Origin of the sequence: Streptococcus gallolyticus subsp. gallolyticus DSM 16831, from assembly GCF_002000985.1 — a bacterium.
GTDB lineage: Bacteria > Bacillota > Bacilli > Lactobacillales > Streptococcaceae > Streptococcus > Streptococcus gallolyticus.
In genome coordinates, this window is record NZ_CP018822.1 from 1923621 (window position 1) to 1980152 (window position 56532).

The 56532-nt window shown below is 38.0% G+C and carries 65 protein-coding genes (2 of these 65 running past the window's edge); 13 read left to right on the forward strand and 52 right to left on the reverse strand.

The window, feature by feature from the left end:
- The 6 genes from msrA to rplK all read right to left on the reverse strand — a co-directional run.
- Window positions 1-421, reverse strand: the 5' portion of a protein-coding gene (gene msrA, locus BTR42_RS09490; RefSeq protein ID WP_077497473.1) for a peptide-methionine (S)-S-oxide reductase MsrA. 89 nt of this gene lie to the left of the window's left edge; the window shows 421 of its 510 coding nt (coding positions 1-421); its start codon is at window positions 419-421; its stop codon lies beyond the left edge, outside the window.
- 237 nt (window positions 422-658) lie between these two features.
- On the reverse strand, window positions 659-1525 hold the full coding sequence (locus BTR42_RS09495) for a CvfB family protein (protein WP_003065900.1): 867 nt from the start codon (window positions 1523-1525) through the stop codon (window positions 659-661).
- A 56-nt stretch (window positions 1526-1581) separates the two neighbouring features.
- On the reverse strand, window positions 1582-2139 hold the full coding sequence (gene frr / locus BTR42_RS09500; protein WP_003065902.1) for a ribosome recycling factor: 558 nt from the start codon (window positions 2137-2139) through the stop codon (window positions 1582-1584).
- A 53-nt stretch (window positions 2140-2192) separates the two neighbouring features.
- On the reverse strand, window positions 2193-2930 hold the full coding sequence (gene pyrH / locus BTR42_RS09505) for a UMP kinase (RefSeq protein ID WP_009854717.1): 738 nt from the start codon (window positions 2928-2930) through the stop codon (window positions 2193-2195).
- A 206-nt stretch (window positions 2931-3136) separates the two neighbouring features.
- Window positions 3137-3826, reverse strand: a complete 690-nt coding sequence (gene rplA, locus BTR42_RS09510) for a 50S ribosomal protein L1 (protein WP_009854718.1) — start codon at window positions 3824-3826, stop codon at window positions 3137-3139.
- Window positions 3827-3980: 154 nt separating this feature from the next.
- Window positions 3981-4406, reverse strand: a complete 426-nt coding sequence (gene rplK / locus BTR42_RS09515) for a 50S ribosomal protein L11 (RefSeq protein ID WP_003065913.1) — start codon at window positions 4404-4406, stop codon at window positions 3981-3983.
- A gap of 353 nt (window positions 4407-4759) precedes the next feature.
- Here rplK and BTR42_RS09520 point away from each other — a divergent pair, with 353 nt between their 5' ends.
- Window positions 4760-5110 (forward strand): DUF3397 domain-containing protein, encoded by a 351-nt coding sequence (locus tag BTR42_RS09520; RefSeq protein WP_172456433.1) that lies wholly within the window; start codon window positions 4760-4762, stop codon window positions 5108-5110.
- A gap of 32 nt (window positions 5111-5142) precedes the next feature.
- Here the strand turns inward: BTR42_RS09520 and BTR42_RS09525 are convergent, their stop codons facing one another.
- Entirely contained in the window at window positions 5143-7554 is a 2412-nt protein-coding gene (locus tag BTR42_RS09525) for a DNA translocase FtsK (RefSeq protein ID WP_077497475.1), read from the reverse strand.
- A gap of 93 nt (window positions 7555-7647) precedes the next feature.
- Here BTR42_RS09525 and BTR42_RS12695 point away from each other — a divergent pair, with 93 nt between their 5' ends.
- The 3 genes from BTR42_RS12695 (at window position 7648) to BTR42_RS09535 (ending at window position 9381) form a co-directional block, all read left to right on the forward strand.
- Window positions 7648-7788, forward strand: coding sequence for a hypothetical protein (locus BTR42_RS12695; protein ID WP_013643322.1), 141 nt, complete (start codon window positions 7648-7650; stop codon window positions 7786-7788).
- On the forward strand, window positions 7742-8578 hold the full coding sequence (locus BTR42_RS09530) for a peptidylprolyl isomerase (RefSeq protein WP_077497477.1): 837 nt from the start codon (window positions 7742-7744) through the stop codon (window positions 8576-8578). The genes BTR42_RS12695 and BTR42_RS09530 overlap by 47 nt, the downstream gene beginning before the upstream one ends.
- Before the next feature lie 152 nt (window positions 8579-8730).
- Entirely contained in the window at window positions 8731-9381 is a 651-nt protein-coding gene (locus tag BTR42_RS09535) for a metal-dependent transcriptional regulator (protein WP_077497479.1), read from the forward strand.
- Window positions 9382-9425: 44 nt separating this feature from the next.
- Here BTR42_RS09535 and BTR42_RS09540 read toward each other — a convergent pair whose 3' ends face one another.
- The 13 genes from BTR42_RS09540 to BTR42_RS09605 all read right to left on the reverse strand — a co-directional run bounded on the left by BTR42_RS09540 (window position 9426) and on the right by BTR42_RS09605 (window position 22047).
- Window positions 9426-10118, reverse strand: coding sequence for a 5'-methylthioadenosine/adenosylhomocysteine nucleosidase (locus BTR42_RS09540; protein ID WP_077497481.1), 693 nt, complete (start codon window positions 10116-10118; stop codon window positions 9426-9428).
- Window positions 10119-10201: 83 nt separating this feature from the next.
- The gene (macP, locus tag BTR42_RS09545; RefSeq protein ID WP_009854725.1) at window positions 10202-10531 is read right to left on the reverse strand and encodes a cell wall synthase accessory phosphoprotein MacP; all 330 of its coding nucleotides are present in this window, start codon (window positions 10529-10531) and stop codon (window positions 10202-10204) included.
- A gap of 5 nt (window positions 10532-10536) precedes the next feature.
- Window positions 10537-11085, reverse strand: a complete 549-nt coding sequence (locus tag BTR42_RS09550) for an NUDIX hydrolase (RefSeq protein WP_012962355.1) — start codon at window positions 11083-11085, stop codon at window positions 10537-10539.
- Window positions 11086-11290: 205 nt separating this feature from the next.
- On the reverse strand, window positions 11291-12673 hold the full coding sequence (glmU, locus tag BTR42_RS09555; protein ID WP_009854727.1) for a bifunctional UDP-N-acetylglucosamine diphosphorylase/glucosamine-1-phosphate N-acetyltransferase GlmU: 1383 nt from the start codon (window positions 12671-12673) through the stop codon (window positions 11291-11293).
- Window positions 12674-12816: 143 nt separating this feature from the next.
- On the reverse strand, window positions 12817-13779 hold the full coding sequence (locus BTR42_RS09560; RefSeq protein ID WP_013643323.1) for a Gfo/Idh/MocA family protein: 963 nt from the start codon (window positions 13777-13779) through the stop codon (window positions 12817-12819).
- Between the two features lie 23 nt (window positions 13780-13802).
- Window positions 13803-14246 carry an ASCH domain-containing protein gene (locus BTR42_RS09565; protein ID WP_077497483.1) on the reverse strand — a complete coding sequence of 148 codons (444 nt, stop codon included), beginning with the start codon at window positions 14244-14246 and terminating at the stop codon, window positions 13803-13805.
- A 198-nt stretch (window positions 14247-14444) separates the two neighbouring features.
- Entirely contained in the window at window positions 14445-15143 is a 699-nt protein-coding gene (locus tag BTR42_RS09570) for a 3-oxoacyl-ACP reductase (RefSeq protein WP_013852161.1), read from the reverse strand.
- Window positions 15136-15372, reverse strand: a complete 237-nt coding sequence (locus BTR42_RS09575; protein WP_077497485.1) for a DUF2829 domain-containing protein — start codon at window positions 15370-15372, stop codon at window positions 15136-15138. Before BTR42_RS09575 ends, BTR42_RS09570 begins: the two co-directional genes overlap by 8 nt.
- Before the next feature lie 72 nt (window positions 15373-15444).
- Complete coding sequence (locus tag BTR42_RS09580; RefSeq protein WP_077497487.1) at window positions 15445-16269, reverse strand: ABC transporter permease; 825 nt, start codon at window positions 16267-16269, stop codon at window positions 15445-15447.
- Window positions 16253-16591, reverse strand: a complete 339-nt coding sequence (locus BTR42_RS09585) for a PadR family transcriptional regulator (RefSeq protein WP_009854732.1) — start codon at window positions 16589-16591, stop codon at window positions 16253-16255. The genes BTR42_RS09580 and BTR42_RS09585 overlap by 17 nt, the downstream gene beginning before the upstream one ends.
- Before the next feature lie 591 nt (window positions 16592-17182).
- Complete coding sequence (locus tag BTR42_RS09595) at window positions 17183-18415, reverse strand: aminoacyltransferase (RefSeq protein WP_077497489.1); 1233 nt, start codon at window positions 18413-18415, stop codon at window positions 17183-17185.
- 196 nt (window positions 18416-18611) lie between these two features.
- Complete coding sequence (gene metG / locus BTR42_RS09600; RefSeq protein ID WP_077497491.1) at window positions 18612-20615, reverse strand: methionine--tRNA ligase; 2004 nt, start codon at window positions 20613-20615, stop codon at window positions 18612-18614.
- Between the two features lie 118 nt (window positions 20616-20733).
- Window positions 20734-22047: an MATE family efflux transporter gene (locus tag BTR42_RS09605; RefSeq protein WP_077497493.1), complete on the reverse strand. Its 1314-nt coding sequence runs from the start codon at window positions 22045-22047 to the stop codon at window positions 20734-20736.
- A gap of 126 nt (window positions 22048-22173) precedes the next feature.
- Between BTR42_RS09605 and BTR42_RS09610 the strand changes: the two genes are divergently transcribed.
- Window positions 22174-22722, forward strand: a complete 549-nt coding sequence (locus BTR42_RS09610) for a TetR/AcrR family transcriptional regulator (protein ID WP_013852164.1) — start codon at window positions 22174-22176, stop codon at window positions 22720-22722.
- On the opposite strand, the gene BTR42_RS09615 is transcribed toward BTR42_RS09610, so the two are convergent.
- Both BTR42_RS09615 and BTR42_RS09620 read right to left on the reverse strand, forming a co-directional pair.
- Window positions 22711-23349, reverse strand: a complete 639-nt coding sequence (locus BTR42_RS09615; RefSeq protein WP_077497495.1) for an SdpI family protein — start codon at window positions 23347-23349, stop codon at window positions 22711-22713. The two genes, BTR42_RS09610 and BTR42_RS09615, sit on opposite strands and share 12 nt — an antisense overlap.
- Window positions 23339-23617: an autorepressor SdpR family transcription factor gene (locus BTR42_RS09620; protein WP_077497497.1), complete on the reverse strand. Its 279-nt coding sequence runs from the start codon at window positions 23615-23617 to the stop codon at window positions 23339-23341. The genes BTR42_RS09615 and BTR42_RS09620 overlap by 11 nt, the downstream gene beginning before the upstream one ends.
- Window positions 23618-23828: 211 nt before the next feature.
- On the opposite strand from BTR42_RS09620, the gene BTR42_RS09625 reads away from it, so the two are divergent.
- The 3 genes from BTR42_RS09625 to BTR42_RS09635 all read left to right on the forward strand — a co-directional run bounded on the left by BTR42_RS09625 (window position 23829) and on the right by BTR42_RS09635 (window position 26244).
- Complete coding sequence (locus BTR42_RS09625) at window positions 23829-24656, forward strand: exodeoxyribonuclease III (RefSeq protein WP_077497499.1); 828 nt, start codon at window positions 23829-23831, stop codon at window positions 24654-24656.
- A gap of 205 nt (window positions 24657-24861) precedes the next feature.
- Entirely contained in the window at window positions 24862-25407 is a 546-nt protein-coding gene (locus BTR42_RS09630) for a TetR/AcrR family transcriptional regulator (RefSeq protein ID WP_012962364.1), read from the forward strand.
- A 9-nt stretch (window positions 25408-25416) separates the two neighbouring features.
- Window positions 25417-26244, forward strand: coding sequence for a beta-carotene 15,15'-monooxygenase (locus BTR42_RS09635; protein WP_077497501.1), 828 nt, complete (start codon window positions 25417-25419; stop codon window positions 26242-26244).
- A 37-nt stretch (window positions 26245-26281) separates the two neighbouring features.
- Here the strand turns inward: BTR42_RS09635 and BTR42_RS09640 are convergent, their stop codons facing one another.
- From BTR42_RS09640 to BTR42_RS09650, 3 genes are read right to left on the reverse strand one after another with little or no spacing between them, the layout of a single operon-like run.
- Complete coding sequence (locus BTR42_RS09640) at window positions 26282-26629, reverse strand: nuclear transport factor 2 family protein (protein ID WP_077497503.1); 348 nt, start codon at window positions 26627-26629, stop codon at window positions 26282-26284.
- A gap of 8 nt (window positions 26630-26637) precedes the next feature.
- Window positions 26638-27474, reverse strand: coding sequence for an aldo/keto reductase (locus tag BTR42_RS09645; protein ID WP_074658017.1), 837 nt, complete (start codon window positions 27472-27474; stop codon window positions 26638-26640).
- A 12-nt stretch (window positions 27475-27486) separates the two neighbouring features.
- Window positions 27487-28308 (reverse strand): SDR family oxidoreductase, encoded by an 822-nt coding sequence (locus BTR42_RS09650; RefSeq protein ID WP_077497505.1) that lies wholly within the window; start codon window positions 28306-28308, stop codon window positions 27487-27489.
- Between the two features lie 104 nt (window positions 28309-28412).
- Between BTR42_RS09650 and BTR42_RS09655 the strand changes: the two genes are divergently transcribed.
- Window positions 28413-29285: a LysR family transcriptional regulator gene (locus BTR42_RS09655; protein WP_077497507.1), complete on the forward strand. Its 873-nt coding sequence runs from the start codon at window positions 28413-28415 to the stop codon at window positions 29283-29285.
- A 136-nt stretch (window positions 29286-29421) separates the two neighbouring features.
- Here the strand turns inward: BTR42_RS09655 and BTR42_RS09660 are convergent, their stop codons facing one another.
- From BTR42_RS09660 to serC, 6 genes are all read right to left on the reverse strand, one after another.
- Window positions 29422-29778 carry an arsenate reductase family protein gene (locus BTR42_RS09660; RefSeq protein ID WP_009854745.1) on the reverse strand — a complete coding sequence of 119 codons (357 nt, stop codon included), beginning with the start codon at window positions 29776-29778 and terminating at the stop codon, window positions 29422-29424.
- A gap of 12 nt (window positions 29779-29790) precedes the next feature.
- A complete protein-coding gene (locus tag BTR42_RS09665; RefSeq protein ID WP_061458335.1) occupies window positions 29791-30276 on the reverse strand; it encodes a methylated-DNA--[protein]-cysteine S-methyltransferase in 486 nt (161 codons plus the stop codon).
- A 58-nt stretch (window positions 30277-30334) separates the two neighbouring features.
- Window positions 30335-30562, reverse strand: a complete 228-nt coding sequence (locus BTR42_RS09670; protein ID WP_077497509.1) for a DUF6440 family protein — start codon at window positions 30560-30562, stop codon at window positions 30335-30337.
- Window positions 30563-30662: 100 nt separating this feature from the next.
- Window positions 30663-31841 (reverse strand): 3-phosphoglycerate dehydrogenase family protein, encoded by a 1179-nt coding sequence (locus BTR42_RS09675; RefSeq protein WP_074581466.1) that lies wholly within the window; start codon window positions 31839-31841, stop codon window positions 30663-30665.
- 45 nt (window positions 31842-31886) lie between these two features.
- Complete coding sequence (locus BTR42_RS09680) at window positions 31887-32435, reverse strand: GNAT family N-acetyltransferase (protein ID WP_003065991.1); 549 nt, start codon at window positions 32433-32435, stop codon at window positions 31887-31889.
- Window positions 32436-32505: 70 nt separating this feature from the next.
- A complete protein-coding gene (gene serC / locus BTR42_RS09685) occupies window positions 32506-33597 on the reverse strand; it encodes a 3-phosphoserine/phosphohydroxythreonine transaminase (RefSeq protein ID WP_003065993.1) in 1092 nt (363 codons plus the stop codon).
- A 135-nt stretch (window positions 33598-33732) separates the two neighbouring features.
- On the opposite strand from serC, the gene BTR42_RS09690 reads away from it, so the two are divergent.
- On the forward strand, window positions 33733-34371 hold the full coding sequence (locus BTR42_RS09690; protein WP_013643328.1) for a copper homeostasis protein CutC: 639 nt from the start codon (window positions 33733-33735) through the stop codon (window positions 34369-34371).
- 131 nt (window positions 34372-34502) lie between these two features.
- On the opposite strand, the gene BTR42_RS09695 is transcribed toward BTR42_RS09690, so the two are convergent.
- The 17 genes from BTR42_RS09695 to BTR42_RS09775 form a co-directional block, all read right to left on the reverse strand.
- Window positions 34503-34844: a P-II family nitrogen regulator gene (locus BTR42_RS09695; protein ID WP_003066000.1), complete on the reverse strand. Its 342-nt coding sequence runs from the start codon at window positions 34842-34844 to the stop codon at window positions 34503-34505.
- 56 nt (window positions 34845-34900) lie between these two features.
- Window positions 34901-36136, reverse strand: coding sequence for an ammonium transporter (locus BTR42_RS09700; protein ID WP_013643329.1), 1236 nt, complete (start codon window positions 36134-36136; stop codon window positions 34901-34903).
- A gap of 399 nt (window positions 36137-36535) precedes the next feature.
- The gene (rsmI, locus tag BTR42_RS09705; protein WP_013643330.1) at window positions 36536-37402 is read right to left on the reverse strand and encodes a 16S rRNA (cytidine(1402)-2'-O)-methyltransferase; all 867 of its coding nucleotides are present in this window, start codon (window positions 37400-37402) and stop codon (window positions 36536-36538) included.
- Between the two features lie 6 nt (window positions 37403-37408).
- Window positions 37409-37729: a DNA replication initiation control protein YabA gene (gene yabA / locus BTR42_RS09710; RefSeq protein WP_003066006.1), complete on the reverse strand. Its 321-nt coding sequence runs from the start codon at window positions 37727-37729 to the stop codon at window positions 37409-37411.
- Entirely contained in the window at window positions 37722-38522 is an 801-nt protein-coding gene (locus tag BTR42_RS09715; protein WP_009854753.1) for a PSP1 domain-containing protein, read from the reverse strand. The genes yabA and BTR42_RS09715 overlap by 8 nt, the downstream gene beginning before the upstream one ends.
- Entirely contained in the window at window positions 38519-39394 is an 876-nt protein-coding gene (locus BTR42_RS09720) for a DNA polymerase III subunit delta' (RefSeq protein WP_077497511.1), read from the reverse strand. The genes BTR42_RS09715 and BTR42_RS09720 overlap by 4 nt, the downstream gene beginning before the upstream one ends.
- 10 nt (window positions 39395-39404) lie before the next feature.
- Window positions 39405-40040, reverse strand: a complete 636-nt coding sequence (tmk, locus tag BTR42_RS09725) for a dTMP kinase (protein ID WP_061458340.1) — start codon at window positions 40038-40040, stop codon at window positions 39405-39407.
- Window positions 40041-40226: 186 nt separating this feature from the next.
- On the reverse strand, window positions 40227-40886 hold the full coding sequence (locus BTR42_RS09730; protein ID WP_012962376.1) for a CBS domain-containing protein: 660 nt from the start codon (window positions 40884-40886) through the stop codon (window positions 40227-40229).
- A 173-nt stretch (window positions 40887-41059) separates the two neighbouring features.
- Entirely contained in the window at window positions 41060-41770 is a 711-nt protein-coding gene (locus tag BTR42_RS09735; RefSeq protein ID WP_009854757.1) for an ABC transporter ATP-binding protein, read from the reverse strand.
- The gene (locus BTR42_RS09740) at window positions 41770-42534 is read right to left on the reverse strand and encodes an ABC transporter ATP-binding protein (RefSeq protein ID WP_003066020.1); all 765 of its coding nucleotides are present in this window, start codon (window positions 42532-42534) and stop codon (window positions 41770-41772) included. The genes BTR42_RS09735 and BTR42_RS09740 overlap by 1 nt, the downstream gene beginning before the upstream one ends.
- Entirely contained in the window at window positions 42534-43487 is a 954-nt protein-coding gene (locus BTR42_RS09745; protein WP_009854758.1) for a branched-chain amino acid ABC transporter permease, read from the reverse strand. Before BTR42_RS09745 ends, BTR42_RS09740 begins: the two co-directional genes overlap by 1 nt.
- A gap of 3 nt (window positions 43488-43490) precedes the next feature.
- Window positions 43491-44375, reverse strand: coding sequence for a branched-chain amino acid ABC transporter permease (locus BTR42_RS09750; protein ID WP_009854759.1), 885 nt, complete (start codon window positions 44373-44375; stop codon window positions 43491-43493).
- A 51-nt stretch (window positions 44376-44426) separates the two neighbouring features.
- A complete protein-coding gene (locus BTR42_RS09755; protein ID WP_009854760.1) occupies window positions 44427-45608 on the reverse strand; it encodes an ABC transporter substrate-binding protein in 1182 nt (393 codons plus the stop codon).
- A 112-nt stretch (window positions 45609-45720) separates the two neighbouring features.
- Window positions 45721-45972: a YlbG family protein gene (locus BTR42_RS09760; protein WP_009854761.1), complete on the reverse strand. Its 252-nt coding sequence runs from the start codon at window positions 45970-45972 to the stop codon at window positions 45721-45723.
- Window positions 45965-46408: a YlbF/YmcA family competence regulator gene (locus BTR42_RS09765; protein ID WP_009854762.1), complete on the reverse strand. Its 444-nt coding sequence runs from the start codon at window positions 46406-46408 to the stop codon at window positions 45965-45967. Before BTR42_RS09765 ends, BTR42_RS09760 begins: the two co-directional genes overlap by 8 nt.
- Window positions 46409-46504: 96 nt before the next feature.
- Window positions 46505-47095, reverse strand: coding sequence for an ATP-dependent Clp protease proteolytic subunit (locus tag BTR42_RS09770; protein ID WP_077497513.1), 591 nt, complete (start codon window positions 47093-47095; stop codon window positions 46505-46507).
- A gap of 131 nt (window positions 47096-47226) precedes the next feature.
- Window positions 47227-48120 carry a DMT family transporter gene (locus BTR42_RS09775; RefSeq protein ID WP_077497515.1) on the reverse strand — a complete coding sequence of 298 codons (894 nt, stop codon included), beginning with the start codon at window positions 48118-48120 and terminating at the stop codon, window positions 47227-47229.
- A 112-nt stretch (window positions 48121-48232) separates the two neighbouring features.
- Between BTR42_RS09775 and BTR42_RS09780 the strand changes: the two genes are divergently transcribed.
- A complete protein-coding gene (locus BTR42_RS09780) occupies window positions 48233-49102 on the forward strand; it encodes a LysR family transcriptional regulator (protein WP_077497517.1) in 870 nt (289 codons plus the stop codon).
- Between the two features lie 65 nt (window positions 49103-49167).
- On the opposite strand, the gene upp is transcribed toward BTR42_RS09780, so the two are convergent.
- The 4 genes from upp to BTR42_RS09800 all read right to left on the reverse strand — a co-directional run bounded on the left by upp (window position 49168) and on the right by BTR42_RS09800 (window position 54310).
- Window positions 49168-49797, reverse strand: coding sequence for a uracil phosphoribosyltransferase (gene upp, locus BTR42_RS09785; RefSeq protein WP_003066034.1), 630 nt, complete (start codon window positions 49795-49797; stop codon window positions 49168-49170).
- Between the two features lie 157 nt (window positions 49798-49954).
- Complete coding sequence (locus BTR42_RS09790) at window positions 49955-51118, reverse strand: MalY/PatB family protein (protein WP_077497519.1); 1164 nt, start codon at window positions 51116-51118, stop codon at window positions 49955-49957.
- Window position 51119: 1 nt separating this feature from the next.
- Complete coding sequence (locus tag BTR42_RS09795) at window positions 51120-52214, reverse strand: cystathionine gamma-synthase (protein WP_009854766.1); 1095 nt, start codon at window positions 52212-52214, stop codon at window positions 51120-51122.
- A gap of 461 nt (window positions 52215-52675) precedes the next feature.
- The gene (locus BTR42_RS09800; RefSeq protein ID WP_009854767.1) at window positions 52676-54310 is read right to left on the reverse strand and encodes a putative polysaccharide biosynthesis protein; all 1635 of its coding nucleotides are present in this window, start codon (window positions 54308-54310) and stop codon (window positions 52676-52678) included.
- A gap of 96 nt (window positions 54311-54406) precedes the next feature.
- On the opposite strand from BTR42_RS09800, the gene BTR42_RS09805 reads away from it, so the two are divergent.
- On the forward strand, window positions 54407-55858 hold the full coding sequence (locus BTR42_RS09805; RefSeq protein ID WP_077497521.1) for a UDP-N-acetylmuramoyl-L-alanyl-D-glutamate--L-lysine ligase: 1452 nt from the start codon (window positions 54407-54409) through the stop codon (window positions 55856-55858).
- A gap of 176 nt (window positions 55859-56034) precedes the next feature.
- Window positions 56035-56532, forward strand: the 5' portion of a protein-coding gene (locus tag BTR42_RS09810) for an ABC transporter ATP-binding protein (RefSeq protein ID WP_077497523.1). 285 nt of this gene lie beyond the right edge of the window; 498 of the gene's 783 nt are visible here — the first part of the coding sequence; its start codon is at window positions 56035-56037; its stop codon lies beyond the right edge, outside the window.

Below are 56532 nucleotides of genomic sequence, written 5' to 3' on the forward strand. Positions count from 1 at the left end.
AATCTTCTGCCAAATAAAATGGTTGAACTGGCTCAATTGCTGTTACGATTGGCTCTTTAAAACGACCTGAAGCTTGCAAAGCTACCTTTGACTGCTCTGCTATTTGACGCTGACGCTCATCACTATAAAAAATAACAGGGCGGTAATTATCACCACGGTCTTCAAACTGACCGAGAGCATCCGTTGGGTCCGTCTGTGCCCAATAAATCTCAACTAAATCCGCATAAGAAATCTTTTCCTCATCAAAAATGATTTCTACCGCTTCTGTATGACCAGTCTCATGCGCCTTAACCTGCTCATAAGTAGGATTTGCAACATGTCCCCCAGTATAACCCGAACGAACAGATAGAATCCCCTCTTGCTCTTCAAAAGGTTGTACCATGCACCAAAAACAACCACCCGCAAAAATCGCACGTTCCATCCTATGACCTCCAAAATATGGTGAATATATTATAGCAAAAAAAATGTCCAGTGGACATTTTTTTCACGAGCCTTGGAACCGAAAAGCGAGTTAGCCAGCGGATACTTTTTTCTCGAGCCTGAAAACTAAATAGCAAGTTTATTTAATTCCCAACCTTAAGCTTTTTTGGACAAGGCTTTTTATTGCTCAAAAAATACTATTCATCACTTTCTAAAACATCAGCATTCTTTTTCAAAGCTATTTTTCTTCGTCAATTAATTCTGTTCCGAATTGGTCTTGTTTGACTTTTCGTGCTTTCATCAAGCCGCCAAGCGCTTTTTTAAACTGACCTTTTGAGATGCCAAACGTTGCTTTAATATCAGCTGGCGATGATTTGTCATTCAAGGTCATAAAACCACCATTTGATTGTAAATACGTCAAAATCATTTGGGAATCATTTTCCAACATTTCAAACGAACGTGGTTTCAATGACAAATTAAGCGTACGGTCAACTTCGCGAAAACCAATGACACGTGCCGTTACTTCTTCACCAAGACGTGGCTCAGCATAACGTTCACTTGGATGAATAAAGCCAAGCATGTTATTATCTGGGAGATAAACAAATGTTCCAGATAGTTTCAAACGATAGACAATGGCGCGCAATTTTTCATTTTGCATATTATTGTAAGCAGGTCCAGCCATTTTTTGGAAAACTTCTGGCTGCGCTGGAATTGCCCAGATACGGTCTTTTTTATCCACGTCCAGATGAACATAGAGTTTATCACCTTTTTTAGGCCACAATTCCTTCATATCTGGCAACACATCAAGTGAAACAACAAACTGCTTATCCGCAAGTCCAGTGTCCAAAAAGACACCCAAATCACGACGTACTTCTGTCACGACACCCCAACCATAAGTCGTACGTGTTGTGGCAACGTCAGCTGTTGTCAAACGAGCTTTTTGGTGCACATCAGTATAAGCAAACCCTTTGACCATATCGCCAATCTTATGCTCACCTTCTGCCTTATCTAGCATAAAAGTCACGCCATCTTTTTGCACAAAATACGCTTTCGCATTCTCATCAATCACAAGACCTGTGATAATAGTGGCAAGTAAATTATTCATGTATTCTTTCCTTTATAAAAGGAGGTGGAAAGTCCACCCCCATACCTTCTTTTTGATTAGACTTCAAGCAATTCTTTTTCTTTGTTAGCTGTCATAGCATCGATGTGTTTAACAGCTTCGTCAGTTGCTTTTTGAATGTCTTTTTCAAGAACTTTCAATTCGTCTTCAGTGATTTCTTTAGCTTTTTCTTGTTTTTTAGCTTCGTCCATAGCATCACGACGGATATTACGGATAGCAACTTTAGCATTTTCACCGACTTTTTTCACTTCTTTAGCGAGTTCTTTACGAGTTTCTTCAGTAAGTGCAGGAATAACCAAACGAATCACTGAACCATCGTTAGCAGGGTTAATACCAAGGTCTGAAGCATTGATAGCATGTTCAATATCTTTCAAAGATGATTTATCAAATGGTGAAATCAAAAGAACACGTGCTTCTGGAACTGTGATAGAAGCCAATTGATTAAGTGGTGTCATGGCACCGTAGTATTCTACTTGGATACGGTCCAAAAGAGATGCGTTAGCACGACCAGCACGGATAGCTGCAAATTCGCGTGCCAATGAACTGTGTGATTGTTCAAAGCGTTCTTTAGCTTTTTCGATAATAGCATTAGCCATAGATTTTATTAATCCTCATTTCTTATTTTTTGGAAAATAGCAGAGCTGATAAATTATTTTTTGTGGTGTTCAGCTTTATTTGAAACAGTTGTACCAATGGCTTCACCAAAGACAACACGTTTAATATTACCAGCTTCATTCATGTTAAAGACAACAAGGTCAATATCGTTGTCCATTGAAAGGGTAGAAGCTGTTGCGTCCATAATTTTAAGTCCACGTTGAATGACTTCGCCATGTGTCAATTCATCGAATTTCACGGCATTAGCATCTTTCTTAGGATCGGCATTATAGACACCATCAACACCATTTTTCGCCATTAAAATAGCTTCTGCTTCAATTTCAGCAGCACGAAGGGCAGCTGTTGTATCTGTTGAAAAGTATGGTGAACCAATACCAGCACCAAAAATGACAATGCGACCTTTTTCAAGATGACGAAGTGCACGACCACGAATATAAGGTTCTGCTACATTTTGCATTGGAATAGCTGTTTGAACACGAGTATCAACTCCATATTGTTGCAAACTATCAGCCATTACAAGGGCATTCATCACTGTACCTAACATACCAGTGTAATCGGCTTGTACGCGGTCCATACCAGCTGCGGCAGCTGGTTCTCCACGCCAAAGATTTCCCCCACCAATAACCAAAGCAATTTCAACACCTGAACTATGTACTTCAGCAATTTCTTTCGCGATAGTTTGAACGGTTGTAAGATCAATTCCCACACCTTTTTCACCAGCTAACGCTTCACCAGATAATTTAATTAAAATACGTTTATACTTAGGTTCCACTACAAGTTACTCCTTCTTTTATCTTTACTATTTTATCATAATTTACCTGTTTTACCTAGCAAAATTCTCTGAATTTTGAAAGATTCAAGGTTTCAAAATCATGATGTTACAATGACAAAATGCTCCCTTTTTTGCTTTCTACGTCATTCACACAGTCCATAAAAAAATCCGTTTCAGTGAAACGGATTTTCTGTTGTATCATCACATTAGAATGAACTTGGATCTACTTTGATACCTACACCTTGTGTAGTTGTGATAGACAAGTTAGTCATGTATGTACCTTTAGCAGTAGCTGGTTTAGCTTTAACGATAACTTCGTGGATAGCTTTGAAGTTTTCAACCAATTTATCTGCATCAAATGATACTTTACCGATGATAGCTTGTACGTTACCTGCTTTATCAGCACGGTAAGTGATTTTACCACCTTTAGATTCTTCAACTGCTTTAGCAACGTCCATAGTTACTGTACCAGTTTTAGGGTTTGGCATAAGGTTACGAGGTCCAAGGACACGTCCAAGACGTCCAACGATAGCCATCATGTCTGGTGTAGCGATAACTACGTCAAAGTCAAGCCAACCGTCGTTGATTTTAGCAACAAGGTCATCTTCACCAACGAAGTCTGCACCAGCAGCTTTAGCTTCTTCAGCTTTAGCACCACGTGCAAATACAAGAACACGTTGTGTTTTACCAGTACCGTTTGGCAATACCATTGCACCACGGATTTGTTGGTCTGCTTTACGAACGTCAATGTTAAGTTTGTATGCAACTTCTACAGATGCATCAAATTTTGCGAAATTAGTTTCTTTTGCAAGAGCTACAGCTTCTTCTACGCTGTAAGCTTTTGTGCTGTCGATTTTTTCAAGTGCAGCACGCATTTGTTTGCTTTTTTTAGCCATTTAAAATTCTCCTTGTAATGTGGTCATATCGATTTGATTTAAAATCTCCCACGTCACTCATCAAATTACGATGAAGTCTTGCGGGTCTAACGTGAATTAATCTCAACGGTACAGTGTGGTTACCTCAATTAATCACAGATTGGGTTGCTATTGATTAGTCAACAACAGTGAATCCCATAGAACGAGCAGTACCTTCAATCATACGCATTGCAGATTCAATATTTGCAGCGTTTAAGTCTGGCATTTTAGTTTCAGCAATTTCTTGTACTTGTGCACGAGTAACTGTTGCAACTTTAGTTGTGTTAGGTGTTCCTGAACCTTTTTCAACACCTGCAGCTTTTTTCAAAAGAACAGCAGCTGGTGGAGTTTTAGTTACGAAATCAAATGATTTATCTTCATATACTGAGATAACAACTGGGATAATCATGCCAGCTTGATCAGCTGTACGAGCATTAAATTCTTTAGTGAATCCCATGATGTTAATACCTGCTTGACCAAGAGCTGGACCAACTGGTGGAGCTGGTGTAGCTTTACCAGCAGGAATTTGAAGTTTAACAACTTTTTCGACTTTTTTAGCCATTTATAAAATCCTCCTGTTGTGGTTTTGGCGGTAATTAAGATTTTTACCTCCCACAGATATGCTCAATAGCATACCTTACCATTATACATTAATTTTAGGAAAAAGCAAGGAATTTATTGCATTTATTTTCTTAAAAATCCTTGATTTGACAACTTTTATTAACTGTTATCAAATTTAAGCACTTTCAAGCTATTTTTTTCATCAGGCACTATTGATTTTCCTAATAATCTATTTCCATTCCACGTTAAATTATTGACGTCCATTTTTACTGACAAAGAAAGTCAAACTAAATTTTAGGAAAAGCCCTCTAATCATTTACATCTTTTAGGTTTCAGTATAAAATATAAAGTATGATGATGTACAAATTATTTTCTTTCTCGTTTGTGTTTTTGACACCAATTTTTGCTTATATTTTAGTGACATTTTTCAAATTAAAACGTTTTGGCATTCTATTTACCGACATTGCTTTTCCGATTTTTGCTTTTGAAATCGGATTGGTGGGAAATAAATTTTTAGGGAGTAGTATTTTCTTTTATTATTTGATTTGTCTGTCACTACTCGCTATTATTTTAACGGTAACTTTTCTTAGGAGAGATCATTCTTTTTCTTACCGCCGTTTTGGGAAATTTTTCTGGCGCTCTGGTTTTATTTTGACTTTTCTCTTTTACATTATGATACTGATTTTAATTTTTACGATTACATAAAAAACGCTAGCCAATTGAGCTAACGTTTTTTATTATGCTTCTGGATTTGGGTTAGTCATCAGAACTTTACGTGGTTTTGTTCCTTCGGCTGGTCCGATGACACCTGCTGCTTCCAATTCATCCATTAAACGGGTGGCACGATTAAATCCAACAGACAAACGACGTTGGAGCATTGAGGCACTTGCTTTTTGTGTTTCAAGTACCAAAGCTTTGGCATCTTCAAAGAGTGGGTCACCTTCTTGGGCGCCACCACCACCAGATTTCAAATCTGATTCAGAAACCTCACCTGGGTCAAAGTTATCATCATAATCTGCGTCAGCTTGGTCTTTAACGAAGCCAACAATGCGTTCCACATCATCATCAGAAATGAAAGAGCCTTGCAATCGAACTGGGTGATTTTCATCAATTGGTTTGAAAAGCATGTCACCACGACCGAGAAGTTTTTCAGCACCATTTTCATCCAAAATGGTACGGCTATCTGTCCCTGATGATACGGCAAAGGCAACACGTGACGGCACATTAGCCTTAATCAAACCACTAATGACGTCAACAGACGGACGTTGTGTGGCAAGAATCATGTGAATACCCGCAGCACGCGCTTTTTGTCCTAGACGAATAATCGCATCTTCCACTTCTTTGCTGGCAACCATCATCAAGTCAGCCAACTCATCAACAATAACTACAATCAATGGTAAAGGAATTTGTTTTTGCTCAGATTGCGCATTAAATTCTTCAACTTTAGCATTGTAGCCTGCGATATTTCGCACCCCAAAATGACTAAAGAGTTCATAACGATTTTCCATTTCATCAACCACTTTTTGAAGTGCTCTTGCAGCCTTACGTGGATTGGTTACCACAGGAATTAGCAAATGCGGAATATCATTATAAACTGACAATTCAACCATTTTAGGATCAATCATCATGAATTTGACTTGGTCTGGGCGAGCTTTCATCAAGATGCTTGCAATAATCCCATTAACGGCAACTGATTTACCAGAACCTGTTGAACCAGCGACAAGCAAGTGTGGCATACGAGCAAGGTCAAAAGTCCGTGCTGTCCCGTTAACAGCCTTACCAAGTGGCACTTCCAACAATTTATTAGGGTCTGTATTTGCTTGTTCCCAAAGTTCACGGAAGGTTACCGTTGCAATTTCTGAGTTAGGAACTTCGATACCGACCAACGATTTTCCTGGAATTGGTGCCTCGATACGAACATCTTTAGCGGCAAGTGCAAGTGCCAAATCATCAGCCAAATTTGAAATGCGGTTAACACGCACCCCAACTGCTGGTTTGACTTCGTATTTCGTAACAGACGGTCCAATCTCCGCACGTTCAACTTTGACATCAATCCCAAAGCTATTAAATGTATCTTCTAAGACTTTGATATTTCTGCGAACGAGATTTTTTTCCTTAGACTGATTTTTAGGTTTATCTGGTGCAAATAAGTCAATCGTTGGTAGTTTATAAAGAAGATTTGCTTTCGCCGTAAAATCAACTTCTAACGGTTCGCCGTCATCTTCTTCATCAAGCATAGCTTGCGCAGCTTCTTGCGACGGTGCCGAATCCATTGTCGAATAATCTTCAAGTGGCGGTTCTTCTAAGCCGTCCAAAGTGTGGTCATATGCCAAAATTTCAGGTTCAGTAGGTAAGTCATTTTCTGGAAGATTATCAAATAGCGAAGTCTCATTGTCAGTAGGATTCTCTAAAATTTCTCCTGTTTCTTGGTCAACAGTCATTTGAGCCAAGCGTTCTTCTTCCTCTTTCTGAGCTTTTTCCTGACGTTTTTGTTCAGCAAGTGCTTTTTTCTCTTCTCGTTTTAAAAAACGTTTTTGCTTTCTAATTTCGTTTTTAGCAGCCCATTCTTGGGATTTTTCTTTAAAGAATTCTACGATATCGTAAACTTCCCACGGACTCATCAAAAAGAGCCCCAAGATGATAAACAACGCCCCGATCAGAAATGTGCCAACATTTGAAAAAAGAAAGGCTACGGGTTTATAAAGAACAGCACCAAGCATTCCTCCACCGACAAACTTGCTTACTTTAAAATTGATAATGTCACCATAAAGCAAGCGAGCTGTTGTTGAAAAGACTTCCTTGTCACGATAAGCTGTCAATGAAAATAGGTAAGCATGCCATTCAAGCAACAACCCAATCATTGTCACCACAAAACCACCGACAAGCCCTGTCTGTTTATGAAACCATTTAAATCCAATTAAATAGATAAGTACCGCAAACATTAGGAAGTAAGCCAAACTTCCCACCACGAATCTGACGATATTGTAAACTGTTATGCCAAAAATTCCTAGACGAGCAATCGCAAAGAAAAAAATAACAGCTGTCACAATTGCCAAAATAAAACGTTGCAGTGCTTTCTGTCTTTTTATTTCTGCTTTTGTTGGTCGCCGTGATTTACGACCTTTTTTTCTACTTTTTGATTTTGCCATAACCTTATTATAGCATTTTTTAAGCTTTTAGGTTATTTCGATAAAAATATGATAAAATGGAATAACTAATATCACTTCTATTACTATAAACTTGTGGATAAGTTGATTTCAAATGATGATTATGCACACGTGTTATCACCAGAATATCCACAAGCTGTTGATGATTTTGAGCTGTTTAGGAGGCAACATGAAAAAATTTTGGTCTTTTGGATTAATGGTATTATGCCTAGCTAGTTTATCTGGTTGTGAAAGCATTACACGCGCTATTCGGGGTGATGATTATGTCGATGCAAAAATAGCGGCTAGTTCTTCAGAAGCTGCTGCTTCTGCTTCAGCAAGCGCCAGCGCATCCTCATCAAAAGCTTACCAAAAAGAATTAAAGAAAGCTTTGAGTGCTGACCAATCTGCCTTTCCTCAATTATCAACAGACGTCGCAGATGACGAAGCAGAAGTTATTATGCACACTTCTATGGGAGATATTACCTTAAAACTCTTTCCAAAATACGCACCTTTGGCGGTCGAGAATTTCCTCACACACGCCAAGGACGGTTATTATGATGGTCTGCTATTTCACCGTGTAATTTCAGATTTCATGATTCAATCAGGTGACCCTAACGGAGATGGCACAGGTGGTCAATCTATCTGGAATGGTAAAGACAAGAGTATCGACTCAGGGAATGGATTTGTCAATGAAATTTCACCCTACCTCTATAATATTCGTGGCGCTCTTGCCATGGCAAATGCTGGTGCTGATACCAACGGTAGCCAATTTTTCATCAACCAAAATTCAGATGACCAATCAAGCCAACTCTCATCAGATAATTATCCTCAATCGATTATTGATGCTTATGCTAACGGCGGTAACCCAAGCTTAGATAAAAACTATACTGTCTTTGGACAAGTTATTGATGGCATGGATGTAGTTGATAAAATCGCTGTGGTTGACACTGATGACAATGATAAACCAACGACTGACGTTACCATCGCAAGCATTGAGGTCGTGAAAGACTACGATTTTGATTAATGAATTGATCCTCAAATAATTAAAAAATCAAGCTAGGATAGCCTGCCTTGGTTTTTTGCTTGCCTTTTTATTAAAATCATTCCGCTAAAACGCCAAATCTCCCAAGAAAAACAGATTTTTTGCTATAATATAAGAACAGAAAGCGAGACGATATGACGCCAAATAAAGAAGATTACTTAAAATGTATTCATGAACTTGGAGAAACCAGAACTAAAATCACGAACAAACGCATTGCTGAATTAATGAAAGTATCTGCGCCAGCTGTTTCTGAAATGGTCAAAAAAATGATTGCCGAGGACCTCATTGTCAAAGATAAAGAGCTTGGCTACTACCTGACCAAAAAAGGATTGCTTTTGGTTTCAGAACTTTACCGAAAACACCGTTTGATAGAAGTTTTTCTAGCCAACCATCTTCATTACAATGCTGATGAAATTCACCAAGAAGCTGAAGTTTTAGAACACACGGTTTCTACCATTTTTATCGATCGTTTGGAAGAAAATCTTAATTTTCCCGCATTTTGTCCGCACGGTGGAACAATTCCAAAAAAGGGTGACTTTTTAGTAGAAATTCATCATCAAACGCTCAGTCAAATTGAAACATTGGGTACTTACAAAATCAGTCGCACGCACGACGAAGCTCATTTACTAAACTACCTTGAAGAACATGAGTTGGCTATCAATGATTTTGTCGAGTTGGTAAAAGTCGATGACTATGCCAAAACGCACACACTCGCCTACCACTCACGACAACTGGTTATCCCAGAAAGAATTGCCGAACAAATTTATGTTGAAAAAGTTGACTAAGTGATGAAAAAATATCCTGAGATGAATTATCTCAGGATATTTTATTATGCTAATTTTTCTAAAAATGCCATTAAAATTTTGGCAGATTGTTTACCAGCTTCGATGATAAATTCATCAAATGTAATATTGGCATCATGGGCTGCTGTGTCAGACATGGCACGAACAACGATAAATGGTTTGTTCAAACTGTGGGCAGCTTGCGCAATCGCAGCACCTTCCATTTCAACAGCTTGAACTTTTGGAAATGCTGCTTTAATGGCATCAATTTTATCTTGCCCAGCGATAAAAGAATCTCCAGTTGCAATCAAACCAATTTTACTAGCAACGTTAGCTTCATTTAAAACTTGTTCAAAAGTGTCAATAAAGCCTTTGTCTGATTCAAAATAAAGTGGTTGACCTGCCATTTGACCATAGTCATAGCCAAATGCTGTTACATCAACGTCATGGTAAACTAATTTATCGGCAACGACAACATCACCAATATTTAAACCCGTAGCAACAGCACCAGCTGACCCTGTGTTAATAAGAGCATCAACACCAAAATGATCGGCAAGAACAGCTACAGACATCGCTGACATCACCTTTCCAACACCTGATTGGACAAGAACAACATCATGATTTCCAAGTTTACCTTCATAATAAGTATTCCCTAGAACTTGATGTTCAATTTTGTTTTCCAAATGTTCCACAAGAAGCTTTAATTCCTGCTCCATTGCTGCAATAATTCCAATTTTCATCACAAAAATACAAGAGTTTTCAACTAAGATGATTCTCCAAGTTAGTTTTCTAACTCTTGCTTACTCCTTCTTAACTTTTTTAATTAGAGATTAAACACCGCGAAAAAGAGTGCAATCAATAAAACAATAACCACAAACATGATTAGATTAAGTTTTCGTTGAAACTTGCTACGTTTAGCATTTTCAATGCGACGACTTTTATAAACGTATTGGTCTTTTTTCTTACGATCTTTCCATTTATCCAGAAATCCTTGGGTTTCTTCTTCCTCTTTTTCATATGGCACAATGGTGTCATAAAGGTCTGTACGGATAACTTTTGTCTCCTCGTCATCTTCTAGATACTGGTCATCATAAAAAATTTCACCACGGTTAGCACGTTCGATTATCTCGTCTGTTAAAAGTGGTTTTCCCATTTTGTCTATCCTCCAAAATGCAGAGCATAATATTGAAGGGCTATGATTGTTTTAGCATCTTCAATAGCTCCAGATTTCACCAAATCCATACATTCTTGATAGGTTAATTCAAGAATTTCTAAGACTTCGTCATCATCTTGCGGACGTGGATTTGGCACTTTTTGCAAATGAGTTGCTTGATATAGCTTAATTTTTTCATTGCAAAAACCAATAGCAGTATAAAACTCATGAATTTGTTTTAAATCGCCAGAGTATCCTGTTTCCTCTTCTAATTCACGCGCAGCGGCATCTTGTTCAGAGCCGTTTTCACCAATTTCGAGTTTGCCTGCTGGAATTTCGTAAGAAATTTTTTCGATTGCCTTGCGATATTGCTTAACCAGAATAATTTTATTCTCATCAGTCACCGCTAAAACAGCAACAGCTCCTCGGTGAAAAATGAGTTCTCGTTTAGCTTGACCTAAATCATTTGGTAATTCGACATCGTCAACAACAACTTTAAAAATGTGCCCATCAAAAATCTCTGTTCGTTTGAGCGTTTTTTCTTCAAAATCCATACTAAGCATTCTCCCTAAAAATATTTCCAAATTAAATTTTACTACAAAATAGCAAGAAATGCCATTCTTACACGGTTAATTGCCATAATGTCTCTAAAAAATCATAAAAAAGAGATCAAATCAAGTTAATGCTGTCCCCTGAATATAAGCAAAAATTGCCCATGTTTAGAGTACAGCTTAATGATTTAAACCTCCTAAAATATGCTTACTTTTTATTGTTTGGGTGGTGTGGTTTGTTAAGGGCATAGCCTGCTTTGTTAACTTGACGACCACGTCCAATCGCTAAAGCATCTTTTTCAACGTCATCAGAAATCGTTGAACCTGCTGCTGTCAAAGCGTTATCTCCCAAAGTAACTGGTGCAATGATTGTTGAATTACTTCCAACAAACACATTGTTACCAATGGTTGTTTTAAATTTATGTTGACCATCATAGTTGGCAATGATTGTACCAGCACCAAAATTAACTTCGCTTCCAACGGTCGCATTACCAATGTATGTCAAATGTCCTGCTTTAGTATCTTCACCAACGATAGATGATTTTACTTCAACAAAGTTACCAATGTGAACATTTTTTTCAAGCGTTGAATCTGGGCGAACATGGGCAAATGGTCCAATGGTTACACCATCTTTAACAACAGATTGTTCAATCATTGAGTTTGTGATAACGACATTTTCACCAATTGTTGCATCAACAAGATAAGTACCATTTGTCAAGACAGACCCTGAACCAACTTTAGTATTTCCTTTGAGGGTAACGTTGGCTTCAATCATCACATCAGGTGCAATCTCAACGTCAACATCAATGTAAGTTGCTGCTGGATTTTGAAAAGTCACACCGTTGACCATGTGTTTTTTGTTGATACGACGGCGCATAATGTCTTCTGCTGTCGCCAGTGCCACACGGTCATTAACACCAAGACTTTCATCAAAATCATGAAGCACGTAAGCTCCGACTTTTTCACCATTATTGCGGAAAATTGAAATGACATCAGTCAAATAATATTCCCCTTGGGCGTTGTTAGTGTTGATATTTTTAAGCGCTTCAAAAAGGCGTTTATTGTCAAAGACATAAGTTCCTGTGTTGATTTCTTTGACTTGACGTTCAAATTCAGAAGCGTCTTTTTGTTCAACGATTTTAAGCACTTCGCCGTTTTCATTACGAATGATACGTCCGTAACCAAATGGATTTTCGGCTGTCGCTGTTAAAATTGTGGCAACGTTTTTGTGGCTAACATGAAAATCAATTAATTCTTTCAAGCTTTCCCCAGTGATAAGCGGTGTATCACCAGCGATAACAAGGGTCTGACCTTCAAGACCAGCCAATTCATCTTCTGCCATCATGACCGCATGACCAGTTCCGAGTTGTTCTGTTTGCATGACAAATTCTGATTTATCAGCTAAAACCTCACGAACCATTTCGGCTTTATGCCCAATAACCGTCACATTTTTTTCTGGATTCAAAGCTGATACGGCACGAAAAACGTGTTCTAACATTGTAATGCCAGAAACTTTATGAAGGACTTTTGGCAAGTCAGATTTCATACGTGTTCCCTTACCAGCAGCTAAAATAATTGCATAATTTGACATAACTAATTCCTTAAAAAATAGAGTAGTTTTGTGGGATAAACAAGGTTACATTCCTTTATTTTTCTCACACAAGCTACTCCATTATATCACATTTACTTATTTTGAGCTTAATTTTATGGCAATCAAGGTGCACATTCTAACCATTACAAGCTGTTAACGGCTGCATCCAAGACTTCCATAACGGCACGGCTATGCTCAAGCGCCAGTTTTGTAGCCGTCATGTCCTCTTGCTCGATAATGGCTTGGAAAGCAACAAATTCATCGTGCATACGGTGATTTAGGGTATTTTCATTAATCATTGTCATGCTTTGATTATTCAAGCTTAAAGCTAATTCTGGCAAGGTATTCGTAGCGCCAATAATAGCAATTGAGCCTTTATTGCCTTGAATCGTTGATTTAATCTCTGCTGCACAATCTTTGGCACCAATACAAGCAGCTTTAAAGTGACCATAATCCATGATTAGGATACCTGAGGTATCCACACCACGTTCCATATTTGCCAAATACTGTACTTTTTCAGGTTTACCAAATAAGCCAATTACCAAATGAATGTTGTAAATATTAAGGTCACGCAGTGCTCCGCCACCTTTTTCTGGGTCAAAGGCAGGCGCAATCTCGCCACGTTTGAAGGCGTCGTAACGTGAAGAATACTGTGAATAATTACATTCAACGATTTTGATATCACCAAGCTTAGCCAGATTGCCTTTAATAGCTGCAAAATTGCCAAGGTACTGATTGGTAATAGCTTCTAACAAAATACGATTGTTCTGCTCTGCTATTTTTGCCAAGTCTTCAAATTCTGCTAAAGTCAATGTAAATGGCTTTTCACAAATGACGTGTTTCCCAGCAAGAAGTGCTTTTTTAGCATAATCATAGTGCAAGTGGTTTGGAAGTGCCACATAAACGGTGTCAACGTCTGGATTTGCCAAAATGCTATCATAATCGCTACTTGCTTGAGAAATGCCGTAAATTTCAGCGAGTTTTTGTGCTTTTTCAAGACTTCGTGGTGTTGATAAAATAGCACTTAACTCAATGCCATTGATTTCTTTTAAAACCGGTAACACTTCGTCAACAATTTTTCCTGTTCCTAAAATGGCTAATTTCATGAATTTCCTCCTATCGTATCTTGCTAAACTGTGGGATAAACCACTTCAAATTCTTCTAAAACGATTAAGCTTTCTGGTGTGAATGTCAACCCACATTCTTTAAAATAGGGTTTGAAAAATGCTTCGTGAACATCTCGCCAGTAAGCAAGCGATTTGTCACCCTCACCTTCTTTGAAAGCATGCTTCTCCGAGACTTCCTTAAAAGGTACAACAGAGACTTTTTTAATCTGAATAATGCAAACTGCTTGGTCTTTGCTATCTAAAATCACATCATAAGACCCAACTTCAGGTAGCGGGTCATTATCAACAGCATATAAGTCATAAGCTGATGCCGTCGCCGTTTTTGTGCCCTCAAGGACTAGCTTCGCTAACAAATCAGCTTCTAGCCCAAATTGCCAAGCGTCAATGTCATCTCCGATTAAAGGATTGATTTTCTTATACTTGTTCCAAAGTTCTTGTGCGTTCATGGTTATCTCCTATTCTTTTCTGTCTTACTTCTTCCTACAATCCGTTTGACAGAATTTCCCACTATGGTTTTCTCCTCTTCATTTTGAAGCCTCCCTTTCATTGTTCTACCTTTGAAGCAATGCCGAATTGTTTATCTACCCGTTGCTAAAATCTCGTTTCTAAATATGCTATTTACTACGCTTGCAAATAACCGATAACTACTTCAAACTCCAGCCGCCGTCGATTTTGATGATTTCGCCTTGCATGGAGCTTGCTTTGCCTGATGCTAAAAATTCTGTCAAATCAGCGATTTCTTCGGGATTACTCCAACGTCCGATTGGTGTTTCTTGGGCTACCCAGTCAGCTAATCCTCCAGGTTCAAAATCGCTAGCTGTCATGGCTGTCTTAACCGCACCTGGTGCGATACCAAAAATTTGAATCTTATCCTTAGCATAGTCAAGTGCCAGCTGGCGCGTGAAGCCTGCAAGAGCGTGTTTACTAGCGGTGTAAGCTGCTCCGCCACCACCTGCGATAAATGACGCAATTGAGCACATGTTGATGATGATACCAGATTTTCGTTCCACCATTTTGGCTAAATAGTGGCGTGTAATTTTGACTGTCGCAAAGAAATTGGTCTGAAAAACACGTTCCAATTCGTCGTCTGATACTTCAAGCAAAGGCTTGTAAGCGTCGAGAATTCCAGCGGTGTTACACAAAATATCCACGTCCTGAACAGAATCGTACAGCGCAGCTAAATCCGTCGTCAAGTCCAACTGCAAGAAATGAAAGTTGTCATCTTGAATCTGAGGCGCTTGCGATTTGTCAACGCCATATACCGCGCAGCCATTTTTCAAAAAAAGTCGTGCTTGTGCGAGTCCAATGCCAGAACTAACGCCTGTGATGAGAACTTTAGTCATGGACTTCAACCCAATCAGTTGCTAGAACGTCACATGGGGTCGGCGACCACATGGAAAAGCCTTCACCGTCACCTGAAACGTTGATGAGAAAATACGGTGTCACTGGTAATACCACGCCATTTTGCTCAAGCGTGTCAAATAGCTGAACGTAATTTTCAGCGCCACCCCAGCCTGTGCGGACATATTTTTTCTTAGCCTTTAAACCAGGCAAAATTTCTTCAAAAGTCATTTCTTTCTCCTTGATTTTACTAAGTCTAGTATATCAAAAAACGAGCTCGTAAGCTCGTTGCAATTGATAAAATCATTTAAAAATTAGTAATCGAGACATGATTAGAAATACCAGTAAACTAAGGCAAATAACGATGATTGGAGCAAATTGTAGCACGTTATGTTGAATGCCTGCTGTGTTAATGACTAGCGCTAAAATGCCTGCCAAAAAGTAGCCAACGATTACTGGTATAAATACTCGAAATAGTTTTCTTCTGGTCACCAAAAACAAGCCACCAATCACCAAAATGCTAGCTATCACGATACTCACAAGCGTTGAGAAGGTATAAATTGGTCCGACAAATACCATTCTGAATCGGTCAAACAGGTAAACAAGGGCAATAATAAGCGCTGCTATGACTACAATCGTAAGATAGCTACCCAACTTATCTTTACGCAATGTCAGCCCATAAATGCTTTGCTTGTAAAAAGTCAAAAAGACAGCCATAACAACAAATCCAAAAACAACACTACTTAGGTATTCAAAAACGTTAATCGTTACTAAACCATCTGAAGAAAAATCACTCAAAAAGTGACAATAGCAAATCACCCCAATGAAAATAGTAAACAAGCTTATTTGTGATATTCTCGTATCGACTTTCGCCTCACGAATGACATTATCTACCATTTTCTTGGGATTGTCTCCAAAATATTCCACTGCTGTCAGACCATCTTGCTCAGCATCTTTTAAATCAAGAGCCATTTGCAAAATCACTTTTCTCAGTGAAATTTCATCATAAAATATGCCTGAAAAAATCATGTAATCTTCAACTTTTTCAAAATACTCTCGATTTGACTGAGATAAGCTATCCAAAACTTTCTTAGTTTCCGTGTAATACGACTTAATAATCTCTTCCATCTTTCTTTTTCGCCTCCAATTGTGACACTTTGTGAACCAAATCGTGCCATTCATCCCAAAAATCTGCTAAATACGCTTCTCCTTTTACCGTTATTTGAAAATATTTTCGTGGTGGACCGTCTGGAGAAGGTTTCATACATGACGTAATCATTTCCTTCTTCTCCAATTTTTGCAAAAGTGGATAGACCGTTCCTGCAACAATATTGGTAAAACCAGCCGCTTTCAATCGCTGAACCAATTCATAGCCATAAATATCCTCTTTGGCAATGATTTGAAGAACACAACCGTCTAACACCCCTTTTAGCAACTGTGTTTCGCGCATACCAACCTCCCTCTTTTTTAGACTAGTATGTATTACAAACTAGTTAATTTACTATCATTGTAATACATTTTCACTATTATGTAAAGCAAAATAGTGAAAATAAAAAAATCAACCCAAGATAGGTTGATTCTAGATGTTGACAAAGCTACTTTTTACTAGAAATAAGTTACAAAAAATTATTATTTCTAGTTAATTTCAGAATTATTTGTGAGTAAAGCGAACACAAAAGCAACACTTCCTACCGTGGTGAAAATGGCTAAAATATTAATAAAATCAGCCATCCGTAAGTTTTGAGGGAGTGTACAGAATCCCAATATTCATAGTTCGTTGTACCACCCCCGCACAGTTGACTAGGTTGGTCGCAATTTTGCGAAGCAAAATGAGAACTGCCAGTCAACCACTGCGACTCTTAGGAATTCCTTGGATTCCTTCAACAGTCCACTGGACTATTGAACTTGCCGACGGCTCAAACCATCCAGTGGATGGTTTGAGGTCTGAGCCTAGAAATAAAAAAGCGAGGAACTTAAAGAAAGTATCAGAAAAAACTTTTTCTCCAGTCTAAACCAATCTAATATAGATTGATTTCATAGGTTATCGTCCTAAGATTTTCTTTAAAAGCGTGATTACTTTGTGTAGCATTGGACGTGGATAATAACGGAATGTTCCCATTTTGCGGACAATATAGCCATTAAAGTTTTGTTTGAAACGAAGAACACCATCACTACCGTCAAAAATCCCTTGAATACCAAGGAAAGTGTAAAAATGAATGCCACGATTTAATGCTTCTGTCATCACGTGTTCTTGAAGGGCGACAGGTGCATAGAATTTGTTAAATTCCGTATAAGAGCCACTAAAGAGATAAACAGCTTCTTGCGGTGTGTAAATAAAGAGACTACCTGCCAAAACCACATCTTCTGAACCATGTTTTTCAATTAACTCTTTGGCTTCGTTGATACGAACATCAAAGGTTGCAATTTGTTTATCTAACTGTGCCTTTTGTTTATTGACCTTAGCTGAGTTAACACCGTCAGCAATTTTTTGATTTAAAACAGCTAGTTCAGAAGCAATCGTTTCATGGCTAGCCTGAAGATTTTTAAGATAATCTTGGAAATTAATCGTTGCAATCATAAATTCGCATTTATCACCAAAACTATCGTAAAAAGCTTCATAATAATCTAACGGTTTATCAATGTATTCGCGACGTTCTGAAGTTGATGCTGTAATTTCTTTAAAAATGTGGAGTTCATCACGCTCTAGACGACGCACTTTAATACCAAAAGAATTTGTTTTGTTAGCTAGCGGACGTCCTTTTTTGCTAAATGACTTGCGAAGCGTTTCAGGTGTCAATCCTGTCAAATCTTTGACATAATGCCAATCTGGCTCGCCACCAGGATAACCAGTTTGCAGACCATCAAAGTGATAGCCAAGTTCTGTCAGATACGTAATCAGTTCAGGCTTTTCGTCGTCATTTGGCTCACCGTGACTATCAAATGTTTGATAAGTATCGTAAGGCTTGACAATCAGTTCAAGCGCCCCATTTTCCTTGGCATAAGCTTGTAATTCTCTGTAAAATTCAGTCAGATAAGCCGTATCTGTCGAAGCAGGACCCGAATTGATTTCCATGTGAAGTCCGCCTGTCATCGGCATGCTGTACAAAACACCCGCCACTTGGATAGCTCCATCTACTTCCAAACCTAGAAAAGTAATGTCAAACCCACGTTTTTCAAGCAAATCCGCCATTTCAACAGATTGCATAAACGAACGTTCTTTAAATGTGGCACTCACTTGTTCATAATCTTCTCGTGATAAGATTTTTAAAGTCATGTTTGTTTTTCTCGATTCTAATTCACCATAATAAAATTCGCCATTAAAAATTATCAAAGGAAACTTAAATGAAAATTAATTGTCATTTTTGAAATTTATTTTCATTTTTTGCGAATTTCTTTTCATAAAAAGACAAGTTAAATACCCAGTTACCATTATAGGTACTGAGTATTTTCATTATCTTTTGTGACAACTATTAACCAATTTGGCTACCGTTTGGCACGCTTGGGTCAACTGTTAAAACAGTCAAGTTGCCATCATGTTCAGCCGATAGAATCATTCCCTGACTAAGCAAGCCCATCATTTTACGTGGTTTCAGATTAGCAACGATTTGCAATTTTTTACCAACGAGCTCTTGTTCATTTGGATAGAATTTTGCAATTCCTGAAAGGATTTGACGGTCTTCCCCGTCGCCAGCATCAAGACGGAATTTGAGCAATTTTTCAGAACCTTCAACTTTTGATACTTCTTTGACTTCTGCGACACGGATTTCTACTTTGTCAAAGTCATCAAATTTGATAGCTTTCTTTTCATTTTTTAGCTCAACATCCGCTGGATTCCATTCTTTTTCTTCTGTCGCAGCTGCTGCTCCACCCATGTTAGCTTTGATATAGTCGATTTCAGCTTCCATGTCAAGGCGTGGGAAGATTGGTGTTCCTTTGGCAACAACTTTAACACCTTCTGGGAAGCCTGCAAGGGTAAGATTTTCAAGGTCAAAGTCACTTCCTAGACCAAGTTGCTCCATAATAGCATTTGATGTTGTCATCATAAATGGTTGAATAAGGTGAGCCACCACACGAAGACTAGCTGCCAAGTGAGCCATTACTGCTGCCAGTTCATCACGTTTAGCGTCATCTTTTGCAAGAACCCAAGGAGCTGTTTCATCAATGTATTTATTTGTACGTGAAATAATGCTCCAAACCGCATCAAGTGCGCGTGGGTAATCAACAGCGTTCATTTGTTTATGGTATTCAGCGAGTTTTTCTTCGACAACACCTGCCAAATCAGCATCAAATGCTGTGACATTTTCAACGTAAGCTGGAACATCGCCACCGAAATATTTATTAATCATGGCAACTGTGCGGTTAAGAAGGTTTCCAAGGTCATTTGCCAACTCATAATTGATACGTCCAACGTAATCTTCTGGCGTAAATGTTCCGTCAGAACCAACTGGAAGTGAACGCATGAGGTAATAACGAAGTGGGTCAAGTCCATAGCGTTCGACAAGCATTTCTGGGTAAACCACATTACCTTTAGATTTAGACATTTTACCGTCTTTCATGACAAACCAACCGTGGGCAATCAAGCGGTCAGGCAATTTCATGTCTAACATCATGAGCATAATTGGCCAGTAAATTGAGTGGAAACGTAGAATATCTTTACCAACCATATGGAAAACTGTTCCCTCGTTCCAGAATTTATCAAAGTTTGCGTGTTCTTCTTGACCATAACCAAGTGCCGTAGCGTAGTTAAGAAGCGCATCAATCCACACGTAAACAACGTGTTTTGGATTTGAAGGCACTTTAACGCCCCACGTAAATGATGTACGGCTGACAGCCAAATCTTCAAGACCTGGTTCAATGAAGTTCTTGATGATTTCGTTCATACGACCATCAGGTTGGATGAAATCAGGGTGTGCATGGAAAAATTCTACCAAGCGGTCAGCATATTTTCCAAGACGTAAGAAATATGATTCTTCTGAAACCCATTCTACTTCGTGTCCAGAAGGGGCAATCCCGCCGATGACTTTTCCATTTTCGTCACGGAAAACTTCTTCTAATTGGCTTTCTGTGAAAAATTCTTCATCTGACACTGAGTACCAACCAGAATACTCACCCAAATAAATATCATCTTGTGCCAACAATTTTTCAAAAACATCAGCAACGACTTTTTCATGGTAATCATCAGTTGTACGAATGAATTTATCATAAGAAATATCAAGCATTTCCCAAAGTTTTTTAACGTCAGCAGCCATACCGTCAACATAAGCTTGTGGTGTAATTCCTGCTTCTTCAGCTTTTTGTTGAATTTTTTGACCGTGTTCATCAAGACCAGTCAAATAAAAAACCTCGTGGTTCATCATGCGTTTGTAACGTGCTAAAACGTCACAAGCAATTGTTGTATAAGCTGAACCAATGTGAAGCTTACCAGATGGATAATAAATAGGTGTTGTAATGTAAAATGGTTGTTTACTAGTCATTTTCTTTCCTTTCAAATAGGAGCTAATGAAACTCCTTTATTGATAACACTTTATTATAACATAAATTTATAGCTGATTATAGGTAAAATCGCATAACAATGCGAAAAAATCCTGGCAATCACGCCAAGATTTTAGTGACTTTATTAAAGCGATAAGATAGAAAAATAGCTCGAATGGCTAAATCAATTAGAATCGATAACCAAACACCTGCAATGCCTAAACCAAGATATTGTCCTAAGAGAAATACACCAACCACGCGTATTCCCCACATGCCAATAATTGTGCTGTAAAGAGGCGTTTTGGTATCCCCCATTCCTTGAAGAGCTCCCGCTAAAATCAAACTAATCGCCAAAACAGGTTGGATAAAACCATCAATTTTTAAAGCAATGCCCACTTGGGCAATCGCAGAGCTATCAGAGGTAAAGAAAGTGGCAAAATAAGCTCCACCAAAAAACAGAAATAGCCCGAAAAATCCTAAGATAACAACGCCATAAAGGGTTGACCAAAAACCAACTTGACGAATTTTATGATAATCTTTTTCACCCTTTGCCATACCAATCAAAACAGCTGCTGCCGTTGCTAAACCATAAGCTGGCATGTAAACAAATGATTCAATTGAACCTGCAATATTATGGCTGGCGTACGTTTTACTACTAATCGCAACAATCAAGCTCATATAAACCACTTGTCCCAAACGCATGACCAAACGCTCTGCTGTCGCCGGAATGGTCAAGAAAATCAATTCCTTATCACGACTTCCAAACCTTAAATCCTCTCTTTTCAAGGCTAGTGCCGAAGATTGTAATTTTTTAAACAACAAAACCGTTCCAAAGATTCTGGCAATTACTGTTCCAATCGCCGTCCCCAATATTCCAAGTCCAGCAAACGACCCAATCCCAAAAATCAAAACATAGTCAACACAGACATTCGTCACATTTGTGATAGCTGAAATCGTCATCGGCGACTTGGTATCACCAGTTGCACGAATAATACTTGCTAAAACAGTCATCAAACTATTAAAACACGTCAATCCGCCAACAAGGTAAAAATAAGTTTTGGCTGCTGCCAATTCTGTTGCATCAAGCCCCATCCAAAGTAAAAGATAATGTCCAAACAGCACCGCTACCAGTCCCAAAACCAAACTAACAATGAGTCCTAAATAAATCGACTGAACAGCAACGCTTTTTGCAGCTTTGCTATTTTTCGCACCAATATTTCGCGATACCAGTGCTGAACTTCCAACCCCAATGGCAATGTAAACCGCTAAGTAAACATTAAGAATTGTATTAGAAACACCTACTGCTGTCACCGCTGTCAAGCCAAGCTTTGCAATCATCAAGGTATCAATAAAGCCCACCAAGGTCTGTAAAATATTTTCAATCGTTGCTGGTATCGCAAGATTTAAAATGGATTTATGTAATGTATTTGTCATAAGATTACTTCTTTCTTTAAATTATCTCTATTATCTTAAACTTTTAACTTTAAAACCATACGCAAAAATATTATAATGTTCAATAATAGACAAAAAAGAAAAAATGTCCATTTCAGGAGAAATCTCATGACACGTCAGGAAGTCAAAACACAGGAAGCCATTTTTACCGCATTTTTTGATTTATTAGCCCAAAAATCATTTCACGATATTCGCATTGGCGAATTATGTCAGAAAGCTAATATTGGTCGTTCAACCTTTTATAGTCATTTTACGAGCAAAGATGATTTGCTAATCGCTGTTTGTCAACAGCTTTTTCAACACGTTTTTGTGACTTCTTCGCTTGCTGAACATCAAACCAACCAATCCTTACACAAAGGCAGCCTTGAAGAGCAAGTAACTCACCTTTACCAACACTTCAAAGAAAATGCTGATAAAGTGACAACCCTTTACCAGCTGGAAGACGATTATTTTAGTCGCAGTCTACAAGCAGAACTTCAAAAATATTTGGTTCCCATTCTTAAGCCCATTTACTTTAAAGAAAACGCGTTACCTGACCAACTGTTGGACCAATATATTATTGATACTTTTTTAACAACGCTTAGCTGGTGGCTACACGCCCAACCAGACCTCGAAGCTATTGAAATCACACATTATTACCTGAAATTACTTGCTTGAGTGACGACTAAGCACAAACGAATAAAGCACTGGCACAATAACCATTAAACCAATAACACCACCCAAAACATAAGGCAAAGCAAGTTGGAAAAAACTATCAAATAAAAGAAGCAAGCCACCCAGCACCCAAATCTTACTAGCAAAACGGTGCGTTTTATACCAATTGCGGTCATCAGAAAGTGTCCATGGCAAACGAATGCCAATCGTATAATTTCGTTGTGTTTTAGGAAGGTAATTTCCAATAAAAATAAAGATGATGCCCAGAAAAGCAGTTACAAGTGCCGGACTACTTTTGATAACTCCAAGTGCATTCGCATAAATCGACAACTGGACAATTAAACTAAGAAAAGGAATGAGCCACGCATATATCTTTACCATACGAGCTGGCGTGGTAGCTTTAACAGAATCCTTTTCTAACGATACTAGCACAATCAATTGAAAAAGTAAGAAAAGTATCGGAAAAGCAAAGATGGCAAAAATTTTACTATTATAACCGTCGATATTTCCACTAATATCAAAATGTGTCGCCACTTGACTTGGCAATTGATTCCACAATAAAATTCCGATAAGAACTGGTAAAAGAATGACAAGACTTGTCTTAACCAAACTCTTTTTATTAATCTTCATCTCCTGACTCCCCCTTTAAATCCGCTAACCATGTCATAATATCTTCTAAAACTGACGTACTTAATTCGTAATAGATAAAATTTTTCTCACGTTTCTCAACAACCAAACCAGCCTTTTTCAAAATATTAAGGTGGTGAGAAATTGTTGCACCTGCAACGTCAAAATGTCCAGCAATATCACCTGCTGGCAAGCGTTCTGATTTTAATAACTCCAGAATCTCTCGCCGAATTGGGTGTGATAACGCTTTAAAAGTCTCTGCAAATCCCATAGCTGCCTCCCTTCGTTATTTAGAAAATCTATTTAGATATTTTTCTAAATAGATTATAACACTTTCTTCATCTTTTATGGTAAGAAAAAACCACCTTTCAAATCATCAAAGTCGCGTACTGTTTCTTTTTTTGTTAAAATAGGGGGTAACGATTAGATTTTTTTAGAAAGAAGAGAATCTTGTTTTCCTACAAGGTTCTGGTAGCTTAGTTATGAAACTTATTTCGTGGAATATTGATTCACTTAACGCTGCTTTGACTAGCGATTCTGCACGCGCTGTTATGTCTCGCGCTGTTATTGACACCTTGATTACTGAAAACGCTGACATCATTGCCATTCAAGAAACAAAATTGTCAGCCAAAGGTCCGACCAAAAAGCATTTGCAAATTTTGCAAGATTATTTTCCTGAATACGAGGTCTCTTGGCGTTCATCTGTTGAGCCTGCCAGAAAAGGCTATGCTGGTACCATGTTTCTCTACAAAAGTAGCTTGACACCAAGCATTTCATATCCTGAAATCGGTGCTCCTGACACCATGGATAGTGAAGGGCGCATTATCACCCTTGAATTTGACAAATTTTTCGTCACACAAGTTTACACCCCAAACGCTGGTGACGGTTTAAAACGTTTGGCTGAACGTCAAATCTGGGACGAAAAATATGCGGATTACTTGGCAGAATTAGACCAAGTAAAACCTGTCTTGGCAACAGGTGACTACAACGTCGCTCACAAAGAAATTGACTTGGCACACCCAAGTTCAAACCGTCGTTCTCCTGGCTTTACCGACGAAGAACGTGCAGGATTCACCAACTTACTAGCAAAAGGGTTTACCGACACTTTCCGCTACATCCATGGCGATATTCCTGATGTTTATAGCTGGTGGGCGCAACGTAGCAAAACAAGCAAAATCAACAATAGTGGCTGGCGTATTGACTACTGGCTCATATCAAGTCGTATCGCAGACAAAATCACAAAATCAGAAATGATTGACTCAGGCGCACGCCAAGACCACACACCAATTGTCTTGGAAATTGATTTATAACCCACATAAAATCTCCTAAGTTTTTTAGCTTAGGAGATTATTTTTATTAAAAAATCAAGCCTTCTTACTTTTCACTTTTAGGGCAGCTGAGAGCAAGTAGCACCTTTACAATAATTTGTCGGATTTAAATGTCTAAAAATAATAGCTCAACATACACCTTGTAAGATTTTTTTGTTAAAATGGTTTTAGAAATAAGGAGACATTTATGACGCATTCTGCTCAAGAAAAACTCAAACAAAGTTTAATTCTATTACTAGACGATTTTGATTTTGACCAAATCTCAATCAGTAAAATCTGCAAAGAGGCAGGTGTTCACCGCTCCACTTTTTATGCCTACTATGACAATCAATCTGATTTACTAGAGGATGCTATGGCTTACCTTGCAGATATTTTCACAGCCGAATTTGCATCACTTCAGGAAACCTTTGAAGCTGAAAAAGAGCATGACAGTTTGCTTGATTCTTACTATCTTCTGCCTTACCTAACTTACATTAAAAATCATCAAAAACTCTATAAAATCTACCTCAAAAATCCCACTGATTTTCAGCATGAGAAAGTTGTTGAACAGCATATTAACGAGCAGTTTCTCAATCGTTACCACGCCAAGGGATTTACCGATGAAAAGATGATTCGCTACATGACACACTTCTACACCGCTGGTATTCGTCGGATTATCTATGACTGGGTTATGGACGATTGCCACGACGACATTACCTACATTATCAAAATCATTCATACTATTATTTTTTAGGAGGGGCTTTTGGAGACTATTCAAAAATCACTTGTGTTATTTAAAAAGCATCGCTTGATTTTTCTAGGACTTAATCTACTGATGATAATATCTGGCGCTTTGGTAATTTCTCACCGCCTTAGCAATGTTATACTCGTTGATTTTCTATCCGTATTTTCAGGAATAATAGCTGCGCTTGATACTTGGCTAATCATCTGCCTCATACGTCTTTTTCTAAATCATTTTGCACTCTTAAAAAATAATTGGTTAAAGGCAAGAATTTCCATGACAACAGGTGCTATTTATAATGCTTTTTATGTCATCATGTCGCTGGTGTCATGTTTTGCATTGCAATCTGTCTGGTATCTCATCTACGCCGCTTACCACCTACTCTTTGCAATCGCGAAATTTTACACAGGACAAAGTATGCAGCGCAACAAAGGGAACAGCTGGAAATTTTATCAATATGTCGGCTACTTTCTGATTATAGCTGCCTTTATTTTCCATATCATGGTCATTTTTGTTTCACAACACGATGACAATATCGGAGTTGCCTATCCATTTTTAGTCTATCTCATTGCACTAGCTACTTTTATTAATTTCATCAGTTCAATGATTCAGCTATTTCGCCTTCGTAGAAGTAGCTCTGCTTATCTCAAGGCAAGCAAAAACATTTCCTTTGCTTCTTCACTCTTTTCACTCTTTTTCCTTCAAACCATGATGCTAAGACAATTCAGTGGTCCAGCCGATGCCTACTTTAGCTGGCTCATTACCATTATCCTAGGCACCTGCGTTTTTTCAAGCCTCCTCATTTTAGGAATCACTATGATTATCTCAGGTAGGAAAAATAATCAATAAAAAGTTCCTCTCTCTTGAAAGGAACTTTTTTGTGTTATCATGTGGGCTTCCATTCGCCATTAATCTTTTTGAACGTTGTATCAAACTGCATTTTCCATACTTTTCGATAGCCGTAAATCGAAGCATCCGTAGTTGCTCGAAAACTTAGAATGGCACGTTCTTTTCCGATTGGTGTCACATTGGCTTCAAACAAATGATAATCATAATAACGAAATGTCCCGTCTTTCAACGTTTTCAGCCATTCCGATTTAGTTTGAGTAACACCGCCAGAATGACGAATTACCATATCATCAGGATAATAATGCTCAAGCCATTCAAAATCACGCGCAACAATCGCTTCATTTATCCGCTTATGAATGGCAATAATTTCTTCTTCGACAGACATTTTCTCTCCTAATCCGCTGGCTTCCAAGAACCCATTGCTCTTTCTTGCTCTTCTAACGTCATGGTAAAGTAACGAGTTCCTTTGTCTAAATGTTTAATTTGATTCATTTCTTCATCTGTTAATGAAAAATCAAAAATAGCAATATTTTCATCTAAATGATGTAAACTGCGTGGAAAGACTGCATTTCCAGCTTGAATATGCCAACGTAAGATAATTTGTGCTGGTGTTTTACCATATTTGTCTGCTAAATTGAGAAACAGCGGCTCATTTAACAAAGCATTGTCGCCATGCCCCAATGGATACCAACTTTCAATGATTGTTCCGTAAGGTGCAATACGTTTTTTAAGCTCATCTTGTTGGTAATAAGGATGACATTCAACTTGCAGCGCTGCTGGTTTAATCGTAGCTGCTTCCAAAACTTCTTCCAAACGTTCTGACTCAAAATTACTTAGTCCGATTGAACGGACTTTTCCCTCTGCCACAGCCTTTTCCATATTTTGATAAGCTGTCATATAATCACCAAATTGTTGATGAAGCAAAAGCAAATCAATATAATCAGTATCCAAACGTGCCAACATTTTATCAATGGCAGAACTGTCTGCATAATCGCTTGGCCAAAGTTTAGAAGTGATAAAAATATCTTCACGTTTAAGCCCAGATTCTTTAACCGCTTGACCGACTTCACGTTCATTTTGATAAGCATGTGCAGTATCGATATGACGGTAACCGAGTTTCAAAGCTTCTAATACATTTTGTTTCGTATCTTTTGGTGCAACTTGATACACACCAACACCATATTGTGGCATTTTTAAGCCATTATTTAATGATAAATAAGTTTGTTCCATTTTTATCTCCTTTTACATTCCTAATTGATAACGTCCTGCCTTAATAGCAGCCATAACACCACCATCAATTAACAAATCTGTTCCTGTAATAAAACTGCTATCATCACTAAGCAAAAATTCTCCAGCTCGCGCTACTTCGTCTGGCGTTCCTGTACGTCCTGTCGCACTAGCTTCAATCATGCGCGCGTAGGATTCAGGCTGTGCTTGCAATTCATGACGAGCAAGCGGAGTAATAATAATTCCAGGACTCACAGTATTGATACGAGCTCCTTTATCTCCCCACAAGATTGCTTCATGTTGAACACGGACAATATTCGCACGCTTTGCCATACCATAAGCATAACCAGAATTATCAACCGCTTTGATTTCTGCTAAATCGCTAAGCTCATCAGCAGGTACTTGCGCTAATTGTTTTTCAAAATCAGCCGCAAAAGGAATCATATGACCTGCTTGGCTAGAAATCACCAAACCAGCTCCGCCATTTCCAATATAATCACGAAAGACTTCAAGAGCAATAGCTGTCCCAATCAAATCAACTTTAATAATATCTTCTGGCTTCGCCATATTAGGTGAAACTCCTGCGGTATGGATATAACGGGAAATTTGACCGAAACTCGCTGCGTATTCTGCAAATTCTGTTATAGAACGACGATTTGAACCATCGACAATTTTTATATCAACATCAAAACCAGCATCTAAAAGTTCTTCTTTTGCTGTCTCCAAAACTTTTGAACTTAAATCACCGAGAACAACTTTCTTTCCGCTCGCAATCCGTCTAACAATAGCCAGCCCCATCTTGCCAGCTCCAAGTAAAACAATCACTTCTTTAGCCATATTTTTCACCTCTCTTAATTTCTATTTTTATTATAATCTGTTAAAATAGAAATATCTAACTGATAATTTAGATAATTGATAGAATTTTTCTATAAGGAGAATTGATGAATTCTAAACAAATTGAATGTGCCTTGGAATTAGCACTCACATTAAATTTCGGGCAAGCTGCTGAAAATCTTTATATCACTCAGCCGACCTTGTCCTATCATATCAAAACATTAGAGGATGAAATTGGATTTCAACTTTTTGAGCGTTCAGGAAAAGGCGCCGTCTTAACACCTGCTGGTAAACAATTCACACAAGATTTACGCCAAATTCAAAATCATCTTCAAGAAGCCATTGAGCGTGGGCAAAATTTTGGATACCGTTATAACGAAACCATTCGCTTAGCTATTTTTGACATTAAAGCTCTGCCTATTTTACCTCAAGCCATAAAAATTTTCTCACACACGCACCCAAATACCTATATTGATGTGCAGTTCAATGCTACGGATGCTCTCGAACAATTGTTAAACAGGCAACTGGACATAGCACTGGCTATCACTTCATCATTGCCAAACATCACAGAATTGGAAGCAACCTTTTTATACCAAAGCCCGATTTACTTAGTTGTTGAAAATTCTCATCCCCTATCAACTTTGAAAACAGCTAAATCTACTGACCTCAACAATCAAACTTTAATGGTCAGCCAAATCAGCCCCAAAGAACTCAAAGAAGCTCAGAAAAAAGTAATCTCTAAATCCCAAGTAAAAACCTTTAATAGCCCAAATCACTCATCTACCATTACCAATATTTTATCTGGTCGTGGGGTTTGCCTCGTCCCAGGATTTTTAAAGGACAATACACCAAATCTCACATGGATTCCCTTTGAAGAAACATCAGGAATCGCTTGCTCTATCGTCAAACGAAAAGATAATCACCGAGAAGTCGTCCAAGATTTCCAAAAATTACTAAACGAATTCCTGCAAGATAATTAACATTCGTTGAAAATCAAATTCAGACCTCACTAGCTTAATTTGAAAAAATAATCTATCAACATCGGCTCACCAGTCTAATTTTCATTGGGCAAAAATTCCCACAAAAAACCACTTTCTATAACGAAAGTGGTTGATTTTATTTTTCTAGCAATTCCGCATAGGATTTGCGGTGACCAAGTTGTAAGACTTGATTATCTTTAACCAATACTGGACGTTTGATGAGCATACCATCTGAAGCCAAGAGGCTTGCTGCCTCATCAATTGACAAACTATCGATTTTATCTTTTAAGCCAAGTGCACGGTAGACTTGTCCGCTAGTGTTGAAAAAATTCTTGATAGTATATGTTGAATTTTCAATCCATTCTTTCAATTGTTCTGCCTTAGGTGTATCAACTGTAATATCGACAGCTACAAAATCAACACCTAATTCTTGCAATTCCGCCTTAGCACGGCGACACGTACTACATTTTGGATATTCATAAAAAGTAAACATTTCTTTCTCCTTCTAAAAATTAGCTTTCTCATGTTCCAATAGCCAACACTTTCGCTCTACTCCGCCAGCATAGCCTGTTAATTGCCCTTGATTTCCTAAAACACGGTGACAGGGAACAATGATAGACAAGGGATTTTTACCAACAGCCCCACCAACGGCTTGTGCCGAACCACAGTTAATTTTTTCGGCAATTTGTCCATAGGTCATTGTCTCCCCATAAGGAATTTGCGCTAAGACTTTCCAAACTTTCCTCTGAAAAGCCGTACCATAAGGCACCAAGGTCAATCGACTCGGGTCGGGATTTTTACCAGCAAAATAATCATCCAACCAAACTTTTGCCTCATCTAAAAAAATGGTCGTTTCTTCAATAATTTTTTCGCGTTCATAACCATATTCAAAATACTTTTGTCCTAGAAAATAGCAACCTAAGAGCCCTTTTTCATTAGCTAATACTACTATTTCTCCTAACTCAGACTGATAAACCAACTTTCTTAACATTTTATCACTCCCACTTAATCCATATGCCTAATAGAAAAAGCAAGCTCTGCTTCCTTATCTATAACTGATGGTTCTGCCATTCTGTATTAATCTTAGGTGTCCCATCCGCATTAAGTAAAGGTGTTATCCCCGAAGGATCACCTAGACCAACCGTCACTCCAAGATATTCTACTCCAGTTTCACAGTCAACTAACAGAACCAAATTTTGTTTTTTATTATCAAATCGAACACTGAAAAATCGTTCTCTTAACTGTTTTTGGTATTCTTTTAATTGCTTTTTATCCATAAACTATCTCCCTCCCCTAATTTTGAAATCGTTTTAACCATTATAGCAAAAAAAGAAAAAAAGAGCTGAGAAATACTCCCAACTCTTCCAATCTCTATTGTTATTTTTTCGTGATTAAACGTACACGAACGATATTATCACTAGCTTCAAAATTAGCAACTAAGTGATCAATTTTCGCCTTATCAGTTTCATCAAGGTCAAGTAGCGTATAAGCATAGTCACCTTTTGAACGATTGATGATATTATCAATATTAATGCCTAAGTCAGATACCGCTGTTGAAATTTTAGCAACGATATTTGGCACATTTTTATTAATCAATGTGATACGATACGGTGCAGTCAATGCTTGATGAACATTTGGAAAGTTAACAGAGTTAGTAATCTCACCTGTTTCCATGAATTGACGAATTGTCTTACCAGCCATAATCGCACAATTAAGTTCAGCTTCAGCCGTTGAACCACCTACGTGAGGAAAAACTGTGATTTTATCTTTGTTAAGCAACTCTTCTGTACCAAAGTCGGTAATGTAACGTTTCACAACACCAGCTTCAATAGCTTCAAAAAGCGCCGCATTATCAACCAATTCACCACGCGCAAAATTGATAACAACCGTTCCTTTTTGCATCAAACCAAACGCTTCACTATCAAATGTATGGCGTGTTTCATCAGTCAAAGGCACATGAACAGTGATATAATCAGAATTCGCAAAGATTTCTTTGACGTCAGCCACACGTTTGACGTGATGAGAAATATTCCAAGCCGTTTCAATAGAAACATATGGATCATACCCTAGAACATTCATACCAAGACGTTGTGCATAGTTAGCAATACGACCACCGATAGCACCAAGTCCGATAACGCCTAGCGTTTTACCAGAAATTTCATTACCAGCAAATTGTTTCTTACCAGCTTCGACTTGTTTTGGAACATCATCACCAGAAAGGGTGTTTACCCACGCATTAGCAGCGATGTAGTCACGCGCTGACATCAAGATAGAAGCAAGAACAGCTTCTTTTACAGCATTAGCATTTGCACCAGGCGTATTAAAGACAACAATCCCTGCTGCCGTTGCTTCATCAATCGGAATATTATTTGTTCCTGCACCTGCACGCGCAATCGCTTTTAAATTTTCTGGAAATACTGTTCCATGCAAATTTTGACTACGAAGAATATAGGCATCTGGATTCTCAGCTAACTCACCATCAATTTGAAAATGATTTCCTAATTCTTTAAGCCCTACTTGATTAATATTATTAAACGTTTTAACACTATATACCATTTATTTCACACAAAGGCTACAAAAAGCCTTCCTTTTCCGTTATTGTTAATAACTATGGTGATCAGCCTCATCAACTTCTTGATAGAGAGCATTCTCATCCTTAGTTTTAATTTTTTGATAAGCTAGACGTTCACCATCAATTGGCACTTTTCCACAATAGACATAACCAAGTTTCTCAAAAATGTGTTGCATGGCACCATTCTTTTCATGGGTGTCACAACGGAAATCATGTCCATCAGTTCCTTCAATCAATCCTTGAAGAAATGTTTGAGCAACCTTTCGACCAGTCACGCTAGACAAAACAGCAACACGGTGAAATGTGATGTAACGGTGATTATTGTGTTTCCACTGACCATCGTAAATCTTGTCATAAGCAGGGTCACCATCAGTGATAACAGCTGCATAGGCTACAATTTGCCCATCTAATAAGGCTACATACCCTTGACCAGTCAAAACGTCATCATAAATCGTATCCTCATCAGGATATTTCCCTTGCCATTGATTACTACCGCTTGCTGCCAATTGTTTTCGTGCGTCCTCAATAACGAGCATGATTTGGTCGACTTCATTGGGAAAAGCTTGTCTAATTTCCATATTATTACCTCTTCTAATGATTATGAATCTATTTTATAACAAATTCGATGCGAAAGTGGTAATAAAACAATTATTTATTTTCAGCTTCAAATTTTTTCATGAATTCAATCAAATCAAGTACCCCTTGACGTGGGAATGCATTGTAAAGACTAGCACGCATACCACCCACAGAGCGGTGACCTTTGATATTTTTAAATCCAAGCGGCGTTGCTTCAGCAACAAATTTAGCATCAAGTTCTTTACTTGGTGTTACAAATGGAATATTAGCTACTGAACGTTCTGCTGGATTTTTAACAGGGTTTGTATAGAAGTCAGATTGGTCAATGAAATCGTACAACAAACCTGATTTTTCGCGGTTAGCAGCTTCCATTTTATCAACACCACCGAAAGCTTTCACCCATTCAAAAACAAGTTTTGCAATATAGATGTTATATGCAGGCGGTGTATTGTAAAGTGAACCCGCTTCTGCTTGGATACGGTAATCAAGCATAGCAGAAAGCGTTGGTTCATCATTCAAGAAATCTTCACGGACGATTACAACTGTAACCCCTGCAGGACCAATGTTCTTTTGGGCACCTGCATAAATCAAAGCAAAATCTTCAACGTTGTAACGTACAGCCAGAATATTTGAAGACATATCCGCTACAATTGGCACACCATTTGTATCAGGAAGATCATAAATAGACGTTCCTTCAATTGTATTGTTTGTTGTGATGTGAACATAAGCAGCTTCTGGGTCAATATCTTTTGAATCAAAAGTAGGGATATGGTCATATACTGTATCTTCAGATGATGCTAGTAGCAATGGTTCAAAAGGAACAGTTTTGGACAATTTAACAGCTTCTGCATAAGCTTTTTTACCCCACGAACCACCAACTAGATAATATGCCTTACGTCCCTTAGCAAGGTTTAAAGGAAGCATTGTAAATTGCGTAGATGCACCACCTTGAAGGAACATCACTTTATAATTATCTGGAATAGCCATTAATTCACGCAATAATTGTTCTGCTTCTTTAATGATATTATCAAACTCTTTGGAACGGTGGGACATTTCTAAAACACTCATGCCGCTACCTTGGTAGTCAAGCATTTCACGCTGTGCTTGTTCAAGCACTGGTTTCGGTAACACTGCAGGACCTGCAGAGAAATTGTAAATTGTCATAAAAATACCTCCGTATAATGGTATAAATTATAACACAATTTTCTGAATTTTGTAAAGATTTTTGAGATTTTTTACTCAAAATATTTATAAATAATCATGATATAATGATAAGTAGTAAATAATTAAGGAGTCCAAATGATTATCAAAGAATTTTGTGCCGAAAATACAACACTTCTCAATCAACTCGATCAGTCTGTTAAACGTGTTGAACTTTGTGATAATTTAGCCGTTGGAGGTACAACGCCATCTTATGGTGTTATCAAAGAAGCGGCACGCTACCTGCATGAAAAAGACATCGCACTAGCAACAATGATTCGCCCTCGTGGTGGTAACTTTGTCTATAATGATAGCGAACTTCGCATCATGGAAGACGATATTCTTCATGCCGTTGAACTTGAAAGTGACAGTTTAGTTTTGGGATTATTAACAGAAGATAATCACATCGACCAAGATGGTATCGAACAACTTCTTCCTGCCACACAAGGATTGCCACTTGTTTTTCACATGGCTTTTGACCACATTCCGCTTGAAGAGCAAAAAGAAGCACTCGACCAATTGGTTGAATTAGGCTTTACACGTATTTTGACACACGGGTCTGCTCAAAATAATGACATTTTTGAAAACATTGCTCACCTTAAAGAGCTTGTTGATCACGCTGACGGTCGTATTGAAATCATGATTGGTGGCGGTGTCACAGCTGATAATTACCAAGAACTTATTGAAAAAACAGGTGCCCAAGCTGCGCACGGAACAAAAATTAATTGCGTCTTGTAAATAATAACTATATAAACAAAGAAGCTGGACAGTTTTGTCTCAGCTTTTTTATACCCAAAAACCCGAATCCTTTAAGAATTCAGGTTTTCTACCACTATTTTTGCTTGACTAAACTTCGGAGATTTTAAAACTTAAACGGCATCACCACCTCGTTCTCCTGTCCGAATACGAACAACTTCTTCAATCGGAAGAATAAAAATTTTACCATCTCCAACTTCACCTGTACGAACAGCTTTGCAGATGATATCCACAATTTCATCAACCGCCGCATCGTGTGTCACAATTTCAACTTTTACTTTCGCAAGCAAAGTTGGCACAATCTTTTGACCACGAACATATTCTGCAAAACCGCGTTGGTTTCCATAACCAAGCACTTGACTGACTGTCATTCCCTTGGTAAATCCTGCTTTAGATAAGGCATCTTTGAGATCTTCCAAACGGTCTGAACGGATAATCGCCTCTATTTTTTTCATAATACACTCTCTTTCTAAACGTTTCTATTTAGCTCAGATTTCTAACTATCCTTTAATTATGAATCAAGCCCCATAAATGTTGGGTAAGCTGTTTCTTCATGCTCACTATCATCAAGACCAATAGCTTCCGCACGATCCTCAACACGAATACTTGTGAAGATTGAAATCACTTTAATAATAACAAAAGTTGCTACCGCTGACCAAACAATTGTAAAAATGATAGCTGCTACTGTTACTAGGAATAAATGCGCATTACCATAGATTAAACCGATATTGTTTCCGTCAAGAGCGAGTTCTGGTGTAGTGAAAAGTCCTGTTACCAAACCACCAAAGATCCCTCCGATACCATGACAACCAAAGGCATCTAAAGCATCATCATAACCGAATTTACTCTTAAGAACTGAAATCGCAAAATAACAAACTGGGCTAACGCAAAGACCGATGAGAAGAGAGCTCCAAGTTGAAACAAAACCTGCTCCTGGCGTGATAGCGACGAGCCCTGCTACCAATCCTGTTGAAGCACCAACAAGTGAGAATTTTCCAGTTAACACTTTTTCAACAAGCAACCAAGACAACATTGCTGCCGCTGCTGAAATGTGTGTTGTGACAAAGGCATGGACTGCAAGCCCGTCTGCTGCAAGGGCAGAACCAGCATTGAATCCAAACCAACCAAACCAGAGAAGACCTGCACCAAGGAAAACAAATGGCACGTTATGCGGACGGTATTCTAAACGGTTATAATCTCGACGTTTTCCAAGTACCAATGCCAAAACTAAACCTGAAACCCCAGAGGTAATATGAACAACATCACCACCAGCAAAGTCAATTGTTCCCCATTGAGCCAAAAGCCCTTCATCCCAGACCATATGAGCAAATGGGAAATAAACCAAGAGAAGCCAGAAAATGATGAAAATAATCAAAGGTGTAAAACGCATACGTCCTGCTGCCGCTCCTGTTAAAATGGCAACCGTAATGATTGGAAACATCATTTGGAACGCTGCGAATAACGCATCAGGAATTTCTAAACCACGTGTGCTAGCCGTTTCGCTAACACCATTGAAAAAGAGATGCGAGAAATTACCAATTAGGCTTCCATCACCACCAAATGAAAGGGAATACCCACAAATCATCCACATTACTGAAGCAACAGCAATCGGAATCACACACATCATCATTGTATTAATGACATTTTTGCGTCTCCCTAAACCACCATAGAAGAATGCTAAACCTGGTGTCATCAAAAAGACTAGGCTAGCACAGATAATCATAAAAGCTATACTTCCTGCATCCATATCAAAAACTCCTTTTATATTTTAAGACTTTAAACCTTAAAGTCAATTTTCTAAAATACTACAACAAGCGTTGTGAGATTTTATGTTAGATAATATAACATTATTTTTTGGTGAAGTAAAGTGTTTTTTAGTAAATTTTCTAAATTTTCTGTATTTATTACATAAAATGTTAGCCATTTTCGGCATTTAAAAACTTTCTTCTTCCCTTGATAATACTGTTTTTATCAATTATATGACTTGACATAGAAATGTTAGTTAAGTCGCTATTTTCGATATAACTATTGATGTTATATTTTCTAACATAGAATTGTAAAATCTAAGTAAAAAAGCTTTGAAGACAAAAAAACACCGATGATAACTCCATAATCATCGGTGGTTGTCTCAACTGATTAATAATCTTTAAAGTTGATGATAAGCATTGTAAACTTCTTGGCGGTTTAAACCATAAGTTTTAGCTATTTTTTTAATGGCTTGATTTGGTTTGTCACCAGCTTCGACTAACTGAGCAACGAGTTCAGCAGGATTGACATCTTCTGGCATCTCTTCTGATGTCACTGTCTCGTCTTGACCAGATACAACGATTAAACACTCTCCTTTTAAAGGATTTTGGGCAATGTATTCCAAAATTTCTGAGATGTATCCGCGCTGATATTCTTCATAAAGTTTTGTTAACTCACGAACCAAAACAATTTTTCTGTCACCATATATTGCTAACATATTGTCCAATGTATCTGCGACACGGTAAGGTGATTCATAAAAAATTTGTGTTTCAGGATACTGTTTCTTAGCTTCAAAAAATTCCTTCTGCTGCTTAGCTTTTCTTGGCAAGAAACCGTAAAAAATATGCGGTTGCGGTGCTAAACCACTCGCAATAAGCGCCGTAATCCCAGCAGAAGCCCCTGGGATAGCAACGACAGGAATCTCTTCAGCGATAGCTGCTTTTACTAAATCATGACCTGGATCAGAAATAGAAGGCATCCCAGCATCAGACACTTGTGCCAAAATTTTTCCTTCTTTCATCAGAGCAATCAATTCAGGAATTTTTTCATAGGCATTGTGTTCATGAAAGCTAATTTGCTTGGCTGAAATGTCAAAATGTTTCAGCAAAAGTCCTGTATTGCGAGTATCTTCTGCACAGACAAAATCAGCATTTTTTAGCATTTCCACGGCACGATAAGTCATGTCTTGCATATTGCCAATTGGTGTTGGAACAAGATATAACTTGCCATAGGTTGTCTGATTTTTAAAACTTTTTTGTACTTTCATAGGCAGTTACTCCCTATCTAAAACTTCCATACAAAACATACATTCTTCATCGTTTTCACGACGTTGACCATAGTAGTCGTTGCAAATATGGAAACCATCATGGTAAATGCCTTCGATATATCGTTTTCCTTGCTTAGAAGATTTAGCTGGCGTATCTTGCTCAAGTTGAGCTAGGCGCGTGCGAATTTTATCATTTTCAAGACGCAAAGCTGTATTTTCCTCTAGGAGCGATTGCACTTGCTTTTTCATGGCTTCAATTTCAGCCAAGGTAATCATTAAATTTTGTGAAAAACCATCAAAGGCATCAAACAATTCTTTTTTATCCACGTACTTTGACCTCCTCTAAAGCATAGGTTAAAAGCGTGTGTTTTTCTGGTAAACGAACTTTGACGGTATCAGAAAACACATCAATCCCCGCAATAACTCCCAAGCCATCAGCTGTTTCAATCTCCGTTCCCACATCAGGGAATTTCTCCTTAGAGGTTTTATAAAAGTCATCTTCAAAACTCAAACAACACATCAAACGTCCACAGATGCCTGCTGTTTTTCCTGTGCTGAGTGACATTCCTTGATTTTTGACCATTTTAATAGATACAGGTGGAAATTCTCCCAAGAAGCTTGAACAGCAAAGGGCACGACCACACGGTCCAACACCACCATAAACCTTAGCTTCTTCGCGACTATTGATTTGGCGAAGTTCAATTCTTGTTTTGAAATGACCTGCTAAGTCACGTAGCAATTGACGAAAATCAACACGTTCTTCTGCTGAAAACGTGATAAGCACATAGCTTCTTTCCAACGGGAAAATAATATCAATCACTTTCATTTTTAGGTCATTGGCTAAAATCAGCTCATTAACCGTTGAAAACGAATGCTTCGCTAAGTCAATATTTTCTTGGAAGGCTTGTTTATCTTTTTCGTTGGCAAGACGCGTCACAGAATCCATCTCAGCAGGTAATTTGACCTCATCGATGACTTCGTTGCTAGTGACAACTTGCGCCAAACGACACCCTTTTTTATTTTTGACGACGACATAATCGCCGAGTTTATATTTTTTATTTGGTAAAACATAGACAATACTGCCTGTTTCTTCGTATTTTACGCTCAATACTTCTGTCATGAAATCACCATATATTCTAGCGCATTTTGGAAGCTTACATTGCTTTTCCACATTTGTTGCGCCTTATAACTTTTTTCTAAATAAACCAAACTTTCTTTTTGATTAAATTGCTTTGCTAAAAATAGCGGCAAGAGTTGAAAAACAAGTTCTTGGTCAGATTTTTCTAAAGCAACTTGAACCAAACGCCCTGTTTCTAAATAAGCTAGCATTTTTTCCTTAAACAGAACCGTGACAAAACGCTCACAAGTTTGAATGACATCCAATATTTTTTTATCTTGCATCAATTCATCAAGGTGCTTCGGTGTTTTTGCCAATTCTGCTAATATTTCTGCTTGTGTTTTCAAAACTCCAGCTTTTTCAGCTTGCTCAATCAACAGCGGCTTATTTTTCGGAAAACGGAAAATCTGTGTTCGACTTTTAATCGTCGGCAAAACCTTATTTTCATCACTAGTCAACAAAATCATGTAGGAAGAACTTTGCGGTTCTTCAATGAATTTCAAAAGGCTATTTGCAGCATTAACATGCACTTTTTCACAATCTTGAATGATGAAAACTTGTGATTTACCTTCAAAACCTGAACGTGAGAAATCGCGCATCAATTCACGAATCGTATCAGTTTTGATAACTTGCCCGCTTGGTTTGACAATCTTAACATCCGAAAATTCATTTTCAGCAATTAACTGACACTCACGGCATTCCCCACATGGCAAACCATCTTGGAGATTTTCGCAAAAACGACTTTTAGCAAGGTAAAGAGCAAAATCAAAGCTCGCAAAATCCCCTGAAAAAAGATAGGCGTGGTTCATCCTATCTGATTTCAAAATTTGATTAAACTCTTTAAAAAGTTGGGGTTGCAAGTGCTCTAATTCCATCTAAATCCCTCTACTCATTTTTTGCTAACTGTTCAAAAATGGTATGAAGTGTCTCTGACACGACATCTGCCAATTCACGTGACGCATCAATAGTCACAATACGTTTTTCTTGTTCAGCCAAGGCTAAATAACCTTTTCGAACACGCTTGTGCATGTCTATTTTTTCCAAATCAAGTCGATTAACTTCACGCTCAGCATTTTTAGCAATTCTGGCTAAACCAATTTCTGATTCAACATCAAAATAAAGCGTCAAGTCTGGTTTTCTACCGTCTGTTGCAAAGTCATTTAATCTCGTAATGATATCTTTATCCAAGCCACGTCCAGCGCCTTGGTAAGCGATTGAACTATCAATAAAACGGTCAATCAAGACCACTTTACCAGCCTCTAAAGCTGGCAGAACCTTCTCAACATAATGTTGACGTCTTGCTGCCATATACAAGAGCAACTCTGTCTTACTATCCATAGCAACGTGATTGACATCTAAGATGACATCACGAATACGCTCTGCAATTTCAACACCACCAGGTTCACGTGTGGTTACAATATCATAGCCCTTTTCTTGCAAAACTGGAAGAACTTGTTCTAAAACTGTGGTTTTTCCAGCCCCATCTGGACCTTCAAATGAAATAATTATACCGTTTTTCATGAAAATTCCTTAAAATTCTTTCTATGCTTCTATTTTAACAAAAAACAGGCAAAAATAACACTAGCAAATTCGCTAACTTATTGGATTCAAGCATAAAAAGTTAATAAACATGACTTTACATCTCGTCCCTCAAAAAAACAGAACCTAGTTTGAAACTAAATTCTGCTCTCTCAGTTAGATTACCAATCAATCCAATGATTTTGCTTCTGTTAATTCAATCGCATCAACTTGAATGCCTTGGTTAAGCAATTTTTCACGCAAATCTGCAACGTCAGCTTTACCGTCGATTTGAATTTCAATAGCAACTTTTCCAGATTTACGAGTGGCAACAACGGTACGTTTGATATTGAGATTGTCGTTTGAAATCGTATCTACAATTTTTGCCAAAGTTCCAACCGTATCATCAGCCGAAATAGCCACGCGAATACCTTCTTCGCCATAACCAGAAATTTCAAGAAAAGCTTTGAAAACATCTTTATCTGTGATGACACCATAGACTTGGCCGCTTTCGACAACAGGAACAATTCCAACACGATTTTTCATCATGGTATAAATCGCATCTTCTAGACTTGCGTACGGTGAAACCGTCACAACATCGCGAATCATCACGTCACGAATTTTAGTTTTATTAAGCAAATAATTCATCTCATAAATTGACAAAGTCGTTGCTTTTGAAGGACTAGCTTCTGCCATTGTTCTTTCGGTAACAATCCCGACAAGCTTATCATTTTCGATAACAGGCAAGCGACGCAAGCCTTGTTCTCTCATCATATCAGCCGCATGTGCTACTGTTGTATCAGGAGACACATAAACAACTTTTTTAGTCATAAAATCTTTTACTGCCATAACAATTCTCCGCATTATTTTCTTGTTATTATTATACCACAAACCGCAAACGGTTTCACCAAAGATTGAAAAAATAATGAAAATAAAGCAGACGAGAATGTTGTTAATGATAAAAAGCCTAGGATAACAACTATCCTAGACTTGGTTAAATACTAAATTCAGTTAACGGTTTGTTAGCCACCGAGGTAAGCCTTGCGAACTTCTTCTGATTCTAACAATTCTTTACCTGTTCCTGAAAGAACAATTTTTCCTGTTTCTAAAACATAACCGCGGTCAGCAATCGCTAACGCTTTATTGGCATTTTGTTCAATCAACAAGACAGTTGTTCCTTGTTTTTGAATATCTTGAATGATGTCAAAGATTTCTTGGATAAAAATTGGCGCAAGCCCCATTGACGGTTCATCAAGAAGAAGTAATTTGGGCTGACTCATCAAAGCACGTCCCATAGCAAGCATTTGTTGCTCACCACCTGAAAGTGTGGCTGCATCCTGCGATTTACGCTCTTCAAGTCGTGGAAAACGGTCAAAAACTTTCTTCAAATTCTTTTGATTTTCTTCACGATCATTACGCAAGAAAGCTCCCAGTTCAAGGTTTTCAAGCACAGTTAAGCCTGGGAAAACATGGCGCCCTTCAGGAACTTGTGACAAACCACTAGCAACGATTTTTCGAGCGGGTTCTTTTTGAATCTCTTGTCCTAAAAATTCGATTTTACCAGCACTTGGACGAACTAAACCAGAAATCGTACGAAGAATAGAAGTTTTACCAGCACCATTGGCACCGATAAGTGTGACAACTTCTCCTTCATTGACTTCAAAAGAAACATCTTTTACAGCTTGGATAACGCCGTAATGGACTGATAAATTATCAACTTTTAACATTGTCATTATCCTTCACCTCCAAGATAAGCTTCAATAACACGTTGATTATTTTTGATTTCATCAGGTGTACCGTGAGCAATTAAACGTCCATATTCAAGAACGTAAATACGTTCTGTCACTTCCATTACAAGGCTCATATCGTGTTCGATAAGCATAATGGTAATGTCAAATTCTTCTTTGATTTGACGAATTAACTGTGTCAATTCTGCTGTTTCTTGTGGGTTCATCCCAGCAGCAGGTTCATCTAAAAAGAGAATTTTGGGTTCAGTTGCAAGGGCACGCACAATTTCCAAACGACGTTGCTGACCGTAAGGAAGATTTTTAGCTAGGGTATCTGCATCCCCATCCAAATTAAAGATAGCTAACAAATCCATAGCTTTTTGGCGCAACTCTTCCTCGCTTTGATAGAATTTTGGCAAACGAAGAAAGCTTGCAAAGACATGTGATTTATTTTGATTAGCCATGCCAACAAGTACATTTTCCAAAACGGTCATATCTTTAAAGAGACGGATGTTCTGGAAAGTACGTGAAAGACCAAGTGATGCGATTTTATAAGGTTTCTTGCTATTTAACAATGTGCCATCCAAAGAAACTGAACCTTCGCTTGGTTCATAGACACCTGTTAAAAGGTTGAAAAGCGTTGTTTTACCAGCACCGTTTGGACCAATAAGACCAACTAATTCTCCCTCATTTAAATGCATTGTGACATCACCAACGGCTGTCAAACCACCGAAATTTTTGGTTAAATTTTTAACATCAAGAAGTGCCATTAATGATTGCCCCCCTTAGTTTTATTAAAGAAACGTGATAATGTGAATTCTTTTGTTCCTAAAAGTCCTCCTGGACGGAAAATCATTACCAAGATTAATGCCAATGAATAGATAATCATACGGAGGTTTGAAACGTTTTGCAAGAACATGTTAAGAATTCCTAAAACAATGGCTGCTAGAATAGTTCCTGTGATAGAACCAAGCCCACCAAGAACGGCAATAATCAAGTAATCAATTGATTTCATGATAGTAAAGTCTTTTGGTACAACTGTTCCGATGTAACCAACGTAAAGTGAGCCAGCAATAGCTGAAATGATAGCTCCCATTACAAAAATCAAGACTTTCATTCTTGTGACGTTGACACCCATTGCTTCTGCTGCAATCTCATCTTCACGAACAGAAATAACTTGACGTCCAATAGATGAACGTAGGAAATTTAAAATCAAAATCGTAATTGCAACGACAAAGATAAAGATAACTGGCCATGTTGTGTATGGCAAAATTCCTGTCAAACCAGCCGCACCGTTGGTTAAATCGCCACCATTGACAATAACAATACGGATAATTTCAGCCATACCAAGCGTTGCAATCGCAAGGTAGTCACCTTTCAAACGAAGTGTTGGAATACCAAAGACAAGCGCCACAAGAACAGCAATCACAATCCCAACAAGCATTGAGAAATAGAAACCACCGTAAGTTGGATTTTGTTGTGTGATAATCGCTGTTGCATAAGCACCGATTGCCATAAACCCAGCTTGTCCAAGTGTGAATTGTCCTGAGAAACCGAGCACAAGGTTAGTACCAAGTCCCATTAAAATACTAATCCCAATCCCCATGAGAATTTGAATGTAGTAAAGGTTCAAAATATTAGTTGTTGCTAGAAATTCTAAGATCCCAAAAAGAACAACAATCAAAGCAAGCCAAGAAAGATTGATTTTTAGATTCTTTTTCATTTTCTACACCTTCTCTTTCACGTTTTTGCCAAGAATACCAGCAGGTCTTACCAAAAGAATGATAATTAAAACACCGTAAACAATGGCATCACGATAACTTGAAAGGTTGAGCGAAATTGATAAAGTTTCCAAAATACCAATAACAAATCCACCTAAAGCTGCCCCTGGAATAATGCCGATACCACCAAGAACAGCGGCAACGAAGGCTTTAATACCAGGTGTCATCCCCATTAATGGTTCAATTGAGTTATAGTAAAGACCGATTAACACACCTGCGGCACCTGCAAGTGCTGAACCAAGCGCAAATGTGAAACTAATTGTTGAATTGACGTTAATTCCCATTAATTCAGCTGCATCGCTATCAACAGATACAGCACGCATTGCTTTCCCCATTTTTGTTTTCTTAACGATTAATTGCAACGCAACCATCAAAACAAGGGAAACAATCAAAATCAACAATTGAATGTTTGTCACCGTTACAGAGCCAATCTTATAGCTGACAATGTCGATAGCTTGCGGGAATGAACGTGTATTTGCGCCGACCAAGAAAACCATGCCATATTCAAGGAAGAATGACACACCAATCGCCGTAATCAAAGCTGCAATACGCGTCGAATGACGTAATGGACGATAAGCCAAAAACTCAATAATCATTCCCAGACAAGCTGTTGCAATCATTGTAAAAATGAGTGCAATCCAGAAATTCATGTGAAGGCTACTAATAGCATAGTAACCGATAAATGCACCTAGCATATAGATATCGCCATGAGCAAAATTAATTAATTTAATAATCCCATAAACCATGGTATAACCGAGAGCAAGTAACGCATAGATACTTCCTAGAATAATACCATTAACCAGTTGTTGGGGGAGCTGTTCTAAAAACATATAATACCAAACTTTCTAGTTATGTGATATAAAGCTAAAGGAAAATGACCTCTAGTTATCTCCTGTAATTTCAACGGCTTCAGCCGAATCTTCAACACCATCTTTCATCTTAACCATCAAGGCTGTCTTGATTGGGTTATGATCTTCATCGATAGTCATTGTACCAGTAACACCTTCAAAATCTGTCAGATTTGCTAAGTTATTAGCAATATCAATAGAAGTCTCTGCGCCTTCTGCTGCTTTTGCAATCATATAAACAGAGTCATAAGCAAGCGCTGCAAACATATTTGGTTCTGAACCGTATTTTTCTTTATATGCTGCAATAAATTCTGTTGCTTTATCTGAAAGTGCTGTTTTCGTTGAATAACCTGATACGTAATAAACATCATGCGTATTTGCTGTACCAGCCAAGTCAGCAAAGCTATCATCATTGAATCCATCAGGTCCCAAAATTGGAACTTCGATACCCATATCACGCGCTTGTTTTGTAATGATACCAGTTTCTGTATAATAACCTGGCATTACAATCGCATCATAATCCAAGTTTTTGAATTTTGTCAAGGCTGATTGGAAATCTTTATCCCCTGAAGCAAATGTCGCTGTTGCAACAATCTCTCCTTGATATTTTTCTTGGAATTCCTCAGCAATCCCTTTAGCATAGTCACTTGAGTTATCATAATAAAGAACAACCTTTTTAGCATTCAAATTGCTATAAGCGTACTGTGCTAAAACTTGACCTTGGAAGCTGTCTTGGAAAGTCGTACGGAAAACGTACTTTTTAACGCCATCACTATCCACTGTCAAATCATCCTGTGTGCCACTTGGAGTCAACAACGGAACACCTGTTTTCTGGGCATTCAAACTAGCGGCAGAAACCGCACCAGAAGTGGCTGGACCAATCATGGCATTAACTTGACTTTGAATAGCCAAGTTAGTCGCTGCGGTAGAAGCTTCCGCGTTTTCAGATTTATTATCTTTCGTAACGAGTTCGATTTTTTTACCATCAACACCGCCAGCTTTATTAATCTCTTCAACGGCAAGTTTAATACCGTCATTTTCTGCATTACCATAAGCAGCTACTGCACCAGTCAATTCAAGGTTAACACCAATTTTCAAGGTGTCACCAATCGTTGTTCCTGTGGCATTTGCAGTGACATCTGGCGACTTACTACAAGCTGCTAAAGCAATTGAGGCTAAAAAAGTTAGCGCTGTAAGCGCAATCTTTTTATGCATAAGAATTTCTCTCCTTAAATTTCTAATAAAAAGTTACTTCAGAGAATACTGAATTATCAGAAAATTGTCAATATTCTTTGCGTACTTCTTAGTCATACAAGATTATATTATATCAAAAACGAGCTAAATTGCCTACAAAATTTTTATCGATATTATCAAACTGTGATAATGATACTTCTTTAACAAATTTCAATTCTGAAATTTCTTTTGCGATATCTTCTGCTTCTTCTTTATTCACATACAAGACCTGATATCGCATTTTACGCGAATGGTATAAAACATCACCATATTTATTTAATTTTCGAGCATCACGATTATAGTATAAATAAACGATAATCCCCTGACGTTCCTGCTTTTTAAACATGCTTTTTCCGTCCTCCTTTACTACAATTCCCATGGTGTGATTTATGTGGTGCCAAAGGCAAACCTGTATCTACAAAAATATCAGATGAAATAGCTGATGAGATTTTTTGTGATAGTTCTGCTAAAATTTTTTGAACAGCAACTTCACTTTGTCGCAATTGACTCACTTTTTCGTTGATGTCAATGGCTCTTTTTTCCTTAAAAAGTTGATGACGCATTTCAGCAACTTCTGGTCGAAAAGCTGCATACGGCTTAGCATCTTCATAGCTTTGTTTCAAGGCTTGAAAATGCATAATTTTTTCCTGAAGCATAGTATCTGCCAAGAAAACCTCACGTGCTTTCCGATAGTCTTTGACACTTTCCAACTCAAGAAAGGATGCGACAACCTCATCAATAGCCTCATCAATATCAAATAATTGTTCATCAATTGTCAACATAAAACGATTATACCACAATTAACGTTAAATGTATCCTCGGTCAGCTCAGAACAAAAAAACCCACCAAAGGTGGGCTTAATATAGTATTATCTTCAATTAGTTTAATTCGTTGTTTACCATGATTTCGTCGATGAAGCCGTATTCGAGGGTTTCTTGTGCGCTCATCCAGTTATCACGTTCGGCGTCAGCGTGAACTTTTTCCAATGTTTGACCAGAGTTGTCAGCCAAAATTTGTTCCAAGTTTTGACGTATTTTCAAAAGGTGTTCGGCAGCAATTGCCATATCTGTTTGTTGTGTACCGCCACCAGTACCACCCATTGGTTGGTGAATCATGTATTCAGCATTTGGCAACATGAAACGTTTACCTTTTGCACCTGATGACGCAATAACAGTTCCCATTGAAGCTGCCATCCCCATAACAATTGTTTGAACATCTGATTTAATGAAATTCATTGTATCAACAATGGCAAGTCCTGCTGATACTGAACCACCAGGAGTATTAACATAAAGGTAAATATCTTTAGTGTTATCTTGTGCATCAAGGAACAACAATTGGGCAATGATAGAGTTAGCCATATTATCTTCAACTGGTCCAGTCAACATGATAATACGGTCTTTCAAAAGGCGTGAATAAATATCGTATGAGCGTTCGCCACGGCTCGTTTGTTCAATAACTACAGGAATCATATATTTTCTCCTTTATTAAGATACACGGACAAATTGAAATGGTGACTATCACCTTTTAGTCCATGTCTGGTTTTAATAATCAATCTGAAACTATTATAGTCAATTGGTCAAAAAAGGTCAAATAAAAAACGTTAATAATTGATTTTTTCCTGAAGTAAAATGGATTGCTTGTCTTTTTTAGGCTGATAAGTCACTAAAACCACACCGATAAAAATCAAAACAGTTCCCAAATAAGCTAAACCGCTCAGCCATTCTCCAAAAAATAAAAGGGCAAAAAAGGCTGTAAAAATAGGTTCTAGCGAAAACATAAAACTAGTAAATTCTGCGCTGACATAAGCTTGAACAATAGTTTGCATCACCCAACCATAAGCTGAACAAATCAATGCTAAACCAAGGACAGCTGCCCAAACCGTCCCACTATGAGGCAAAACAGGTCTTTCAAGCACAAACGTCCCCATTAAAGCATAGAGACTAGCAAAGCCCAACTGCCAAATGCCCAAACTCATCGCATCTACTCGCTCAACAAAATATTTAGAGAGAATGATATAGATAGCATATAAAGCTGCAGCCATTAGACACATAATCGCGCCGAAATTAAATTGCGATAAATCGGCACCAGTCAATAAAAAAAGCCCTGATAAAACAATCAGAATTGCTACTATTGTCTTTAAATCTGGTATTTTTCGTGTCATCATAGCCTGAATGATAGGAACAATAACTACCGTAGTAGAAGCCAGAAATCCTGCTGTTGAAGCTGATGTGTCAACGACACCAACGACTAAGCCATAAAAGACAGCAAATAGTAATAATCCTGCAAATGCACTGTAAATCATCATTTTCCACGAGAACGTCTTTTGCAAATGGCGGAAAAAAAGCAAAACGAGTGCCACAAAAGCTAGACCACAGCGTAAAGAGACTAACTCTATGGCTGGAATTTCAGAAGCTCCAAGTGCCACAAAAAGATAAGACATTCCCCACGCAAGAGGAACAGTTGCTGAAAACAATTTAGCGTGTTTCTGAATCATAACGTCACCTCTCGATTTTTCATTTCTTGTTTTATTATAAGTTGACATTAGTCATAAGTAAAATTAAAGTTTATAATATAACTATAAGTTTTACTTATTAGGAGATACAGTTATGGTTTCAAAATATGCTATTTTTTGCTCAGTTATTGAATTGGGCTCATTTACCAAAACAGCAAAGCAACTAAATTATTCACAGAGTGCTGTCAGCCAGACGATTAAAAATCTCGAAGAAGAGATTGGAACACGTTTACTAACGCGTGGCAATGAGGGAATAAAGCTCACAAAAGACGGACAAACACTTTATCCTTATTTCCAACAAATCGTCCAAGGTGAAAAACAGCCAACCAAAAAAATCAAGGAATTGCAAGGGTTGGATAAAGCCGAGATACGTATTGGTATCTTTACGTCGGCTAGTCGGAATTTCATTTTACCTTTTATCAAAGCATTCAAGGCGAATTATCCAAGTGTCAATTTTGTGCTCAAACAGGGAGAATATACTAGTATTTACCAATGGCTAGAAACTGGGCAAGTTGATTTAGGATTTACCCATATGGACTACGTTGGGCAACTGCAATCGCAAATTCTCTATCAAGATTCTCTTTACGCCGTCTTGCCTAGCAAACACCCCTTAGCTCAGCAATCCGAAATCTCACTGGCTGATTTAGCTCAGACAGAGTTAATTCTACTCGATGAAGGTGACCACAGTTTGACACGTACCGCCTTTGCCAAGGAAAATATCGTGCCGACCTTTACCTATGAAATTTATGACGACTATACGATCTTGGAGATGATTCGACAAGGATTGGGAGTCAGTTTGCTTTATGAAAATTTCCTTGATGGCTTATCTCTTGAGGATTTAGCTGTTCGTCAGATTAGCGAAAATCCATTTAGAACCGTTGTTCTTGCATGGAAAAATTGGCAGACACTTCCCTTAGCAGCGCAACAATTTGCCAAAAATATTTCTAGCGCTATCCACGACTAACAAAAAGTTTGCGTTCATTATAGAACACAAACTTTTTTATTATTAGTTAAGCAATCAACTTAATCTTATTTTGTACCGAATAGGCGGTCACCAGCGTCACCAAGACCTGGAACGATGTAACCATGTTCGTTAAGTTTTTCGTCAAGAGTGGCTGTGTAAATGTCGATATCTGGGTGTGCCTCTTGGAGAGCTTTAACACCTTCTGGTGCAGATACGAGACAAACAAATTTAATGTTAGCTGCGCCACGTTTTTTAAGAGAATCAACGGCTAAAATAGCTGAACCACCTGTTGCAAGCATTGGGTCAACCACAAAAATTTGACGTTGGTCAATATCTTCTGGTAATTTCACAAGGTATTCAACAGGTTGCAATGTTTCTTCATCACGATACATTCCAATATGACCAACTTTAGCAGCTGGAACTAAGCTAAGGAAACCGTCAACCATACCGATACCAGCACGTAAAATAGGAACAATTGCTAATTTTTTACCAGCTAATTGTTTTTGAGTTGTTTTTGTAATCGGTGTCTCGATTTCAACATCTTCAAGTGGAAGGTCGCGCAATACTTCATAACCCATAAGCATTGCAATTTCGTTAACTAATTCACGAAAATCTTTAGTTGAAGTTGTTGTGCGACGCAAGATTGATAATTTGTGTTGGATAAGCGGGTGTGAGATAACTTGGAATTTTCCCATGATGTACTCCTTTTATACTGAATTTAGTTTAACCTTATCAATTATAGCAGAAAATGGCAAAATATGCTCACTAATTATGACGAATGTCATACTTTTTTAAAATTAGTCATTATTCTCAGTTTTATGAAAAAAACATCAGCCAATTGGACTGATGTCTTTACTTTCCAAAGACGCTAGCGATGCGTTTGCTGGCTTCTTTTACAGTTTCTAGTGGTGCAGCAACGTTTAGACGAGCAAAACTTTTGCCTTCTTTTCCGAAATGTGCGCCGTCATTTAACACCACTTTTGCTTCTTTTTGAAGTTTTTCATCTAATTGTGGTTGTTCAATGCCATAGGCTGAAAAGTCAAGCCACACAAGGTAAGTTCCCTCAGGCTTCATGACCTTAATCTTGGTATTTTCTTCAAAATAATCCACAACGTAATTAATATTTTCTTCGATAACTTTTTTTAATTCTTCCAACCATGGCTTGCCATAAGTAAAGGCAGTTTCTGTCGTAATCATTCCCAGAGTCGGAACTTCGTGTTGATTATTAGCCAATTGGACACGTTTAAATTGCTTACGAAGTTTCGGATTTTGAATAATCGCAAAGCTGTTTTTCGTACCAGCAATGTTAAATGTTTTCGTAGCTGATGACAGGATAAGCGTAAATTCTTTAAAACGGTCATCAATAGTATTGAAAGAATGGTGTTTATTGCCAAAAAGCGCTAAGTCTTGATGAATTTCATCTGAAACCAAGATAACGCCATGTTTTTCACAAAGCTCACCGATTTTTTGCAATTCTTGTGCTGACCAGATACGTCCACCAGGGTTGTGTGGGCTACAAAAAACATAAAGTTTTACCTGATTATCAACGATATCTTTCTCAAGTTGGTCAAAGTCAATTTCAAAATGCCCATTCTTAATAACCAAAGAATTTTCCACTAATTTACGGTCATTTAGACGAATTGTCCGTGCAAAAGGATAATAAACTGGCGAATTAATCAGCACCGCATCGCCTTTTTCAGTAAAGGCCTGAATGGCAACCGAAATGGCAGGAACAACACCGTCAATGAAAGAAATGTCATCTTTAGTGATGTTGTAGCCGTGTTCATTTCTTTCCCAATCAATCACTGATTGATAAAGAGAATCCTTAAAATAATTATAGCCAAAGATGTGTTCTTGTCCATAATCGATAATCGCTTCTTTAATTTCTGGAACAGGCAAAAAATCCATATCAGCAACCCAAAGTTGAAGCAAGTCAGGGTCATTTTCAGACGTCTGCCATTTATATGTGAAATGTGTTAGGCGATTTGGTCTCGTTGTAAAATCATATGTTCCCATACTAAGCCTCCAATGCGTGTTTTAGGTCATCAATTAAATCTTCAACATCTTCGATTCCAATAGATAAGCGCAATAAATCATTGGTTAATCCGTAAGACAAACGAACCTCTTCAGGAATGTCTGCGTGTGTTTGGGTTCTTGGGTAAGTGATTAAACTTTCCACACCACCAAGACTTTCTGCAAATGTAATGATGTCAAGGCTATTGATAATATCTGGAATTTTACTTTCATCAACCACTCTGAAAGAAATCATGCCACCTTTACCCGTATAAAGCACTTCTTTAACAGCAGGTAATTTTTCCAAAAATGCAACAATATCACGCGCATTTTCAGTTGATTTTTCCATGCGAAGTTTAAGGGTTTTTAGCCCACGCATCAACATATAAGAATCAAATGGTGATAAAGTTGGACCAGTCGTATTGAGATTGTAGAAAAGTTTGTCATATGTCTCTTTGTCGTTTGTAATCACAACGCCTGCTAAGACATCATTATGTCCTGCCAAATATTTTGTGGCTGAATGCACAACAATATCAGCTCCAAGTGGAATTGGATTTTGATAAATTGGGCTGTAAAAAGTATTGTCCACAATAAGCTTAGCGCCCTTGGCATGAGCCGCATTCGCCACTTTTTCAATGTCAAATTCAACCATTAGTGGGTTCGTTGGGGTCTCAATGTAAACAATATCCGTGTCATCAGAAATCGCTGCTAAAAGCTCTGCTTCTGTATTGGTGTATTCAAACGAAAAACGCCCTTCTTTTTCTTTATCATTGAACCAACGGAAAGAGCCACCATATAAGTCACGTGCGGCAACTACTTTGGCTCCAACAGGAAAAATTTCAAAGGCTAAAACAATAGCACTCATACCAGATGACGTTGCAAGTGCATAATCTGCTTTTTCAATCGCTGCAAGTGTCTTTTCAAGTGTTGCGCGTGTTGGATTTTTCGTTCTTGTGTAATCAAAACCTGTTGATTTTCCAAACTCTGGGTGTTGATAAGTTGTGGAAAAATGAATAGGTGCTGCTAACGCTCCTGTCGCTTCATCTGATTTTATTCCTGCATGTGCTAAAATAGTTGCCAATCTACAATCACTTTTCATGGTGTCTCCCCCTCAAAACATATCACTACCAGCTATACTGGTCTATTAAAATTTATAAACTATTCTATCATTTATTCGTTGAAATGCATGACTTTTTCGTTATTCTATTTCTTGATAATCAGCTATAAGTAAAAACTATAACTAAAAAAACAGTCCAGTGGACTGTTTTTTCACGAGCCTTGAAATAAAGAAGCGAGTCAGTCCTGTGGACGTTTTTTTCACGAGCCTTGAAATAAAGAAGCGAGTCAGTCCTGTGGACGTTTTTTTCACAAGCCTTGAAATAAAGAAGCGAGTCAGTCCTGTGGACGTTTTTTTCACGAGCCTTGAAATAAAGAAGCGAGTCAGTCCTGTGGACTGTTTTTTCACGAGCCTAGAAAAAAGAAAGCGAGTTAACCCCAGTGGACGTTTTTTTTCACGAGCCTTGAAATAAAGAAGCGAGTCAGTCCTGTGGACTGTTTTCATCATTCTAAATGTAGTTTTTGGCGGAGTGCTTTTGCTCTGCCACCAATTAATTTATCAAGCAGACGAGTTACCAAAGCAAGGAAGCCGTAAACAAGCACACCTAAGGCACCTACAAGCACAATATAAACAACACTACCGACACGTGTCGTTGGGCTAACAATAAAATGAAGTCCAACGGTTGCTATGGCAACAATAACACCCATAATAACTGTTAAAATACTAACGAGAAGAATTCCTCGCCACAAAGCTTTACGGTTAAAGCGTGTCACTTCATGAATGCGCTTATACATCAGAATAATTGGTATTGTTAAACCAATGGCTGTGGATAAAAGTGGGCCATAAGCGTGGAAGAAATAGATAAACGGAATTTGCAAAACAATCTTAATAATTAAACCGTAACCAAAATATCGAATAGCTTTGCGATTTTCAAATAAGGCTTGAAGCATAGGCGCTAAAAGGCTATAAAGTGCTAAGAAAATTACTTGCACCAAGGCACCTACAAATAGCCAAAGGGCTGTGCTATTTGGCGCACCGTAGAAAAGCGTATAGACTGGTTGTGCTAAAATAATCGCCCCAAGCATTGCTGGGAAAAGCACCATACACAGCATTTGCAAACTATTAATAACCAAATGCGCTGCTGCTTTTTTGTCTTTATTAACAAAGTTTTCTGTCAAAAGGGGAATCCCAGCTCCACCGATGGCAGTAGCCAAAGAAATCAAAATCATCGTTACTTTATTTGGATTACTTGACAAATAAGCATATAAAATTTGCAATTCTTTGGTCGTATGCGACGTAAACAACTTCATTGTGTTGATAAATGACAACTGGTCAACAATCTGGAAGAGTTGAATCGCTGCTCCTGTAATGATAAACGGAATAGCTTCTTTTATCGTTTCAATGATAATCGCATTGGCATCAATATCAACATCATTATTTCCTGCAGAGAAAATAGCTTGCAATTTACCCTCGCGCCAAAGGAAGAAAAGGAGGACGAGGACACTAGCAATCATTCCGATAAAAGCAGCAAACGTTGATTGAACAACGGCTGAAACATAATCACCAGAGCCAATTTTCATAATCATGAAAGCTGTTAAAAGCATCCAGATAACACGGATAATTTGCTCTGCAATTTGGCTCATGGCATAAGGTTTTAAATTATTAAATCCTTGGAAAAAGCCACGTAGAACACTCATTGACGGGAAAAGCAAGAGTGCCCAAGATAGACTTTTCATAACACGAACCAAATCAGCTCCGCCACCACTCCAAGCAGCTAGAATTGGTGAGCCAATGTACATAATCGCCGCAAAAATAAGCCCCAATACCAAGGTCAATCTTAAAATTTTACGTAATAAATAATAACTAGTATCTTCTTGACCTAACGTATTATACTTCGAAACCTGTTTAGCAATGGCAACAGGAATTCCCGCGGTTGAGATGAGTAGGAAAACGGCGTAAATATTATAGCCCATTCCAAAAAGTGCATTGGCTTGCTCACCGTGAGTCCCCATCCAAGCATACCAAGGGATAATGTAGAAAGCACCCAAAAGGCGACTAATAAAGTTTGACGCTGTCAACCATGCCGCCCCGCGCACCATCTGTTGCTGCTGTGTCATATTTGTTTTGTTTTCAGACATAGTATTCTTCCTAATTTTTAAAATAAGCGTTACTTTTTATTATAAACTTTTGATTGTGACTTGTAAAACAAAGACATTAAGTCTAAAATAGAGAGTATGATTACACTTGAAAAAACCCTCGACATTCTGAAAAATGACCATAATTTTCGCGAAATTATTTTCCATAATCACTATTCTTTAGATTGGAAAGAAAATCCAAGTTTTTCTAAGATTAGTTTTGATAGTCGCGAAGCAGACAAATCCACACTTTTCTTTGCCAAAGGTGCGACCTTTAAAAAAGAGTATCTTGAGCAAGCAATTAAAAATGGCTTGACTTTCTATGTTAGCCAAGTTGATTATGAGCTTGATATTCCAGCGATTATCGTTACTGATATCAAAAAAGCCATGAGCTTAATCGCCATGGAATTTTATGGTCATCCAGAAAATGATTTGAAAATCATTGCTTTTACGGGAACAAAAGGGAAAACAACCGCTGCTTATTTTGCCTACAATATCTTGAAACAAAGCCACAGACCTGCGATGTTTTCTACCATGAACACAACTTTGGACGGCAAAACTTTCTTTAAATCAAAATTAACAACGCCTGAAAGTCTTGACCTTTTCAAAATGATGGCAACGGCTGTCCAAAATGGTATGACACACCTTATCATGGAGGTTTCTAGTCAAGCTTATCTGGTTGAACGTGTTTATGGATTGACTTTTGACGTCGGAGCATTTCTCAATATCAGTCCAGACCATATTGGACCGATTGAACACCCAACATTTGAAGATTATTTCTACCACAAACGTCTTTTAATGGCAAATAGCAAAGCTGTGGTTGTCAATGCAGGAATGGATTACTTTGATGTTATCGCACAACAAGTTGCCAATACTCCTCATGATTTTTACGGCAAGGATTCTGATAATACGATTGAAAATGGCAGAGCTTTTGACTTTGATGTGACTGGCAAACTAGCAGGACATTATGATATTCAGCTCATTGGCTCATTTAACCAAGAAAATGCGGTTGCTGCTGGTCTTGCTTGTCTGCGTTTGGGAACAAGTCTAGCTGACATTCAAAAAGGAATTGCCCAAACAAGTGTCCCTGGTCGCATGGAAGTCATTACGCAAACTAATGGTGCTAAAGTCTTTGTCGATTATGCACACAATGGTGACAGTCTTGAAAAACTGTTATCTGTCGTTGAGGAACACCAAAAAGGCGATCTTCACCTGATTCTTGGTGCAACTGGTAATAAGGGAGAAAGCCGTCGTGCTGACTTTGCTCGTGTCATCAATGCTCACCCAAATCTTCACGTTATCTTAACAGCTGATGACCCTAATTACGAAGACCCACAAGCTATTGCCGAAGAAATTGCTAGTCAAGTGACACGTCCACTTGACATTCAAGTTGACCGTGAAAAGGCTATTTCACAAGCTATGGCACGAACTAATAATGAGACAGATGCCGTTATTATCGCTGGTAAAGGAGCTGACGCTTATCAAATCGTAAACGGTGAACGCACAGCTTATGCTGGTGATTTGAACATCGCCAAAAATTACCTTAATTAGAACAATTTTAAGTATTATTTTGAATGATTCTAATCACTAAAATGTAATAAAAATATTTAAACAAAAGGCTTTTCAGAGGCCTTTTTTCTTGTTACAATAAGAAAACAATTCTCGATTTAGGGACTTGTTTTTGGGAAGATAAATTCCCCTAAAATCATTTTGAAAGGAGGTCGATTATGTCAGATATTTACGCTGAAAACATCTCAGTAGCTTACGATGATAAAGTGATTATCAATGACTTATCTGCCACCATAGCAAAACAAAAAATCACGACAATTATCGGTGCCAATGGTTGTGGTAAATCAACTTTATTAAAAGCTTTAACACGCATTCATGCCCTTAAAGCTGGTCAAGTATTTATTGACGGAGAGGCAATTGCTCATTTACCAACTAAAGAAATTGCCAAAAAGTTAGCACTACTCCCCCAAATGCTTGAGGCGACTGAAGGGATTTCAGTTTATGAGCTTGTCTCATACGGTCGCTTTCCACATCAAAACTATTTGGGAAGTTTGAGCGACACAGACAAGGAAAAAATCAACTGGGCAATGGAAATAACCAAAGTTGTTGAATTTGCCAATGAAAAAGTTGATTCGCTTTCAGGTGGTCAACGTCAACGTGTTTGGATTGCTATGGCTTTAGCGCAAGACACAGATACTATTTTTTTAGACGAGCCA

What these genes read in the sequence shown, in the direction of transcription:
- BTR42_RS09495 (WP_003065900.1), bottom strand. Translation starts at nt 1,525, where the DNA reads ATGAATAATTTACTTGCCACTATTATCACAGGTCTTGTGATTGATGAG.
- frr (WP_003065902.1), bottom strand. Translation starts at nt 2,139, where the DNA reads ATGGCTAATGCTATTATCGAAAAAGCTAAAGAACGCTTTGAACAATCA.
- rplA (WP_009854718.1), bottom strand. Translation starts at nt 3,826, where the DNA reads ATGGCTAAAAAAAGCAAACAAATGCGTGCTGCACTTGAAAAAATCGAC.
- rplK (WP_003065913.1), bottom strand. Translation starts at nt 4,406, where the DNA reads ATGGCTAAAAAAGTCGAAAAAGTTGTTAAACTTCAAATTCCTGCTGGT.
- BTR42_RS09520 (WP_172456433.1), top strand. Translation starts at nt 4,760, where the DNA reads ATGATGTACAAATTATTTTCTTTCTCGTTTGTGTTTTTGACACCAATT.
- BTR42_RS09525 (WP_077497475.1), bottom strand. Translation starts at nt 7,554, where the DNA reads ATGGCAAAATCAAAAAGTAGAAAAAAAGGTCGTAAATCACGGCGACCA.
- BTR42_RS09530 (WP_077497477.1), top strand. Translation starts at nt 7,742, where the DNA reads ATGAAAAAATTTTGGTCTTTTGGATTAATGGTATTATGCCTAGCTAGT.
- BTR42_RS09535 (WP_077497479.1), top strand. Translation starts at nt 8,731, where the DNA reads ATGACGCCAAATAAAGAAGATTACTTAAAATGTATTCATGAACTTGGA.
- BTR42_RS09540 (WP_077497481.1), bottom strand. Translation starts at nt 10,118, where the DNA reads ATGAAAATTGGAATTATTGCAGCAATGGAGCAGGAATTAAAGCTTCTT.
- macP (WP_009854725.1), bottom strand. Translation starts at nt 10,531, where the DNA reads ATGGGAAAACCACTTTTAACAGACGAGATAATCGAACGTGCTAACCGT.
- BTR42_RS09550 (WP_012962355.1), bottom strand. Translation starts at nt 11,085, where the DNA reads ATGGATTTTGAAGAAAAAACGCTCAAACGAACAGAGATTTTTGATGGG.
- glmU (WP_009854727.1), bottom strand. Translation starts at nt 12,673, where the DNA reads ATGTCAAATTATGCAATTATTTTAGCTGCTGGTAAGGGAACACGTATG.
- BTR42_RS09560 (WP_013643323.1), bottom strand. Translation starts at nt 13,779, where the DNA reads ATGAAATTAGCCATTTTAGGAACAGGAAAAATTGTTGACGAAGTGTTA.
- BTR42_RS09565 (WP_077497483.1), bottom strand. Translation starts at nt 14,246, where the DNA reads ATGAACGCACAAGAACTTTGGAACAAGTATAAGAAAATCAATCCTTTA.
- BTR42_RS09570 (WP_013852161.1), bottom strand. Translation starts at nt 15,143, where the DNA reads ATGACTAAAGTTCTCATCACAGGCGTTAGTTCTGGCATTGGACTCGCA.
- BTR42_RS09575 (WP_077497485.1), bottom strand. Translation starts at nt 15,372, where the DNA reads ATGACTTTTGAAGAAATTTTGCCTGGTTTAAAGGCTAAGAAAAAATAT.
- BTR42_RS09580 (WP_077497487.1), bottom strand. Translation starts at nt 16,269, where the DNA reads ATGGAAGAGATTATTAAGTCGTATTACACGGAAACTAAGAAAGTTTTG.
- BTR42_RS09585 (WP_009854732.1), bottom strand. Translation starts at nt 16,591, where the DNA reads ATGCGCGAAACACAGTTGCTAAAAGGGGTGTTAGACGGTTGTGTTCTT.
- BTR42_RS09595 (WP_077497489.1), bottom strand. Translation starts at nt 18,415, where the DNA reads ATGACTTTAAAAATCTTATCACGAGAAGATTATGAACAAGTGAGTGCC.
- metG (WP_077497491.1), bottom strand. Translation starts at nt 20,615, where the DNA reads ATGACTAGTAAACAACCATTTTACATTACAACACCTATTTATTATCCA.
- BTR42_RS09605 (WP_077497493.1), bottom strand. Translation starts at nt 22,047, where the DNA reads ATGACAAATACATTACATAAATCCATTTTAAATCTTGCGATACCAGCA.
- BTR42_RS09610 (WP_013852164.1), top strand. Translation starts at nt 22,174, where the DNA reads ATGACACGTCAGGAAGTCAAAACACAGGAAGCCATTTTTACCGCATTT.
- BTR42_RS09615 (WP_077497495.1), bottom strand. Translation starts at nt 23,349, where the DNA reads ATGAAGATTAATAAAAAGAGTTTGGTTAAGACAAGTCTTGTCATTCTT.
- BTR42_RS09620 (WP_077497497.1), bottom strand. Translation starts at nt 23,617, where the DNA reads ATGGGATTTGCAGAGACTTTTAAAGCGTTATCACACCCAATTCGGCGA.
- BTR42_RS09625 (WP_077497499.1), top strand. Translation starts at nt 23,829, where the DNA reads ATGAAACTTATTTCGTGGAATATTGATTCACTTAACGCTGCTTTGACT.
- BTR42_RS09630 (WP_012962364.1), top strand. Translation starts at nt 24,862, where the DNA reads ATGACGCATTCTGCTCAAGAAAAACTCAAACAAAGTTTAATTCTATTA.
- BTR42_RS09640 (WP_077497503.1), bottom strand. Translation starts at nt 26,629, where the DNA reads ATGTCTGTCGAAGAAGAAATTATTGCCATTCATAAGCGGATAAATGAA.
- BTR42_RS09645 (WP_074658017.1), bottom strand. Translation starts at nt 27,474, where the DNA reads ATGGAACAAACTTATTTATCATTAAATAATGGCTTAAAAATGCCACAA.
- BTR42_RS09650 (WP_077497505.1), bottom strand. Translation starts at nt 28,308, where the DNA reads ATGGCTAAAGAAGTGATTGTTTTACTTGGAGCTGGCAAGATGGGGCTG.
- BTR42_RS09655 (WP_077497507.1), top strand. Translation starts at nt 28,413, where the DNA reads ATGAATTCTAAACAAATTGAATGTGCCTTGGAATTAGCACTCACATTA.
- BTR42_RS09660 (WP_009854745.1), bottom strand. Translation starts at nt 29,778, where the DNA reads ATGTTTACTTTTTATGAATATCCAAAATGTAGTACGTGTCGCCGTGCT.
- BTR42_RS09665 (WP_061458335.1), bottom strand. Translation starts at nt 30,276, where the DNA reads ATGTTAAGAAAGTTGGTTTATCAGTCTGAGTTAGGAGAAATAGTAGTA.
- BTR42_RS09670 (WP_077497509.1), bottom strand. Translation starts at nt 30,562, where the DNA reads ATGGATAAAAAGCAATTAAAAGAATACCAAAAACAGTTAAGAGAACGA.
- BTR42_RS09675 (WP_074581466.1), bottom strand. Translation starts at nt 31,841, where the DNA reads ATGGTATATAGTGTTAAAACGTTTAATAATATTAATCAAGTAGGGCTT.
- BTR42_RS09680 (WP_003065991.1), bottom strand. Translation starts at nt 32,435, where the DNA reads ATGGAAATTAGACAAGCTTTTCCCAATGAAGTCGACCAAATCATGCTC.
- serC (WP_003065993.1), bottom strand. Translation starts at nt 33,597, where the DNA reads ATGACAATTTACAATTTCTCTGCAGGTCCTGCAGTGTTACCGAAACCA.
- BTR42_RS09690 (WP_013643328.1), top strand. Translation starts at nt 33,733, where the DNA reads ATGATTATCAAAGAATTTTGTGCCGAAAATACAACACTTCTCAATCAA.
- BTR42_RS09695 (WP_003066000.1), bottom strand. Translation starts at nt 34,844, where the DNA reads ATGAAAAAAATAGAGGCGATTATCCGTTCAGACCGTTTGGAAGATCTC.
- BTR42_RS09700 (WP_013643329.1), bottom strand. Translation starts at nt 36,136, where the DNA reads ATGGATGCAGGAAGTATAGCTTTTATGATTATCTGTGCTAGCCTAGTC.
- rsmI (WP_013643330.1), bottom strand. Translation starts at nt 37,402, where the DNA reads ATGAAAGTACAAAAAAGTTTTAAAAATCAGACAACCTATGGCAAGTTA.
- BTR42_RS09715 (WP_009854753.1), bottom strand. Translation starts at nt 38,522, where the DNA reads ATGACAGAAGTATTGAGCGTAAAATACGAAGAAACAGGCAGTATTGTC.
- BTR42_RS09720 (WP_077497511.1), bottom strand. Translation starts at nt 39,394, where the DNA reads ATGGAATTAGAGCACTTGCAACCCCAACTTTTTAAAGAGTTTAATCAA.
- tmk (WP_061458340.1), bottom strand. Translation starts at nt 40,040, where the DNA reads ATGAAAAACGGTATAATTATTTCATTTGAAGGTCCAGATGGGGCTGGA.
- BTR42_RS09730 (WP_012962376.1), bottom strand. Translation starts at nt 40,886, where the DNA reads ATGGCAGTAAAAGATTTTATGACTAAAAAAGTTGTTTATGTGTCTCCT.
- BTR42_RS09735 (WP_009854757.1), bottom strand. Translation starts at nt 41,770, where the DNA reads ATGACAATGTTAAAAGTTGATAATTTATCAGTCCATTACGGCGTTATC.
- BTR42_RS09740 (WP_003066020.1), bottom strand. Translation starts at nt 42,534, where the DNA reads ATGGCACTTCTTGATGTTAAAAATTTAACCAAAAATTTCGGTGGTTTG.
- BTR42_RS09745 (WP_009854758.1), bottom strand. Translation starts at nt 43,487, where the DNA reads ATGAAAAAGAATCTAAAAATCAATCTTTCTTGGCTTGCTTTGATTGTT.
- BTR42_RS09750 (WP_009854759.1), bottom strand. Translation starts at nt 44,375, where the DNA reads ATGTTTTTAGAACAGCTCCCCCAACAACTGGTTAATGGTATTATTCTA.
- BTR42_RS09755 (WP_009854760.1), bottom strand. Translation starts at nt 45,608, where the DNA reads ATGCATAAAAAGATTGCGCTTACAGCGCTAACTTTTTTAGCCTCAATT.
- BTR42_RS09760 (WP_009854761.1), bottom strand. Translation starts at nt 45,972, where the DNA reads ATGTTTAAAAAGCAGGAACGTCAGGGGATTATCGTTTATTTATACTAT.
- BTR42_RS09765 (WP_009854762.1), bottom strand. Translation starts at nt 46,408, where the DNA reads ATGTTGACAATTGATGAACAATTATTTGATATTGATGAGGCTATTGAT.
- BTR42_RS09770 (WP_077497513.1), bottom strand. Translation starts at nt 47,095, where the DNA reads ATGATTCCTGTAGTTATTGAACAAACGAGCCGTGGCGAACGCTCATAC.
- BTR42_RS09775 (WP_077497515.1), bottom strand. Translation starts at nt 48,120, where the DNA reads ATGATTCAGAAACACGCTAAATTGTTTTCAGCAACTGTTCCTCTTGCG.
- BTR42_RS09780 (WP_077497517.1), top strand. Translation starts at nt 48,233, where the DNA reads ATGGTTTCAAAATATGCTATTTTTTGCTCAGTTATTGAATTGGGCTCA.
- upp (WP_003066034.1), bottom strand. Translation starts at nt 49,797, where the DNA reads ATGGGAAAATTCCAAGTTATCTCACACCCGCTTATCCAACACAAATTA.
- BTR42_RS09790 (WP_077497519.1), bottom strand. Translation starts at nt 51,118, where the DNA reads ATGGGAACATATGATTTTACAACGAGACCAAATCGCCTAACACATTTC.
- BTR42_RS09795 (WP_009854766.1), bottom strand. Translation starts at nt 52,214, where the DNA reads ATGAAAAGTGATTGTAGATTGGCAACTATTTTAGCACATGCAGGAATA.
- BTR42_RS09800 (WP_009854767.1), bottom strand. Translation starts at nt 54,310, where the DNA reads ATGTCTGAAAACAAAACAAATATGACACAGCAGCAACAGATGGTGCGC.
- BTR42_RS09805 (WP_077497521.1), top strand. Translation starts at nt 54,407, where the DNA reads ATGATTACACTTGAAAAAACCCTCGACATTCTGAAAAATGACCATAAT.